This is a genomic window from Streptomyces sp. NPDC047886, assembly GCF_043204435.1.
Classification (GTDB): Bacteria; Actinomycetota; Actinomycetes; order Streptomycetales; family Streptomycetaceae; genus Streptomyces.
Genome location: NZ_JBIDCF010000004.1, coordinates 611,980 through 669,650, shown reverse-complemented (window position 1 = coordinate 669,650; position 57,671 = coordinate 611,980). Strand labels below are relative to the sequence as shown.

General features: G+C 69.9%; 43 protein-coding genes and 3 pseudogenes (2 of these 46 only partly in view). 20 read left to right on the top strand and 26 right to left on the bottom strand.

Features of this window, described 5'->3' with window-relative positions:
• On the top strand, positions 1-2,707 hold the 3' portion of the coding sequence (locus ACGF5U_RS17830) for a DEAD/DEAH box helicase (protein ID WP_392818780.1). It extends 467 nt beyond the left edge of the window; only the last 2,707 of its 3,174 coding nucleotides appear in the window; its start codon lies off the left edge, out of view; its stop codon occupies positions 2,705-2,707.
• A gap of 90 nt (positions 2,708-2,797) precedes the next feature.
• Here ACGF5U_RS17830 and ACGF5U_RS17825 read toward each other — a convergent pair whose 3' ends face one another.
• The 10 genes and pseudogenes from ACGF5U_RS17825 to ACGF5U_RS17780 form a co-directional block, all read right to left on the bottom strand.
• Positions 2,798-4,015, bottom strand: a complete 1,218-nt coding sequence (locus tag ACGF5U_RS17825; protein ID WP_392818778.1) for a hypothetical protein — start codon at positions 4,013-4,015, stop codon at positions 2,798-2,800.
• Positions 4,016-4,075: 60 nt separating this feature from the next.
• Positions 4,076-4,603, bottom strand: a complete 528-nt coding sequence (locus tag ACGF5U_RS17820) for a hypothetical protein (protein WP_392818777.1) — start codon at positions 4,601-4,603, stop codon at positions 4,076-4,078.
• A 106-nt stretch (positions 4,604-4,709) separates the two neighbouring features.
• Positions 4,710-5,099 (bottom strand): hypothetical protein, encoded by a 390-nt coding sequence (locus ACGF5U_RS17815; RefSeq protein WP_392818775.1) that lies wholly within the window; start codon positions 5,097-5,099, stop codon positions 4,710-4,712.
• A 358-nt stretch (positions 5,100-5,457) separates the two neighbouring features.
• Positions 5,458-5,607: a hypothetical protein gene (locus tag ACGF5U_RS17810; protein WP_392818773.1), complete on the bottom strand. Its 150-nt coding sequence runs from the start codon at positions 5,605-5,607 to the stop codon at positions 5,458-5,460.
• Entirely contained in the window at positions 5,582-5,917 is a 336-nt protein-coding gene (locus tag ACGF5U_RS17805; RefSeq protein WP_392818771.1) for a hypothetical protein, read from the bottom strand. Before ACGF5U_RS17805 ends, ACGF5U_RS17810 begins: the two co-directional genes overlap by 26 nt.
• A 105-nt stretch (positions 5,918-6,022) precedes the next feature.
• Complete coding sequence (locus ACGF5U_RS17800; RefSeq protein WP_392818834.1) at positions 6,023-6,154, bottom strand: hypothetical protein; 132 nt, start codon at positions 6,152-6,154, stop codon at positions 6,023-6,025.
• 5 nt (positions 6,155-6,159) lie between these two features.
• Positions 6,160-6,535: pseudogene (locus ACGF5U_RS17795) on the bottom strand (RHS repeat-associated core domain-containing protein); the annotation flags it as partial.
• A 43-nt stretch (positions 6,536-6,578) separates the two neighbouring features.
• Complete coding sequence (locus tag ACGF5U_RS17790; RefSeq protein WP_392818770.1) at positions 6,579-6,767, bottom strand: hypothetical protein; 189 nt, start codon at positions 6,765-6,767, stop codon at positions 6,579-6,581.
• Between the two features lie 614 nt (positions 6,768-7,381).
• Complete coding sequence (locus ACGF5U_RS17785) at positions 7,382-7,906, bottom strand: hypothetical protein (protein WP_392818768.1); 525 nt, start codon at positions 7,904-7,906, stop codon at positions 7,382-7,384.
• Between the two features lie 109 nt (positions 7,907-8,015).
• The gene (locus ACGF5U_RS17780; protein WP_392818766.1) at positions 8,016-14,174 is read right to left on the bottom strand and encodes a DNRLRE domain-containing protein; all 6,159 of its coding nucleotides are present in this window, start codon (positions 14,172-14,174) and stop codon (positions 8,016-8,018) included.
• Between the two features lie 464 nt (positions 14,175-14,638).
• On the opposite strand from ACGF5U_RS17780, the pseudogene ACGF5U_RS17775 reads away from it, so the two are divergent.
• Positions 14,639-14,872 (top strand): annotated as a pseudogene (locus tag ACGF5U_RS17775) (leucine zipper domain-containing protein); the annotation flags it as partial.
• 30 nt (positions 14,873-14,902) lie between these two features.
• Here the strand turns inward: ACGF5U_RS17775 and ACGF5U_RS17770 are convergent.
• From ACGF5U_RS17770 to ACGF5U_RS17760, 3 genes are all read right to left on the bottom strand, one after another.
• The gene (locus ACGF5U_RS17770; protein WP_392818764.1) at positions 14,903-15,508 is read right to left on the bottom strand and encodes an IS630 family transposase; all 606 of its coding nucleotides are present in this window, start codon (positions 15,506-15,508) and stop codon (positions 14,903-14,905) included.
• On the bottom strand, positions 15,463-15,921 hold the full coding sequence (locus tag ACGF5U_RS17765; protein WP_392818763.1) for a winged helix-turn-helix domain-containing protein: 459 nt from the start codon (positions 15,919-15,921) through the stop codon (positions 15,463-15,465). The genes ACGF5U_RS17770 and ACGF5U_RS17765 overlap by 46 nt, the downstream gene beginning before the upstream one ends.
• A gap of 134 nt (positions 15,922-16,055) precedes the next feature.
• Positions 16,056-16,331 carry a hypothetical protein gene (locus ACGF5U_RS17760; protein WP_392818761.1) on the bottom strand — a complete coding sequence of 92 codons (276 nt, stop codon included), beginning with the start codon at positions 16,329-16,331 and terminating at the stop codon, positions 16,056-16,058.
• A gap of 500 nt (positions 16,332-16,831) precedes the next feature.
• Here ACGF5U_RS17760 and ACGF5U_RS17755 point away from each other — a divergent pair, with 500 nt between their 5' ends.
• Together ACGF5U_RS17755 and ACGF5U_RS17750 are read left to right on the top strand one after the other, a co-directional pair.
• Positions 16,832-17,089, top strand: a complete 258-nt coding sequence (locus ACGF5U_RS17755; RefSeq protein ID WP_392818759.1) for a hypothetical protein — start codon at positions 16,832-16,834, stop codon at positions 17,087-17,089.
• Positions 17,090-18,179: 1,090 nt separating this feature from the next.
• Complete coding sequence (locus ACGF5U_RS17750; protein ID WP_392818757.1) at positions 18,180-18,593, top strand: hypothetical protein; 414 nt, start codon at positions 18,180-18,182, stop codon at positions 18,591-18,593.
• Positions 18,594-19,342: 749 nt separating this feature from the next.
• On the opposite strand, the gene ACGF5U_RS17745 is transcribed toward ACGF5U_RS17750, so the two are convergent.
• Entirely contained in the window at positions 19,343-19,831 is a 489-nt protein-coding gene (locus ACGF5U_RS17745; RefSeq protein ID WP_392818756.1) for a carboxymuconolactone decarboxylase family protein, read from the bottom strand.
• Between the two features lie 687 nt (positions 19,832-20,518).
• On the opposite strand from ACGF5U_RS17745, the gene ACGF5U_RS17740 reads away from it, so the two are divergent.
• Positions 20,519-21,559 carry a VWA domain-containing protein gene (locus ACGF5U_RS17740; RefSeq protein WP_392818754.1) on the top strand — a complete coding sequence of 347 codons (1,041 nt, stop codon included), beginning with the start codon at positions 20,519-20,521 and terminating at the stop codon, positions 21,557-21,559.
• Between the two features lie 184 nt (positions 21,560-21,743).
• On the opposite strand, the pseudogene ACGF5U_RS17735 reads toward ACGF5U_RS17740, so the two are convergent.
• A pseudogene (locus tag ACGF5U_RS17735) lies at positions 21,744-22,095 on the bottom strand (MarR family winged helix-turn-helix transcriptional regulator); the annotation flags it as partial.
• Positions 22,096-22,503: 408 nt separating this feature from the next.
• Positions 22,504-26,823 carry an HAD-IC family P-type ATPase gene (locus ACGF5U_RS17730; RefSeq protein WP_392818752.1) on the bottom strand — a complete coding sequence of 1,440 codons (4,320 nt, stop codon included), beginning with the start codon at positions 26,821-26,823 and terminating at the stop codon, positions 22,504-22,506.
• A 443-nt stretch (positions 26,824-27,266) separates the two neighbouring features.
• Here ACGF5U_RS17730 and ACGF5U_RS17725 point away from each other — a divergent pair, with 443 nt between their 5' ends.
• Positions 27,267-27,638 carry a hypothetical protein gene (locus ACGF5U_RS17725; RefSeq protein WP_392818750.1) on the top strand — a complete coding sequence of 124 codons (372 nt, stop codon included), beginning with the start codon at positions 27,267-27,269 and terminating at the stop codon, positions 27,636-27,638.
• Between the two features lie 133 nt (positions 27,639-27,771).
• Here the strand turns inward: ACGF5U_RS17725 and ACGF5U_RS17720 are convergent, their stop codons facing one another.
• Positions 27,772-28,092 carry a DUF6191 domain-containing protein gene (locus ACGF5U_RS17720; RefSeq protein ID WP_392818748.1) on the bottom strand — a complete coding sequence of 107 codons (321 nt, stop codon included), beginning with the start codon at positions 28,090-28,092 and terminating at the stop codon, positions 27,772-27,774.
• Positions 28,093-28,467: 375 nt separating this feature from the next.
• Positions 28,468-28,956, bottom strand: a complete 489-nt coding sequence (locus tag ACGF5U_RS17715; protein ID WP_392818747.1) for a cupin domain-containing protein — start codon at positions 28,954-28,956, stop codon at positions 28,468-28,470.
• Between the two features lie 585 nt (positions 28,957-29,541).
• Here ACGF5U_RS17715 and ACGF5U_RS17710 point away from each other — a divergent pair.
• Complete coding sequence (locus tag ACGF5U_RS17710; RefSeq protein WP_392818745.1) at positions 29,542-29,952, top strand: VOC family protein; 411 nt, start codon at positions 29,542-29,544, stop codon at positions 29,950-29,952.
• Positions 29,953-30,338: 386 nt separating this feature from the next.
• Positions 30,339-30,803, top strand: coding sequence for a helix-turn-helix transcriptional regulator (locus tag ACGF5U_RS17705; protein ID WP_392818743.1), 465 nt, complete (start codon positions 30,339-30,341; stop codon positions 30,801-30,803).
• A 214-nt stretch (positions 30,804-31,017) separates the two neighbouring features.
• Here ACGF5U_RS17705 and ACGF5U_RS17700 read toward each other — a convergent pair whose 3' ends face one another.
• Positions 31,018-31,311 (bottom strand): hypothetical protein, encoded by a 294-nt coding sequence (locus tag ACGF5U_RS17700; RefSeq protein WP_392818741.1) that lies wholly within the window; start codon positions 31,309-31,311, stop codon positions 31,018-31,020.
• A 293-nt stretch (positions 31,312-31,604) separates the two neighbouring features.
• On the opposite strand from ACGF5U_RS17700, the gene ACGF5U_RS17695 reads away from it, so the two are divergent.
• The gene (locus ACGF5U_RS17695; RefSeq protein WP_392818739.1) at positions 31,605-32,348 is read left to right on the top strand and encodes a class I SAM-dependent methyltransferase; all 744 of its coding nucleotides are present in this window, start codon (positions 31,605-31,607) and stop codon (positions 32,346-32,348) included.
• An 862-nt stretch (positions 32,349-33,210) separates the two neighbouring features.
• Here ACGF5U_RS17695 and ACGF5U_RS17690 read toward each other — a convergent pair.
• The gene (locus ACGF5U_RS17690; RefSeq protein ID WP_392818828.1) at positions 33,211-34,284 is read right to left on the bottom strand and encodes a protein kinase family protein; all 1,074 of its coding nucleotides are present in this window, start codon (positions 34,282-34,284) and stop codon (positions 33,211-33,213) included.
• Between the two features lie 1,314 nt (positions 34,285-35,598).
• On the opposite strand from ACGF5U_RS17690, the gene ACGF5U_RS17685 reads away from it, so the two are divergent.
• The gene (locus ACGF5U_RS17685; protein ID WP_392818737.1) at positions 35,599-35,850 is read left to right on the top strand and encodes a hypothetical protein; all 252 of its coding nucleotides are present in this window, start codon (positions 35,599-35,601) and stop codon (positions 35,848-35,850) included.
• Positions 35,851-36,026: 176 nt separating this feature from the next.
• Here the strand turns inward: ACGF5U_RS17685 and ACGF5U_RS17680 are convergent, their stop codons facing one another.
• Positions 36,027-36,482 (bottom strand): Lrp/AsnC family transcriptional regulator, encoded by a 456-nt coding sequence (locus ACGF5U_RS17680; protein WP_392818826.1) that lies wholly within the window; start codon positions 36,480-36,482, stop codon positions 36,027-36,029.
• A 146-nt stretch (positions 36,483-36,628) separates the two neighbouring features.
• Here ACGF5U_RS17680 and ACGF5U_RS17675 point away from each other — a divergent pair, with 146 nt between their 5' ends.
• The 6 genes from ACGF5U_RS17675 to ACGF5U_RS17650 all read left to right on the top strand — a co-directional run bounded on the left by ACGF5U_RS17675 (position 36,629) and on the right by ACGF5U_RS17650 (position 47,034).
• Positions 36,629-37,633: an asparaginase gene (locus ACGF5U_RS17675; RefSeq protein ID WP_392818735.1), complete on the top strand. Its 1,005-nt coding sequence runs from the start codon at positions 36,629-36,631 to the stop codon at positions 37,631-37,633.
• A 284-nt stretch (positions 37,634-37,917) separates the two neighbouring features.
• On the top strand, positions 37,918-39,366 hold the full coding sequence (gene aspA, locus ACGF5U_RS17670; RefSeq protein WP_392818733.1) for an aspartate ammonia-lyase: 1,449 nt from the start codon (positions 37,918-37,920) through the stop codon (positions 39,364-39,366).
• A gap of 316 nt (positions 39,367-39,682) precedes the next feature.
• Positions 39,683-40,744, top strand: coding sequence for an ATP-binding protein (locus ACGF5U_RS17665; protein WP_392818731.1), 1,062 nt, complete (start codon positions 39,683-39,685; stop codon positions 40,742-40,744).
• Positions 40,741-42,546 carry a hypothetical protein gene (locus ACGF5U_RS17660; protein WP_392818729.1) on the top strand — a complete coding sequence of 602 codons (1,806 nt, stop codon included), beginning with the start codon at positions 40,741-40,743 and terminating at the stop codon, positions 42,544-42,546. The genes ACGF5U_RS17665 and ACGF5U_RS17660 overlap by 4 nt, the downstream gene beginning before the upstream one ends.
• A 182-nt stretch (positions 42,547-42,728) precedes the next feature.
• Complete coding sequence (locus ACGF5U_RS17655; protein ID WP_392818824.1) at positions 42,729-45,932, top strand: NACHT domain-containing protein; 3,204 nt, start codon at positions 42,729-42,731, stop codon at positions 45,930-45,932.
• 154 nt (positions 45,933-46,086) lie between these two features.
• Entirely contained in the window at positions 46,087-47,034 is a 948-nt protein-coding gene (locus ACGF5U_RS17650; protein ID WP_392818727.1) for a GNAT family N-acetyltransferase, read from the top strand.
• On the opposite strand, the gene ACGF5U_RS17645 is transcribed toward ACGF5U_RS17650, so the two are convergent.
• A complete protein-coding gene (locus tag ACGF5U_RS17645; protein WP_392818726.1) occupies positions 47,031-47,948 on the bottom strand; it encodes an aldo/keto reductase in 918 nt (305 codons plus the stop codon). The genes ACGF5U_RS17650 and ACGF5U_RS17645 overlap by 4 nt on opposite strands.
• Before the next feature lie 49 nt (positions 47,949-47,997).
• On the bottom strand, positions 47,998-51,186 hold the full coding sequence (locus tag ACGF5U_RS17640; RefSeq protein ID WP_392818724.1) for a hypothetical protein: 3,189 nt from the start codon (positions 51,184-51,186) through the stop codon (positions 47,998-48,000).
• Between the two features lie 402 nt (positions 51,187-51,588).
• Between ACGF5U_RS17640 and ACGF5U_RS17635 the strand changes: the two genes are divergently transcribed.
• From ACGF5U_RS17635 to ACGF5U_RS17625, 3 genes are all read left to right on the top strand, one after another.
• The gene (locus ACGF5U_RS17635) at positions 51,589-52,803 is read left to right on the top strand and encodes an alpha/beta hydrolase family protein (RefSeq protein WP_392818723.1); all 1,215 of its coding nucleotides are present in this window, start codon (positions 51,589-51,591) and stop codon (positions 52,801-52,803) included.
• A gap of 267 nt (positions 52,804-53,070) precedes the next feature.
• Positions 53,071-54,210 carry a winged helix DNA-binding domain-containing protein gene (locus ACGF5U_RS17630; protein ID WP_392818722.1) on the top strand — a complete coding sequence of 380 codons (1,140 nt, stop codon included), beginning with the start codon at positions 53,071-53,073 and terminating at the stop codon, positions 54,208-54,210.
• Positions 54,211-54,377: 167 nt separating this feature from the next.
• Complete coding sequence (locus tag ACGF5U_RS17625) at positions 54,378-55,037, top strand: class I SAM-dependent DNA methyltransferase (RefSeq protein ID WP_392818720.1); 660 nt, start codon at positions 54,378-54,380, stop codon at positions 55,035-55,037.
• Positions 55,038-55,211: 174 nt separating this feature from the next.
• On the opposite strand, the gene ACGF5U_RS17620 is transcribed toward ACGF5U_RS17625, so the two are convergent.
• Complete coding sequence (locus ACGF5U_RS17620; RefSeq protein WP_392818718.1) at positions 55,212-55,715, bottom strand: YfbM family protein; 504 nt, start codon at positions 55,713-55,715, stop codon at positions 55,212-55,214.
• A 412-nt stretch (positions 55,716-56,127) separates the two neighbouring features.
• Here ACGF5U_RS17620 and ACGF5U_RS17615 point away from each other — a divergent pair, with 412 nt between their 5' ends.
• Positions 56,128-57,009: an SGNH/GDSL hydrolase family protein gene (locus ACGF5U_RS17615; protein ID WP_392818717.1), complete on the top strand. Its 882-nt coding sequence runs from the start codon at positions 56,128-56,130 to the stop codon at positions 57,007-57,009.
• Positions 57,010-57,111: 102 nt separating this feature from the next.
• Here ACGF5U_RS17615 and ACGF5U_RS17610 read toward each other — a convergent pair whose 3' ends face one another.
• Together ACGF5U_RS17610 and ACGF5U_RS17605 are read right to left on the bottom strand one after the other, a co-directional pair.
• Positions 57,112-57,549 carry a MerR family transcriptional regulator gene (locus ACGF5U_RS17610; protein WP_392818715.1) on the bottom strand — a complete coding sequence of 146 codons (438 nt, stop codon included), beginning with the start codon at positions 57,547-57,549 and terminating at the stop codon, positions 57,112-57,114.
• A gap of 76 nt (positions 57,550-57,625) precedes the next feature.
• Positions 57,626-57,671, bottom strand: partial view of a GNAT family N-acetyltransferase gene (locus ACGF5U_RS17605; RefSeq protein ID WP_392818713.1) — the end only. Its footprint extends 434 nt past the window's final position; 46 of the gene's 480 nt are visible here — the last part of the coding sequence; the start codon falls outside the window, past its right edge; it ends in the stop codon at positions 57,626-57,628.

The window sequence follows — 57,671 nt, the reverse complement described above, 5'->3', positions numbered from 1 at the left end:
GGTGCTGGTACCCAGTGCGGCCCTGCGGGACCAGATCGCGGGTAAGTTCGAAACGCTCGGCATCCTTCAGCAGGAGCGGGTCGTGACTGCTGGCGCGTTGCGGCCGTGTGTGGGCCGGCTAGAGCGTGGTTTCAGGGATCCGGCCGAGGCAGAGCGGTTCGCGCAGGCGTGCAATGTCGTGGTGACCACCCCAAACATCCTGAACAGGGCCACGCCGCTGGTAAGGGCCGCGCTGCTGGGGCAGTTCTCGCATCTGATCGTGGACGAGGCCCATCATGCTCCCGCCGTCACGTGGGCAAGCGTCATCGAGGATTTCTCCGACCGGCAGGTGCTGCTGTTCACTGCCACACCGTTCAGAGAGGACGGGCGTCGGCTTCCAGGCCGGATCGTCTTCCGGTTCCCGTTGCGTGAGGCCCAGCAGGACGGTTATTTCCGGCGCATCACCTACCGGGCCGTTCTCGGGCTGCGGGACGTCGACGAGGAGCTGGCTACACACGCGGTCGCCCAGCTGCGGGGTGACCTGGAGGCAGGGTTCGATCATCTGCTGATGGCCCGGGCCGGGAACATTCGCTCCGCCGAGCAGATCGCAGCGATCTACCAGAGGCTGGCTCCGGAGTTGGCTCCCACCCTGGTGCACCAGAACATTGGCGTGGCCCGTCGCAAGGCAGCCATTGCCGCTCTCAAGGACCGCACCTGTCGCGTCATCGTCTGTGTCGACATGCTCGGCGAGGGCTTTGACGAGCCAGCGCTGAAAATCGCCGCCATGCATGAGGCCCGCAAGAGTCTCAGCCCGATGGTGCAGTTCATCGGCCGGTTCACTCGTGCTGCGGAGGGACTGGGCGAAGCCACCGTGTTCGTCGCCCAGGAGCCTCACAATGGAGCTTCGCCGCTGCGTCAACTGCTCCGGGAGGACGCCGACTGGAACCGGCTTCTGCGCGACCTGACCGACCACCCGACGGTCACCGCGGAGGAGAACGATGCCTTCGACTCGACGTTCGACGGTGCTCCGGAAGAAGTCTCAGTCAGTGTGCTGGAGCCGAAGATGAGCGCCATCGCCTACCGTGCAACCACCTCGGACTGGACTCCCGAAGCAGCGCTTACTCTGTTCCACGGCAACGAACGCGTCCTTGACGACACCATCGCCCTGGGAGGCGAGGACCTACCCGTCGCCTGGTTTGTCGTGGAGCGCCGTACGCCCGTGCGCTGGGGTGCGCCCCAGGCGCTGGAGCAGGTCGTCTACGAGCTGGTCGTGCTGTACTTCGACACCACACGGCAGGTGCTGTACATCCACGGCTCGGAGAAGTCGGGCGGCTACAAGGAGCTCGCCGAGGCGGTCCTCGGGACAGGCTTTGAGTTGATCAACGGAGCCCGGACGTACCGGGTTCTTGCCGGTGTGGACCGGCTTGTCCCTACAAACGTCGGGCTGAAGGACTCCCGGGCCTACTTCACCCGCTTCACGATGCATGTGGGAAGCGATGTCTCGGAGGGGTTCGACACCGCCCAGGAGCACAAGAGCCAGACCCATATCGCCGCGTCCGGCTTCGATCAGGGCGAGAGTGTGGCGATCTGTGCTGCGGCCTCCGGCCGGTTCTGGTCTCCTAGCACCGCACCTAGTCTGAAGGCGTGGACCGATTGGTGCGACCGGCAGGGCACGAAGCTGCTGGACAGCACGATCAATCTGGAGACGGTCTTCGACGGGTTCATCATTCCCCAGGACCTGACCGAGCGGCCGCCCCACGTCCTGCTGGGAGTGCAGTGGCCTTGGCAGGTCTACACGGGTGCACGTGACAGGCTCACGGTCACCTACGACCAGCGAAGCTGTGCGATCACTGATGTTGACTTCGAGGTGGATGACTTCTCTCGCACGGGCCCGTTCCGCTTCTCCTTGACGACCAAGGACTGGCGTGTGCCCTACCAGGCGTCCTACGAGGACCAGGGGCTCGTCTACCGTCCGCGCGAGAAGGACGCTGTCGTCGCCTCGAGAGGACCGAACGCACAGCCGAAGCCGCTGGCGGAATGGCTGAACACGAATAGACCCGACCTGTTTCTCGAGGGTGACCGTCTCATCGACGACAATGGCAAACTCATCAGCCCTAACTACGATCGACGTCCCTTCGATGTGGCGCTGCTGACGCCGCTGGACTGGGCCGGGGTGGACTTCACCAAAGAGTCCCAGCGCGCTGAGCGCCTCGTCGACTCGATTCAGTACTACGTCTCGGCCCATCTGCAGGCCACTGGTTCCTTCGACGTCCTCATTGACGACGACGGGGCAGGTGAGGCAGCGGATCTGGTAGGTCTCAGGGTTGACGGAAAGTACCTGGACGTGACGCTTGTGCACTGCAAGTACTCGAAGGAGAGCGCAGGCAAGCGGGTGAAGGACCTGTACGAGGTGTGCGGTCAGGCGATGCGCGGTGCGAAGTGGCGGCGCGGACCGATGCAGCACCTCCTGGCCCACTTGCACGACCGTGCCGTGAAGTACGCCCAGCGCAACAACGGAATCTCGTCTTATGACGTCGGAGACGCCAGGAAGCTGTTTGCGATCCGCGATCAGGCCCACATGCTGACACCTCGTTTCCACACGGTCATCGCCCAGCCCGGCCTTCAGGCGAGCCGGGCCAGCAACGACCAGCTGCTCCTCCTGGCCGGTGCGGACAAGTACGTCCGGGACACCACTGCCGGTGACTTCACCGTCTACTGCAGCAGGTAGCCCAGACACCGTGGCGGCAGGCTGCAACGCGTTACCTCGCGGTGCCAGGAGCTGGCAGCCCCGGCTGAAGCCGGGGCACGCTGGATGGCCTCAGCCGACGGGCCGCGCCTCGGAGGAGGCGAACCGGCCCGGGTCGTCGTGCGAGATCAGTCCTGCCGGGTCGATCAGAGGAACGATGGCCTCATACAGGTCCTCGCCGGCCGGGTTCACCTGGCCGTCGTGGCGCTCGGCCACGGCGAATCCGGCGCCTGCGACCAGGTCCGCAAGCTGAAGTGAGGGATGTTCCTTGGAGCTGCCTCGCACAAGCTCGCCAAGGTGGACTCCGTGGGAGAGGTAGCGGAACTCCGGATGTGTGCGGCCGCGTGCGTCGTCCTCGATGAGGTCGAGGTTGGTGTCGGTCATGGCGCGCTGGTCGTCGAGCAGGAAGTTGACCCGCCCCAGCCTCCTCGACCAGTTGGCGATGATCGCAGCGGTCGCCGGGATGAGCGGTTCGAGCGACTGTGCAAGGACCGCGTCAGGTCCGTGGGCGTCGCGCAGGTACTCTGATGCCTCTTCCTTCGTGGTGCGCAGGATGGCCAGGGCTTCGGTGGCCTTGCGTCGGGTGGAACGCGTCCATGCTTCCTCGACGACATCGTGGAAATCGTCGACGGTGACGCGCTGATCATGGTTCTTCATGGCGGCAAAGGCGACAGTGGTAGACAGCAGGCGCGCGAAGAGCTCGGGCCCCAGAGCCCGGGGGCCTTCAGCGAAGAGGCCTCGTGCCATCTGCCGTGCACGATCGTTGTTGCGGATGTCTCGCCCCTGTTTGCTCTCCTTTTCCTCGACGAAGAGGTCGATCAGTTTGCCCACGATGAAGTAGTGCTTGTCGACCAGGTACACCGACGCCCGGTCGTGCAGCACGCCGCCAGGCTCGAGCATGCCGGCCAGCACAGAGCGGCGCGGGCTGTTGCGTGGCCCGGTGAATGCCTTGGAGAACTTCAGCTCGGCGGCTTGCAGGCGCGTCGCCGTACGTATCTCCTCGACGATCGGGGCGGCCTCGTGGTCGCTGATGGTGACCGTTCCGATGGACAGGTACCGGCTGCGGGGCCAGCCGTAGAGCTGGACACCGTCCCAGCCCGATTCGTCCAGCGCCACCCACCGTCCCAGTTCTTCGATTTCGTTGCCCTGGAGTTCCGTCCAGGAGGTCGGCCACTCCTGGGCGATAGCCAGGTCGGTCGTCTTCGGGCACAGCGTCCACAGCGGTGTTAGGCCGTGCTCGCGGAAGACCTCCAGTCTGGCGCGGCGCCGCTCGTACTGTTCGGCGAGCAACTCCTGACACTCGCTCTGCACCGATGTCGGAGGCGATGAAGTGCACGGGCATCGCCCGGCTCAGGGGCGTTGCAGCCCGAAGGAAAGGTACAGAACCGTTGCGGCGACTAGGGCGACGACGAGGACGGCCCGGGTGCGGAGCAGGAAAGCGACGGTACGGATGCGGCGGTTTGAGGCGTAGCTGTGGGAGATCGCCGCAGTGGCCGCGAAGTGCACGGCCAGGCGTGTTGCAGCGAGCCCCGTGGTCAGCGACGCAGTGATCAGGATCAGGGAGTACGCCAGCGAGCCCGCCCAACCCGTGACGGGAGTGATCAGGAACAGGACGCCGACAACTACGGTGAGCAGCAACCAGCCGAAGCCGCTGACCCCCATGAATGACTCGATCCGGCTCCACTCGTCGCTCGTCTTGGTCGACAGGCGCCCCGGCTTTGACCTGACCCGTTTCCATGCCGCCGCCAGCTCTTCCTTGCCCGGCTGCTCGGTGGGAGCGTAAAACCTGATGCCGATCCGGTCCAGGAGCCATGCCGCGAACGTGTCGGCTGCCGTTGCCAGATCGAAGCCGCCACTGCTCGTAGGGCGGACGTGCATGTGGATCTCTCCTTGAACCTGCGAGTGTGTGAGTGCGGGGCGGGGCCGCCAGGTGCGCGGCCCCGCCCCTCATCCCTGCGTTCGCTTCGCTTCACCTGGTAGCGATTCAGCGGCGCCGGTCCTTCCACCCACCGTATGCGGAGTAGGCGGTGCTGCCGTATCCGTACCAGCGGTCGAGGCGATTCGCCCGGCGTACCACGAGCCGGTTGTAGCTCCTGTGCCGGGCGGCCGCCTTCTGGCGTGCGCGCTTGTGGGCTCGGGCCCGGCCGTTCGTGCGGCCCTTGGGGTGGGCCCGCATGCGCCGGTTCTTCCACCACTTGCCGCCAAACTCAGCGATCTTGGCGCCGCCGTAGAACGCACCTCCTGCGATGTCGAGCCATCCGGAGCGGTCCCCGCCGCGGACCTTGTAGATGCCACGGCCGATGCTGATGGCTGCGGCTCCGACCGCGCAGGGGCCGCAGCCGAACATCGCGGCGACGGACAGTCCCATACCCACGCGGTCGAACATCTTGCCCCAGCCGAACCTGCCGTCGAGGTCGTAGCAGTTGACCGGGTCGGCGGTGCAGTAGTCGTATGCGTTTGCGTTGCCGCCGTAGACGGGGTCGGTGGGAAGCGGCCGGTGGTGGGGTTGTAGAGGCGGACTCCCATGAGGGTGAGGGATTGGGGGGAGCGCTGTTTGGCGCCGAGCCAGTTGTAGCGGGTGGCGGGCTGGCTGGTGCGGGGGTTGCCGTACTCGTCGTTGCCCAGGACCAGCGGGGCGTCAGCCGGGTCCAGTGGGAGCTGGAGGATGACGGCCCCGGCAGGATCTGCCGGGGTTGTCATCGTGCGGTGGGGTGCGGGCGCTAGGACATGGCCTAGGCGCCTTCGGCCAGATACCGCTCGCGCAGCTTCCCGAGGTCCTCGGCCACGTTGTCGACGTGGCTGCGGCGCTTCAGGATGCGGGCGATGTTGGCGCGCTGGACGGCCCAGCAGCGGACCTCACGGCCGTCGACGAGCTCGACCACGACGCGGTCTCGGCCCGGAAGCCCTGGGCCTCCCGCCAGGTGAACCGCCGGGTCCGCAAAGGGTGCGGACCTGCACCCCGCGCTCGTCGGCGACCACGGCCGCCCACACGAAGGACCGGGCGATCAGTGTCACCGCCCCCGCGCACAGCAGGGTGTAGAAAGCGACGTCGCCGCTGTTCTCCGCGCTCTCCAGCATGTCCAGGTACGCGACGGCCACCACGACGATCACGATCAGACCGGCGAACCTCTTCATCCACCAGCATGCCGCACCCGGAGCGGTGAAGTAGCCGTTGAAAGCGTACTGCCTCACCGGTCTTCCACTTGAGGTTGCGCGTCAGGAATCCGACCTTGTAGCCGATACCGAGGGTGATCGCGTTGAAGGCCATGCCGCGCCTGCTCCAGCGCTGCCGCCTTTTTAGGCCATCTCACCGGCGAAGTAGGCGCCGACCGACGCGGCGGCGCAGACACCGGCGCTGGCGACGACGCAGACGCCGAGGGCCGCTGGGCCCGCGCCGCGGGCGATCCGGTTGCGGTTGCGGTAGGCCACTTGCCGACCCTGGATTTCTTGAAGGAACGCCACGCCTTGCGCGGGTTCCAGCTCCAGCGTCCGTCGAGGTCGTACCAGTTGACCGGGTCGCCGTTGACGTACCCGTAGGCGTTCTCGTTTCCGCCGTAGACCGGGTCCATAGAGAGGAAGCGGCCGGTGGCGGGGTTGTAGATGCGCACGCCCATCAGGGTGAGACCGGTGAGGGTCTCGCCGGAGCGCTGCTTGCCGCCGAGCCAGTTGTACCGGACGGCGGGCCGTTCCGGCCTGCGGGTTACCGTACTCGTCGCGGCCCATGGCCAGTGGTGCCTCCGCCAGGTCCAGCGGGAGCTGGAGCGCGAAGTCACCCTGGACGGTGGTCAGCTGGAGGACGACGTCGGCGGAATCCGGTCAGCCAGGAGATGGCCTGCTCGATGGCTAGAGCGAATCAGTCATCCGATTTCCCCACCTTCTCTTTGCGATCCCGTATGACGCGCTGGATCAGCAGGACAATCCATGACCCTGTGAACAGGGCAGGAATAGCAGCCCACCAGGATCCCCACGCGGAGAAAGTGAACACAAGGCCACCAACAACGTAGAAGAGATCAACATAAATATTGTCCATGACCTCTCTCACGTGAACACCTCCCTTCGTCATGGCTATCGCCCATGAATCGGAATGCAGACATCCGGAAGTTGTTCCGCGCTAGCAGTCACTGGCCCGACACCCGGGGCCGCAGAACGTACTTCTTGAACCACCTAGCAGGCCTCGACCGGGTGAACATGAAGTTGACCGAGCTTCGATAGTTTCGATACTGACCCTTGATGTCTGCAGTGCAACCGATTACTGAGCCTGCGCAGGTGGCACCATCGCGCCATGACCGACTGCAACCCTGCCTGAACGACCTGTAGGCCCTCCGGGGACTCTTGGCAAATCGCCAAGCCTGGCGGAGGATTCTGACTCGACGGGCTGGGGACATCATGAACGCCGTGCTGAGGTTCATTCGCGCATTCCAATAGACCGCACAGCAAATTTCGGCCAATCCTATCGTTCCATTCTTCAGGACCTGCTGAGGTGCTGGACCGGTACCTGCACCACCTGCAGACGGCCTCTACCCGCCCAACGAATCCGCCGCAGACAGGGCAGAACCTAACGAAGCACTACTAGACACCTCTCTCTCAATGGCACGGGAGCCCTGTCCGTTGCCTACGGTCCCGTCGTCACCCGTCCGGGGGCCACCCTGAAAACCCTCACTGGAAGAGTAGAACCCACAACGGAGTCAGCAGAACAATGGCCGTTGCGGAGATTGTCCACCTTCCCCTGATTGGAGCGTACTTCAACTCGACATCGGCATGCTTTCCCTTCGACTGCTTCCTGGCTGGTGTCATTCGCTTCAGCCGCTTGGCTCTCAGCGCCTCGATAAATGAGGCAAGAGAAACAGCCGGGCAAACGGTAAGGAATACACTCACCACAAGATCGAACGAGACATTGAGAGCGTAGTCGAGGACCATCCCCAGCATAATTCCGAAGGCTGCTAGAAATGCCCAGTGAGCCGCCGAAAGGCTGAAGATTTCTCGGGCCTCATCCGCGTCGCAGTCTCCACGCTGCGCTCGACGCATCCATGCGGCGAGGTCGGCCTGATAGTCCGCTGACGCTCTACCTCTGACAGATTTTCCGAGAACGGCGCGATACAGGTACTGACCGAAGGTCACCGGGGCTGCCTCAAGGGCGTTGAAGCTCCTTCCCAGGACATGGGAGGTAGAACCGTCCTGCATCGTTCTTTCCTTCTTCGTGCACTCATAAACGGGTTCTAATTTGTTAGTCCGATAAGTTTTGGCGCTTCCCGTCTCCGCCAACACGCGAGGACGGGAAGCACCATTCTGACTACCGGCGACGATTGCGCCAGGAGCTGTATTCGCCGTAAAGGCTGCGCCCGGCCACGAAGCCACCGTAGTAGAAATCCACTCGGTTGACGCGGCGCGCCGTCCGGCCGTAGCCGTTTGCCTGTTTCCTGGCCTTGCTTCTCAACCTCTTGTTCTTGACTCCCCGGTTCGAGACACCCTTCGGGTATCTCTTCGGAATGGCCCGCAGGGAGCGGGCGTGTCGGAGTGAGGCAAGCCGCCCGGCGCCCCAGGTAAATGCCGTCAGGCCGCCGATGACGGCCTCGCGGCGTTTGCCCGACCGCCAGTCGTGGACAGCGACACCAAGGCTGATCGCGGCTGAGGCTACCGCGCACACCCCGCAGCCGAACATACTGGCGACGGCCAGCCCTGTGCTGGCCCGACCCAGCCACTTCTTCCAGCCGAACCGGCCGTCCAAGTCGTAGCAGTTGATCGGATCAGCGGTGCAGTAGTCGTATGCGTTTGCGTTGCCGCCGTAGACGGGGTCGGTGGAGAGGAAGCGGCCGGTGGTGGGGTTGTAGAGGCGGACTCCCATGAGGGTGAGGCCGGTGAGGGTTTCGGTGGAGCGCTGTTTGGCGCCGAGCCAGTTGTAGCGGGTGGCGGGCTGGCTGGTGCGGGGGTTGCCGTACTCGTCGTTGTCCAGGGCCAGCGGGGCGTCAGCCTGGTCCAGTGGGAGCTGGAGGGCGACGTCGCCGTGGATGTTGGTCAGCTGGAGCACGGTGTTGCCGCTCGCGTCAGTCGTGGCGGCGAGGTCGCCGCTGGCGGATTCGACGTTGCGGGTCAGCTCACCTGTGCTGGTGTCCTCGACGATCCAGCGGGGGTTGTCGCTGTCGTTGTCGTAGTGGTTGAGCTTGGACGCGGTGACCGTCCATGTGCCGGTCTCGTGGGTCTCGACCGTCCAGCCGCGGAAGCGGTGGGCGGTGTCGAGAGTCCAGGTCTGACGCTGGGTGTCCGTGGTCTGCTGGCGGACCAGATCGTTGGTGTAGTAGGCGACGGCGCTGCCCGGCAGGACCGTGGTGCGGCCGAAGGCGTCGTAGACGTAGCCGGTGTCGACCAGGCGGTCGGCGCTGTCGTAGGTGTGGGTGGTGGTCGTGCCTCCGGTGGTGGGGCAGGCGGCGCCGGGGGCGCCTTCCGCGGTGGTCAGGGAGGTGCGGTTGGTGCGCTTGTCGAAGGCGTAGGTGCGCTTGGTGCACACGTCGCCGACGGTGTCGGCGACGTGTGTCAGGCGGCCGGTGGCGTCGTAGGTGTAGTTCTGCGAGGACCAGCCGGAGTGTGCGGTGACCTGGCCGTGGATGGATTCCTCGACCGTGTCGGCTACCACGGTCTGGCCGTCGCTGTCGCGGGTGTAGACCCGGGATGTGGCGGCGCCGGTGGTGTCCTCCTCGACCTTCAGGGTGTAGCCGCCGGGGAGCTTTTCGGTGGCCACGGAACCGTCGGCGTCGTAGGTGACGGCGAACGTACCGGCGACGGAGTCCGTGGTGGCGGTGACCAGGCCACGGGGCTCGACAGCGGCGTCGTAGGCGTAGGTGACGGTGGACGGTGCCGAGTCGGTCGTCTTGACCGGGCGGTTCAGCAGGTCGTACTCGGTCGTCGTCGTACCACCATCGGCGTCAGTGTAGGAGACCTGGCGGCCGAGCTTGTCGTATGCCCTGGTGATCGTCCCGCCGGTCGGGGAGACGGTCTTGACGGCCTGGCCCGTCGCCGGGTCGTACTCCGTCGTGGACTCCGGAACCGCCTGGCCGAGTCCGCCGGTGGTGGCGGTCTTGGTGAGGCGTCCAGCGGGGTCGTAGGTGTTGACCGTGGTGCGGGTGACCCCGTTGGCGGTTTCGGTGACCTTGGCCGGGTTGCCCCACCAGTCGTACTCGGTCGTGGTGACCGGCAGCCCGGCCGGGTTCGTACCGCCGCCGGTGATCGCACCGGCCGGTCCGGTGGAGCAGACCTGGTCGGCCCACTCCGGGCGGCCGGCGCAGGTGCCGGCGCCGGTCGCCGACCAGTACGTGGTCACCCGCGTGCCCGCGTCGGTGCCGGTCGCGCCCGGCAGCAGCTGCTTGGTGACGAGGCCCTGGTCGTCGTACTCCGTGCTTTCGGTGATCGCAAGACCGGCCGGGTCCTTGATCGTCTTGATCGGCAGGCCCTTGACCCAGTCGTAGACGGTCTGCGACACGCGCGCGTCCACCATGGCAGTGGTGCCCAGAATCTGGGCACCACCGGTGACCTTGGTGACCTGGTTCTCGACCTTGGCCGAGCCGTCCGTCGGGCGGCCCGCGTCATACTCGTTGACCGTCCACGAACGGGCCGCGGCCGACTCGCCACTGCCGGTCAGCGTGACGCGGCGCAGCGGGCCGAACTCCTCCAGCTCACGGATCCCCTTGGCATCGAACACCGAACGCGTCGCCAGCAGATCGGCTCGGTCCTGGGTCGAGAGCCCCTGGATCCCGAGGTCGGTCAGCGTGGCCTGCTCGGCCGCCGTGGCTCCCAGAGCCAGTGCCCGGTTACCGGCGCTCAGTTCCCGCACGGTGTTGCCGTGGTGGTCGTACTCGGTGACCGAGATGTGCCCGCCCGGCGCCGCCGAGTTCACCTCCCGCCCGGAGGCGTCGGTGTACGTGATCGACGCACGCCGGTAGTCCCCGGCGGCCAGAGCGTCGCCGGCGTTCGCGGCCGGAGGCGCGTCGGCAGGGAAGACGGCGGTGGCGTCGGCCGGGGCATCACTCTGGCCCCACGCCTGAACGTCGGTGGCGCCCATCTTGTACGGGGCCTTGTCGCCGGTCAGCGGGACGTCGTACACGATGCTCGTGGACGCCGTACCGGACTCGACGTCCTTGGTGCCCTGCTGCAGGCCCGCGCGGTTGACCTTGAGCAGCATGCCGTCACCGGCGGTGGCGGCGTTGCCCGCCTTGCCGTAGGTGAACGACCAGGGCAGCTCGCCGGGCGAGGTCAGGCCGGTGACCCGGCCTGCCGCGTCGTAGCCGTAGGCGGTGGTGAGGGCGGGGCTGATCTGCGGGTTCCACGTCTCACGCAGGCGATGCGAGCCGTCGTACAGGTACTTCTGCACCGACTTGGACGTCGCTGCCGACGCGCCCGGCTCAGTGGACCAGGCCCGGATCTCCTTCACCTGACCGGCCACATCGCCAAAGGCCGCATCGGTCGCCGTGGTGGCTGTGGCGTAGACGAACTCCAGCGCCCGGCAGCCCTTCGTCGACGGCGCCGCCGTGCACGTCGTCGCGGAGGCGGCCGAGGTCGGGGCGATGATCCGCTTGGGACGGGCGAGAGTCTTGCCGTCCACGGTCACGGTCTCGGAGATGACCGTCGTCGTCGACTGCGCGAGGCCGTCCAGGGTGCTGGATGCGACTTGCCACGAGGTGGCCGCCGTATCCGGTTTGGTGAAGACGGTGACCGTTCCCTCGGTGTCCTTCAGCGTGAATGACCCGGTCAGCGAACCGGTCAGGGCCATGTCCTCGGCACCAGGCTCCGGCTTCCAGCCGCCGCCGTTGGTGGCGGTGAAGCCGAGTTCCTCGCCCTCGGAGTCGACCAGCGCCACCGACGTGGCCGAGGTCTTCTTCAGATGGGCCCAGTCCGACTCGGTGAGTTCCGCTGTCGTGCCGGAGGTCCACTGCGGGCCGAAGATCGCCGCCTGACCGTCCTGCTTCGCCCCCGCGTCCGCGCGGCGCGAGGACGCCGTACGGGAGACGGCCAGGCCGAACAGCGACGCGTCGGTCGCCGACAGCGTGAAGTCACCGGTCAGCAGGTTGACCGAACCCGGACCGGCCTCCTCCGAGGGAGCCGTGCCCGCGTTGCGGTCCACAGTGATCGTGTTGACCGGTGAGTACGCGGAGGTGGTGCCGTCCGTGAAGGTGGCGCGGACCTCGATCGGGCCGTCCTCGGCCAGCGTGTCCGTGATGTTCCACGTCAGGTCAGCAGGCTTACCGTTCACCGTCGCCACGGGCCACGCGGAAACGGCGGCGCCGTTCGAGCCCTGGCGCACGTCAACGATCGGTACGTTCTTCCACGTGTCCGTCTCACCACGGCGGTATTGGTAGGTCACCCCCGTGTACGACGACTGTCCTTCGGCCGACAGGGCCGTCCGGCGCGCCGGACGGTCGCCCTGGCCGGGCGAGAGCAGCGCCGCTCCCGAGCCGGCGTAGAAGACGTACGAGGTCTCGGCCGAGAGGTTTCCCGCAGCGTCCCGGGTGCGCGCGGCCACGGTGTGCTTGCCGGCCGGGAACGTGAGCGTCCTACTGACCGCCGCCCCCGTCGTCGCGGCCGAGACCCACGCTCCGGCGTCCAGCTTGTACTCAACCGTCTTCACGTCGCTCGTCGGCGGTGTGAAGGTGAAAGAGCCGGAGAAGGTGCCGTTCGCGTCCGGGGTGCCGGACCAGGTGTTCGACGGGAAGTCTCCGGAGCTGGTCTTCGTCGTGGCCGGGGCAGTGGTGTCGACCGTGAAGGTCTGCCATGCCGACCACGTGCCGTTCCAGGTCGAACCGTCGTAGACCGCCGCGCGCCACTTGTACGAGCCCTGGGCCAGCGCGGTCGTCGGCGTCCATGGGGCGTTCGCGCCCGATGCGACGTAGGCCGACTTGCCCGTCTGCAGCGCCGCGGTGCCGCTCGACGTCCAGATCTCATACGTCAGCTGGACCGTATTGCCGTCCGCGTCCGTCGCCTTCCCTGTGATCGTCGGTGTCGTGTCATTGGTCGCCGCACCCGACAGCGGGGATACCGGAGTCGCCGCACTCGGCTTCGTGTTGTACGTGACCGAGAGATATGGGGTGTTCGAGGCCGCGTTGCCGGAGTTGAACCTCTTCCAGCCATACGGGTCGGCCTCATCGGTGGCCCGGATGCCCAAGGTGTTCGTGCCGTTGCCGTTGGCCGCCCAGGCCGCTGCCAGGCTGGTGATGTCCTGGCTCACCCAGCCGTCCGCGCACGAGGACGAGTAGCCCTTCGTGGCCGTCGACGTCGCCCACTTCTTGTTCCAGCTCGGCTGCGCGGTCCACCGCGTACTGCTCGAGGCCGAGCCGGTGTCCCAGACCTCCCAGCTCCTGGCCGAGCAGGACCACGAGTAGAAGTTCCACAGATTCAGCTTGGCGCCCAGGATCTGCTTGCCCGTGATTTTCGCCATCGGGAAAGCAAGGAACGATCGCGCTATCTGACCCGAGCCGTTGTTGCCCAGCTTCAGCTCCGTCTGTGCCGACACATCGGTCGCGTAGCCCTGCTGCACGAACGTGTCGAAGCTCGCCCCGATGTTGACCGCCGGGTCCACCGTCACCGGGAACTTCGTCGCAGGGTTGGCCAGGAACTTCGCGTCCGGGGTCAGGGTCAGGTCGACGGCGCTGCCGCGCTGCGTCACCTTCAAACCGACGTCGGCCCGGTGCGTGTGCTCACCCGACTTCGGGTCCACATACGCGTCCCACATCACGGGCGCCGGCAGTACACCCACCTGATCGCCGGACTCGGCGTCGAGGAAGGTCACGGAGCGGTCCGCGTTCGCGCGGGCCTCAATTCCCTTCGCGTCCAGCGTCAGCGTGACCGAGCCGTTCGCGTCGACGGCGGAACGGTCCTTCAGCTCCAGGAACTGCTCGAACCCGGTGCGGGTCGACTCGACAATCAGGTCGGTCGACGCCAGGGCGTTGGGGTACCGGGCCCTCGTGCCGGACACAGCGGGCTCGGGGAGCACACCCCGCCACGACAAAGTCATCGCCCTGCCGTCACCGGCATCCAGCGTCACCAGGGGAACCGGCGCGGTGTCCGGCTCCCCGGCCACACCTGACGCCTTGACCCTCGCCGCCTGCGCGGCGGGCGTCTTCCCCGCCAGCTTCAAGCCCAACGGGTGCGCCTTGGCAGCCACGCCGCTTGAGGTACGCAGCAGGTCGACGTCAATGTCGTGCCACGTGCCTGTCGCCTCGTCACGGAAGCGAACCGGCCCCGACGCGGCATCCATCGTCACCGTGCCGTCCGGATTCACCCACGTCGTGGTCGACTCCGTACGCTCTGACAGCGCTTCAACGCGCTTACCGGACAGCCGCGCCGCTACACGCGCGGACGCGAGGTCGGCGGCCTCGGTGACAGTCGCGGACTCGGCCGTCTGCTCCTCGCTGCTCTCCTCGGAGAGCGCGGCTGTTGCGACGCCCTCCGTCAGGCTGATGGCCATGACCAGAGAGAGACCTGCCGCCACATAGCGGAGACTCCCCCCAGACCACAACCGCCCGCGCTCATCCTGCGCGGGTATGTGAACCGTCATGCTTCCTCGGTCCCTTGTTCACAAGAGCACCACAATTATGGCGCTATTGTGAGCATATCGAGGAAAGAATGACTTAAAAGCACACCAAGGCCACCCGGGCGGGATGCGACGATCAACCACCACCGAGTGACCTGCGCCACACAGCGCCTACCCACACACAGCGAACCACCGAAGAACGAACGGCAGGTCTACGGAAACGACAAGATGTGACCACACGACTTCTTCGCCGTCGAGGATCAGGCCGTGCGGGAGCTTGCGCGCGGCAGCGCCTAGGTGTATTGATCACGAGCGTTGTTGACACTCGCAAGGCTTGATCATGGCGAAGACCTCCGATGTGGTGGAGCTGTCTAGGAACACACCGCACGGAGGTCTTCATGTCCCACCGTAATGCCCGGCTGACTGTCTTTGGCAGACGGTTGCTGGTTCAACGCGTCCTCTCAGGACGTCCGGTTGCTCATGTCGCGGCCGAGATGGGTATCTCCAGGGCCACGGGCCACAAGTGGATGCGACGGTGGCGGAGTGAGGGCGACGCGGGACTGCACGACCGCTCCAGCCGGCCCCACAGGACACCACACCGCACGCCGGACATGATCGAGACTCCGTTCTGCCTCTGAGGTTGAAAGGGCAGGGTGACGGGGCTACGGGGGCTCCAGTCCGAGTCCGGTCTCGGCTATGAAGCCGTTGAGGATCTGCGGTCGGCGTTGGATGGCGCGTAGGCGGTTCTTCACGAGCGGGGTCAGCTCGTCGATCGTGCGGGGTGCGAGGTTGGCCAGGGACTTCTTCAGGTGGGCCCACACGCCTTCGACCGGGTTGAGGTCGGGTGCGTAGGGCGGGAGCTTGATGATGGTCAGCCAGTCGCTGTTGCGTTCGCAGAACTCCCGCAACGCCTTGGCGTGGTGGGTGCTGGCGTTGTCCCACACCACGATCAGCGGGGCATCACCGAGTTGCCGGCGGGCAGAGGCCAGCAGGTCCGCGAACTCGCGGGCCCGGAAGCCCTTCTTCTCGCCGGTTCGGCCCCGGTATGTCCGCGTCCGGTAGATCAGACGGGTCTCACGTCCCGGTCTGACGCAGATCATCCCGGCCATCAGGACCCGGCCGGGCCCCTTGCCCGTGACTCTGACCACCGGCGTCCGCCCGCGCCGTGACCAGGTCCGGCCTTTGCCGGGTTTCAGGTCCTGCCCGGCCTCGTCCTCGAAGACTATCCACGCGCCCAGGAGCTGGGCCGTCCTCTTACCCGTGACCACTGCTCCGTCCGCCACCGTGCTAGGGCCTGCTCGTCGCGCTCGACTGCCCGGTGTGCGGGGACCTGCGGTGACCAGCCCAGCCGGTGCAGCAGATACGACACCCCGCGCGGGGTGTACCGGTGCCCGAACAGGCGGTGGATCAGTTCCGCGACCCTCGCCAGGGTCCACCGCTGGTCCTCCATCCAGCCGTGCGCCGCCGGTCCCACTTCCAGCTCGGCCTGCAGCTGTTCTGCCTGGGCATCGTCCAGTCGGCACGGAAAGCCGCCGGCTCCCTTGGAGGCCAGGGCCGCGCTGCCGCCCTGGCGCCAGGCGGTGTGCCAGGCGTAGGCCGACTTCCGCGACACCCGTAACCTGCGGGCCACCTCCGGCGGCCGCACCCCCTGCCCGAACATCCCCGCGGCCCCAAAGCGCACCGCTTCACGCTTCACCCGCCCCGCAGCGGTCAGCCCGCCGCCATCCGCGTACCTCACGACGAGGATGTAGCACCGCCAACGCCCGATGTCACCCCACCCTTTCAACCTCAGCGTCAACGACACTCCCGCCTGGCCTATAGCGAGATCCTGCCCGACGAACGCCGGCACACCGCCGCCACCTTCTGGCAGCGGGCGAACGCGTTCTGCGCACCCGCTTCCGCAGGTGCCGCCAGGCACCGTGACACGGGAGAAGCGGGACGTCGCAGGCGGGGTGCAGATGTGAAGGTGCGGGCGACGGCGGCGGGGTAGGTGGCACCGTCCATGCGGGGCGAGCTCGCCCGCGCCGGCCGCGGCAGCAGCCCGACGACGATGACGAGTGCGGTGGCCAGCAGGACGACAGCGACGGCCACGGCAGGCTGCTGTACAGGGTGGGGCGTTGATGGCCGGAGGTCGCGGAACGTGGGGCAGCAGACCGGGCGGGCCTTCAAGGTGGACCCGCAGCATGGCCGTGGAGCGGGCCCCGTTGGCTACGATTGTGCAGCGGAAGACCGGGGTGAGATCGGTGTGGAGGCGCTGCTGCTCGATCCTGGACAGCATGCGCGCCGCCCCGTTGGCCTTGCGCGCCGCCCTCCAGGAGCCGATGGCGGCAACAGCAACCACCGCCACGCCCAGCGGCAAGACCGCGATCGCCAGGCCACCCTCACCCACGAGACCACCGGCTGGACCATGCGCTGCCCCGATCACCTGCGCGAAGGTGATGAACAGCACCTAAAAGCCCTGCTGGTCCGCTCACCAGAAATCAGGACCGCCGTCGACCACGTCCGCATCTTCGCGACGATCATGACGAACCGCGAAAGGAGAACGGCTCCGCCACTGGATCGCCGATGTCTGCGCGGACGAGCAGTGCGGCTTGGCCAGCGTCGCCACTGGACTGCTCCCCGACCTCGACGCCGTCGTCTACGGCACGGGCACCGGCTGGCCCTCCGGACCGGTCGAGGGCCGCGTCAACGACCTCAAAGCCCTCAAGCGCAGCATGTTCGGTCGGGCCCCACCGCTGCTGCGCAAACGGCTCCTCCTGATCGCCGCCATCCGCCAGCCGCCGGCCTCAACCTCTGCCGCGTCGTGCCTGACGGTCCAGGAAATCGACCAGTCGTCCTTCCTCGCGTAAAAGCCGCTCTCGCTGCTCAGCAGGAAGAGAGGCGAGCGCTTCCACCAGGACCTGCTTGCGAGGAACGTGAACCAGGTTGCTGGAGTAGACCCGACAGCCCGAACACCAAGCGAACCCGATACATCGCTCGAACATGGAGGACTCGGGCGGATGGAAGCGGTACTGATATGAGCAGACGGACGTTCCGCAGGCGGCGCAGACTCGTTGATTGCCGGCGGGAACCGTGTCCCAGGTCGCCACCTTTCGCCAGTTCTGCCGCCCGGCCGCTGCTCTTCAAGTCGTCATGCCGAGCATTCTCCCTCACAGCGATCCGCCCAGTACAGCCGACCGAGCAGGGATCCGGCCGACTACAGATCGCAACTACAGCATCCCCTTCATGGAATCCGTGCCTGAACCGACAGTGGCGGAGGAGACGTTGGGGCCCCGAAACCCATCGCTGTTACCAATGAGGACGCGGCCAGTGTGGGCCGGAAGCCGCCGGTCAACGCGATGACGCATACGTCAGTGCAGCCCATCTCGATGATGTGGAGGAAGAGATCGCGTCCGTGGGCCCTGAGGCCTCCATCGTCGAAGCCGCTGCGTGTCCCTGGTTCTCCGCGCGGATTCATGACCAGCAGGGAACACCGCTCCAGCGGCATGAGGCCGTAGAGGGGCGCCGCGCCTGAGCCGCCGATTTGCGTGAGGAATTGCCGATAGGCAGCGGGCAGGACGATGCTGTGCTCGCCTCAAACGCAGCGACGCGTGATTCCGCCAGCTTCGGGCCGAGACGAAACTCGTGTCGCTCTTCCCCAAAGGAGTGGCTGCGGGGTGGGAACGGGCTCGCAGCCAGCGCGCGCGTCGCCACCGGACCGCCGCCCCCTTCCGGACCGGCGCCATGGCCGCAGACGCGATCACGCTCCAACGCCCCGACCGGCAGACCGCCCGCCGTTCCGCCTCGACACGGAGGCACTACCGGAACGTCGCCGAGGTGCAACGGCCTCACCCCCTTGCGGTCTTGCGGTCTTGCGGTCTTGCGGTCTTGAGGCAGTTGTCCATCCGTTGCTCTGGGCCTCACCGAGGATTGTCAGTACCCGCTGCGAGGATGACAGCCATGACACCCTTGCTTCTCACCGACATCGAACGTGCTGTCCGCCGCAGTTGGGGAGCCGACACGTGCACGCCGGAATTCCGGCCACACTGGAAACCCGACAATCCAGCCCGGGACCAGTGCGGTGTCACCGCCTTGGTACTCCACGACCTGCTGGGCGGCGAGCTGATCCGGGGCGAGGTCCGAGTGAACGGTGAACTCACCGACTACCACTGGTGGAACCGTCTGAGAATGAGCATAGAAGTGGATCTCACGCGCGAACAGTTCCGGCCCGTGGAGATTGTCACCGCCGGCGTCGCCGTTCCCCGGCCGCCGACCATCGTCCGGCTACACGAGGAGTACGAGCTCCTGCGAAGCCGAGTGATGGAAATGCTCACCCGCCAACACGCACCGCACACCGCATCCGGTGCGAGGTAGCCAGCCAGGAGGGGCTGCAGCCCTGACCCACGTACCCGACGAGACCCTGAAAGCCCCGGTCACAGCCGCCGAGGGCTGCTCACAGCTTGCCTCCCTCTCGCGCTGAAGGTTTCCCACACATCGTCCGTCCCTGGCGGGGCTGGCCACCGGAGCTGGTGCCGGGCCGGCCACGCCCTGCTGTGGAGGATTCGCCCCGAGCGGTTCGACCCCTGGCACACCGTCCACGGACGCACCTGGCATCAGTCCAGCTTCCGCACCCGCGACGCCTCGGCTTCGGCCATTCCCGCTGCCTCGGTGCCCCAGGCATGACGCTCCGCGATCGCCGCCCGTACAACATGCCCGCGACCGCTTGGCGCGCAGGCGTCGCCTCCGCGCCCGGACGATACAGCCGTTCCATGGGTCGTGGACCATCTCCTTCTGGTCCAGACGGCCAGCAGACAGCGGAGGGGACGGCACATGACTGCGACGTCCCCCTCTGTATCGGACCGGCGGCGGGACGGAACACTCGGCACCTACGGCACCTGTATCACGCATGTTCGCGTACGAACATGCGGTCTGGCAGCAGCAACGTCGTGGAAGGGCTGCCGGGCGGTGACGCGACGCGAAGCCGACCGCGCCGGCAAGCCATCCCGACCCGTCGCTGTCCTCAGCCAGGTGCGCTCTGGCACGGGATCAGTTCGCGGAAGCGCCGGGCGAGGGGGCCCGCGGGCGGAGCCCGAGGGGGCGCCCCGCGGGGCGGAGGGATCAGGTCAGCCCCACTGCTGGTCCGCGAGGGAAGTGACCGGCTGCGGCTTGCCGATGACGGCAAGGGCGATGAAGAAGCTGATCTGACCGATCGCGATGGTAAGGGTAGCCAGCGCCTTGTCGTCATAATGCCTGGCCACCTCGGCGTACAGCTCATCAGAGACACGCTCCATACCGTGCCGGGCGGGCTGGAGGGTGGCTTCCACCAAGGCCAGGGCGGCGCGTTCGGCGTCGGTGAAGTACGGAGCGTCCTGCCAGGAGGAGACAGCGGTGATGCGCTCCTCAGCCTCCCCCGCCTTGCGCAGGAAGCCGGTGTTCAGGATCGTCAGATCGGTGTTACCGACGATCTGCCCGGCACGCAGATGAATCAGGTTCATCGTGGTGCGCGGTACCGACCGGTTGCCCGTAGCCCGGAACAAGGCGGCGCTGACATCGTCCACCTCAGGGACGAAATCCGCGGGGTTCGGCATCCTGGAGATCGAGGGGTTCGTCATCACTGCGCTCCTTCACATCGACTGATCGACGCCTACACAGCATTGACGGACCAGCCCACCCAGATGTGACACACACCGGAAGAGGCAGCCTCCGGGCGTTCTGCGGGCCCGGTCACAGCCCCTCGCGGGTGCCAGTCCCATCACAGCCAGCCAGTCGGCCAGTCAGCCAGCGGCGGCACGCCTCATCGTTCATCACACCGCGCCCCCTGTACGCCAACTCGGATACGCCGTCCTCCTGATGCACCCATGGTGTCGGGCCAGCGGCGTGATCGGATCTCCTCGACGTCCACCGGGCGGCGGGGCACCACCGTAGACCGGGCCGAGGAGTCAGGCGATCTCACCCGCGTCGCCACCCCGCCCCCTTCAGGTCCGGCCGAACAGGACGCGGTCCAGCCGCCACGGATCAAGACCGGCCGCTTCACCAGACCAAGGCAGCGCGTCCCGGCCGACGTCGCGACGACCCCGGCGATCCAGCCGGATAACCACCCGAAGACAGGGCCCCAGAGCCCGGCCCCCAGACGTGGCCCCGGGCGTGCCCCTGGAACGTCATGCCGGCCTGCGGAGGCACGCGTCGCTCGCGGCCGCGCCCCTGCTGGACGGGCTCCGCATCCCCTCTGGCAGCCGAGGCCGATTGTCAGTGGTGGATGAGACGGTAGGAGCATCCAATCGGAAAGAGGGGGAGCTGCCATGTCGGGAACCCAGAACTACATCAATCACGTTGCTCTCGTGCTGGATGCCAGTTCATCCATGTCGCACCTGAGCCGCAAGGTCATCGAGGTCGCCGACCAGCAGATCGCCTATCTGGCCCGCCGATCGAGGGAGCTGGACCAGGAGACCCGCGTCACGGTGTATGTCTTCGCGGACACGGTGGAGTGCGTCGTCTACGACAAGGACGTGCTGCGGATGCCGTCACTGAAGCAGCTCTACCGGGTCGGTGGAATGACGGCCCTGCTGGCGGCCGCACTGAAGTCACAGCGAGAGCTGGCGCAGACCGCCCAACTGTATGGCGACCACAGCTTCCTGACGTTCGTACTCACCGACGGACAGGAGAACGCCAGTCACCGCTGTTCGGACACCCCCGCCAGGGACCCGCGTGAACTGGTCGAGGCCGTGGCCAAGATGATCGCGACACAGGAGAACAACTGGACGCTGGCCGTCCTTGTCCCGGACCAGATGGGCAAGCGGGAGGCCATGCAGTACGGGTTCCCGAAGGACAACATCGCCATCTGGGACGCCACCAGCACACAGGGCCTGCAGGAGGCCGGGCAGGTCATCCAGGAGGCGACCGAGAAGTTCATGGTGGGCCGCGCCCAGGGCATCCGGGGGTCGCGGGCGGTGTTCTCCACGGGCGGGGAGACGGTCAACAAGGAATCCATCAAGGCGGCCGGCCTCACCCCGGTGAATCCGTCGGAGTACCAGCTGATAGCGGTAGCCCGTGACGCGGGGATCCGGGAGTGGGTCACCGAACGCGGGCACACCTACCGGACCGGTGGCGCGTTCTACCAGCTGAGCAAGTCCGAGAAGATCCAGGCACGAAAGCAGATCGCGGTACTGGAGAAGAAGACGGACCGGGTATACGCCGGGCTCGAGGCCCGAGCGCTCCTCGGCCTGCCGGATGTGGAAGTACGCGTCAAGCCGGACCACAACGACGACTTCACGATCTTTGTGCAGAGCACCAGCGTGAACCGGAAGCTCGTACCGAACACACGGCTGCTGCTGATGCTCTGACGAGCCGTCACCATCCATTGCGCCTTGGAGGCCTTTCCATCGCCGAGCGGACCGAACGGGAAACCGTGAGCGGCCGCCGCGGCAGTCCGGCCGGTCACGGTGGTGACCGGCGGTCTTCCCTACGCTGTGGTCCAGCACACCGCACGGCACGGGAGCGCCGCCCCACCAGCGGTCCATGTCAGGCCACGGCGCCGCGAGCTGCGTGCGGGCGCTGTTGTCCGGCTGGTGTGAGGTGGACGGGCAGCGCGCGGCCGTGGTCGGTGGTGGCCGCCCGGGTGATGACCGGCCTCCTTCAGGCCGTGCAGGACGACGGTGGCCGGCTGCCGGGTGACGAAGGTACCCCGGGCGAGGTCGGCGTTGGACAGACCGGGCCGCACATCAAGGAGTTCGAGGCAGGAGTACTGCGGAACGGTGAGGTCATCTCGCGCAGGGCTTCGTCCATGGCGCCGCGCAGGGCGGCCGAGGCGCGTTTGAGGCGGTATCCCCCCCTGTTCCGCCACGTCCTGGGCCGGATGGGGCACGGGCGAACGGGATATCCTCCACGCCCCGGTCCGTTCTCGCCCACAGCCGGCCCGCTCTTCCCGCGAAGCCCCGCCCCGCCGCCTACCGGGCAGGACACGACCCGGCGCGGCGGCCCGGCGTCTCCCCAAGACGACAGCCGCTTTTCTCCGGGGGCTTCCTGACGAGTCCTGCCGCTACCGTCGGCGGACGTCGGCGCCTGCCTGTCTCGATGAGCGTCTTCACCGGACGCGTGCCACGCGACGCGGCTGCGGTCACGGTCGCGACGCACTGCGCGTACGCCTATCGGTCTGCCCAGCAGCACGTCTGCCGGCGGGGCGTCCGCCGCCCCCTCCTCGCCACCCACCGTCACGGCCGTGGCGCCCAGCCCGGCCGACGGCCGCGCGTCCGGGGCTCGCCCGTCCCCTCCCGCACCGGGCGCGGCCTCAGACCACCGGGACGGCCCCGACCGTAGGGGGCGACGGTGCCGTCCCGCTCGCCGGGTTCCCTTCGGCCTCACCGGTGCGCTGTTCCGTGAGAGAGGCGATACGGGAGGACAGAGTGGCGCTGAGGAGGCCGGCGGCCGCGATCGCGGCGAGCGCGATGGCCCAGCCGACGGGCCCCAGCGGGGTGCAGCCGAAGAACTGACTGATGCCGGGCGTCTGGATGATGGCGACGAGAACGGCTGCCGAGCCGAGCCCGGCGACCAGGACGTTGCGGTCCAAGCCGCCGGCGGAGAGGGTCTGGGCCAGTTGGGTGCCGACCACGGCGGCGAGCGCGACCGTGCCCGCCCTGCCTCTGCGGCCGGTCAGACGCGCCGCGCCCCACGCCAGGCCCGCGCCGGTGGCGGTGACCGCGCCGCGCAGCAGCATCTCATGGGTGAGCGCGGTACCCAGAGAACGGTTGGGGCCTTCCTCGAGAAGCCTGCGGCCGGTCTGGCCGTTGGGCCTGCGTACGGCGATGGCGACGGAGGGGGCGAGGTCGGTGAGGAGGTTGACCAGCATGATCTGACGGGCGTTGAGGGGGGTGGCGCCGGTCAGGGCGGACGTGAGGACGCTGAAGGTGACTTCACCGAGGTTGCCGCCGATGAGGATGGCGAGCGCGGCACGGACCGAAGCCCACATCGCGCGGCCCTCCATCAGGGCGGCGACGATGGTTTCCAGCCGGTCGTCGCTGACGACGAGGTCCGCGGCGGCGGTCGCGGCCGGAGTGCCGCGGCGGCCGAGCGCGATACCGATGTCCGCGAGCCGGATGGCCGGCGCGTCGTTGGCACCGTCGCCGGTCATGGCGACGACACGGCCCAGACGCTGGTACGCCTGGATGATGCGGACCTTGTGACCCGGACTGCAACGGGCGATGACGTCCACGGTGGGCAGCAGCTCGTCCAGGGCGTCGTCATCGAGTTCGTCGATATCCGGACCGGTGCACACCTTCGGGTCGGTGACGTCACTGATGGTGGAGGCGATGGCGTCCGCCGTGGCGGGATGGTCGCCGGTGAGCATGACGGTCTGCACACCCGCTTCACGCAGTTGCGCGGTGGCGGGGGCCGCACTGCTGCGTACGGGGTCGGCGAGGGTGATGAAGCCGAGGAACACCAGGTCGCACACGGTTTCGTCGGTGAGGTCGTCGCCGGGTTCCACCCGGCGTTCCGCGACCGCCAGGACACGGCGGCCCGCCCCCGCCAGAGCCTCCGCTGCCGCGGCCAGATCCCTGCCTGCCGCGTCGTCGATGGCAACCGTCCCGGCGTGCGGCCGCCGTCGGCGGTCGCACCGGGCAAGGACGTTCTCCGGTGCGCCCTTCACACTGAGCAGGGCGCCGTGCGGCATGTGGCCGACGGTCGCGTGGTAAGCACGCGCGGGCTCGAAAGGAAGAGTGTCCGCGCGCCGCCAACGGGCCGCGCCCGTGCGTGCGGTGACCTTCGCCCGGCGGGCACCGGCAGTCACGGCACGGTCCGTCTGGTGGGCCATCGGTTCGGCCTGCCGGGCGGGCGGAGTGGCACGCAGGGCCGCCGCCAGAATCTCCTTGTGCCAGGTGTCCAGCTCTTCCACGGCCTGTGCGCTCTCCCCGTCGCTGACATCGGCGAGCCGCAGTGTGCCCTCGGTCAGGGTGCCGGTCTTGTCGAAGCACAGCACGTCGGCCCTGCCGAGCGCCTCGATGGTGCGAGGGTTACGCACCAGAGCGCCCACATCGGCGAGACGGCGCGCCGCTGCCAGCTGGGCCGCGTTCACCAGGAAGGGCAGACCTTCCGGTACGGAGGCGACAGCGAGGTTGACCGCGGAGGCGAGATTCTCGGTCAGGGGCCGCCCGTGCAGGAGGCCGGACACGGCGACCGCCGCCGCGGAACCGAGAGCGATCGGCATGCTGGACCGCGTCAGCGACGTCAGTCGGGCCTCCACACCCGTCTCAGGCGCCGCCTGCCGGGCGGTGGCAAGGCTCCGCCCGACCTCGGTCGCGGATCCCGTGGCCACCACCACGGCGACAGCCCGGCCGGCGGAGACGGTGGTCCCCTCGTAGAGCATCGAACGGCGGCCGGTCAGATGCGCCGCGACCACAGGAGCGGGGTCCTTCCCCACAGCCAGCGACTCCCCCGTCAGGGAGGACTCGTCCACTTCCAGACCCTCGGCTTCCAGCAGGCGGCAGTCGGCGGGCACGACATCCTCAGGCAGCAGCACGACCACATCCCCGGCCACCAGGTCTCCAGCGGTGACCAGCCGTTCCCGGCCGCCACGGCGCACCCGGGCCCCGACCGCTGAGCGGGCGAACAGCTCCGCGAGAGCGTCCTCGGTCCGAACCCGCTGGACGCCTCCCACCAGCGCGGACATTCCAGTGATCGCCGCGACCAGCACGGCGTCCGTCCGGGACCCCACCGCCGCAGCCAGCGCGGCCCCGGCGGCCAGGACGGGGGTGAGCGGATTGGACAGCTCCTCGACGAAGGCGTGCGGCAGACTCAGCTTCGCCGGTCCACCCGCGGACGAGCCTCCACGGCGAGCAGCCGCCTCCTGGACAGACAGCCCGTCCTCGCTGGTACCCAGACGTTCCATGACCCGCTCCACCGGCATCAGATGCCAGGGAACCGTCGTCACCGGCGGCGCCAGCGGACGAGCCAGCAACTGCCGGGCACGCCACGCCCCCACACAGAACGCGATGGCGCCGGCCGTATTGCCCACAGCCCCCGCCCGCGCGGCCGCCCGCCAGCCAGGAGACCGCAGCGCGGCCACCGCGCCGACACCACTGCCACCGGCCGCCAGCCGATGACTGTCACGGTCCACCACAGCGGCCATCCCGACCGCGTCCACGATCAGCGCCGCCGCTTCCAGGTCCTCCCGCACCAGGAAGTGGGCACCCCATGGCGTGTACTGATCATCCCCATGCACGCCCACAGCGCAGTCGGCGGCGGCCAGTGCCCGCCGGTCCCCGGAGACGAGCAGCACGACGGCGCCGTCCGCCTGCAGACCCCGAACCGATGCCGCCAGCCGACCGCCCGCCGGCACCACGGCATCGGCGAAGGACCTGCCCTGACCGGTACCGGAGGACCTGCCCTGACCGGTACCGTCGGTTGCCATCACCACGCGGGCGCCCGCACGGCGGGCCGCCGCCGCCACCGCCTCAGCGCCCGGAGCCGACTGCCTGCCCAGGCCCGCGACCGCCTGGAGCCGCCTGCCCCGGGCCACGCCGAGAACCTTCTCACTGCCCCTGCGGCGCAGCCGTTCCCCAGCCTGCCGTCCCGCCCCTCCCGACAGGTCCAGCTCGTCCAACGGCCCCAGTACCCAGCCGTCGGCGCTGCGGACAGACAGGGGGGAGTCGGGGTCGAACAGAGCGAAAAGACGCTCGGACGTCTGCTGCGTATCGGCGCCGCCCAGCAGCTCCAGGTCGACCGGCTCGTACCGGTCGCCGCGCAGAGCGTCCTCGTCGAGGACGATGGTGTTCACCTGACCCAACCGCCGCAGCGCACTGCGGTCCATCGTCACCACGCCCCGCACGGCCAGGTGCCGGCCCAGACCGGCCGCGAACCCCTCCCGCCCCGCGTGGGGCGCCCTGGGCACCGAAGACAGGGCGACCGCGAGCGCACGGCGCGGACCGGCGAACGGCAACACCGCGACACCGGCCACCACCCCCGCAGCCATGGACCGCTCCGCATAGCGGTCGGCGCAGTCCGAAGGCAGCGGACCACCCCGCTCCCTGACCAGCGCGTCAGCGGACGCCTCGTCCGGACCACGCACCAGCCGCGCCTCGGCCTCCTGCCACGCCACGCGCTCGGCGCTCGCCTCCCTCCAGGCGGCGAGCCTCTGCAGGACGTCCAGCGCGATACCGCCACCACCCGTGGCCACACCCTGCAGCAGGGCGCTCACCACGGGCAGCACCGAATCGGCCCGCTCGGGAACACCGCCCACGTCCTCGGCCAGATGACGCAGCCGCGGATGGTACTGGACAGCGCCGAACACGCCCGCCACCTCCGGCGGCAGCCGGAGCCAGGGGGCGATCCGCCGCGCCGTCGCGATACCCAGGCCGAGCACGTCGGCGGCGAGCGCCGACATCGAAGCGGATGGCTGGCCCTCCGCCGGGTGATGCGGCTCCGGACGCCACTCGTCGAACGCCTCCGCCTCGGCGGCGTGGTCTCCCTCCGCACGCTCCACCAGCGCGACGAGTTCCCTCTCCGCCGGAGCCGGCGAGACCACCGCCGCCACGACGCGCTCGGACGGCGCGTTGACCCGCGCCCACAGGACTCCGGGATGCCGTTCCAGCGACCGCTCGACACGTCGGGCCACGCGCTCGCCTTGAGGGCCGTGGACCCCGTGCACCTGGATGTAACAGCGGCCGGGGCACGACCACACCTCACGGTCGGGAGAGCCCAGGAGATGGCCGACGACCCCCGCCACGCCGCGCACACTCCCGACCACAGCCCCCGCCACCCCCCAGGCCACACCGGATACGACGCCGGGAACGACGCCGGACAGCAGCGTCTCCAGCGAGGAAGTGCCCGCACGAGGCGGGGCCTGCTGCGACATGAGCCCTACCTCCTCCGGCGGGGAGCGCCTGGATGCGACGCGGCGCACATCCCGTCTCGTCCCACTCATGGGTTTCCCACTCATGGGATGCGGCACAACGGGGCATACGTTCATATATAACCAAGTTCGGCGGTGCGCCGTCAGTGGCCGGAGCCGAACCGGTGAACGCGGCGCCCAAGACACTCGATGCCGAGGTGAGACGCGTGACCGCCGCCAAAAAGCACCGCAAGCACCCATCCCCCGACGCCCGACCTGCCGCAGAGGGGCAGTACGTCGGCACGCTGCCCGAGGAGCACCCCCGTCAGGACCAGCGCACGGTCACCATCACGCTGCCGTCGCTCGGCCGCGTGGCAGGCGGAGCGAAGGACGCCGCCCTGCTGCCCCTGGCCGTCGCACGTCAGGTCCTGCCCGCGAAGAAGGGTCTGCCTCTCTACCTGGGGCTGGGCGTGCTGGGAGCCGCAGACGTCATCGAATGGCCCGTGGCCATCGGTATCGGGGTCGGCTACGCCGTCCTGCGCCGCGACGGTCGCGTTCTGGACAGGCCACCGCGTCCATCGGGGCCCGCGTCCGCGTGAGGAGATAAGGAGGTACGGAGGAGGCGCTGGGAAAGGACGGCCGGTCCGCTGGGGCCCGGTCCTTGATCACGAGTTCTTCGATGCTGGACGCGCCCGTCCGGGACGTCTCCAGCATCCGGGCCCCCTCGGGTCGCTACCGGTGGGAGCGAGGCAGCCGGACGACGGCAATTCCTCCCGCGAGGTCGACCGTTGTTCTGTTCGGCGGCGCTCCGTCGTCCTCGTTGTCCGGCAGGACCAGTGCCGACTGCCGTTCCTTCAGCTCATGCTGCTTGCCCGGCGAAAGGCTCGCGTGCAGCTGCTCGAACCCGGTCGCCGATATCTGGCCCTTACGTGCGGAGTTCCGCCACGGCAGCCCTCCCGCCCGTCCCATGCGCATCAGCAGTTGGTCGACGAAGGCGAGCAGGGTCAGCACGATGGCCAGTCCCGGCAAGGTCATGAAGAGGATGAACTGCATGTCCTCAGTATGCGAGGCGCAGCCTGTCGGCAGCCAGCCCTCGACGGCATGCGCTCGACGTCGGCCTGGATACCGAAGGTGTACGACCGCGGCGTCCCCGCGGCGCCCCTAGGGGCTCAGCGTCGGCGGCCGCCGCCTGACGCGCCTCCCGTGGTGAGGGCCACGCCGAATCCGCAAGCTGTCGCCAGGCTGTGACACAGTGTTCGCCGGGCATGTGGCGGCTGAGGCAGCGGCTCTCGGGGGCTCAGCCGACGGCGGCGTCCTCTCCCGACCAGCCGGTGCAGGGCACAGGAGACCCGAAGCTGTCATGACGGGTCCTGCTTCGCTCGGCTTCGCCTGGACGTCACTGCCGACGTGCTCCGCTCGGGTGCGCGGTCAGTCGGGCGGCGGGTGAGACGTACCAGGCAGGAAGGGCGCCAGAGCCAGCCGCAGATCTGCCGGAAGGCCGGCGACATCCGCCGGGGTGGCGAAGCGGTGATCGGCGAAGTCGAAACCGGGCGTGACGACCTCCGCCACCAGGGCCTGGGCAGCGTCACCGACGAGGTGGGACGCCTTCCAGACACCTCCCGGGACCATCAGGAAGTGCCTGGTGCCTGACTGGAGCGTCACCCGTTCGACGGCGTGGTCCGGGGTGAGCATGACGTATTCGACAGGACCGCCGTCGATGAGAAAGTGCAGGATGTCGCTGCGGTTGCGGTGCAGGTGGCCACGGGGGGCATCCCGGGTGAGGAGGTAGTGGATCGAGGTCGCCGTCGGGCGCGTACCCGCCGGTGTGGGCACGGTGTGGGGGCTGGTGTAGATCCGCTGGAAATACCCGCCTTCAGGGTGGGCCTCCAGTCCGAGCTGCCGCTGCCAGTCACGCACGCCGTCTCGCTCCCGTGGCTCTCATGGGTCTCGTGGCCCTCATGGATTTCGTGGTTCGCATGGATTTGGTGTTCGCATGGATTTCGTGGCTCTCACGGGTTTCGCGTCTTCGATCGCCGCCGTCAACGCGACCGCCAGCCTAGGCGTTCGCGTTCGCGGCCCGGCGGTGCGGCGGCACGTCGGCGTGGGACTCAGGCGACGATGAGGATCTCCTTCCGGCAACGTACGCCGAGGACAGCCGCCCGCGCCGCACATCGCGGGCTCGGCACACTTGGCGGCCGGGGTTCAGGAGAGGCCCCGGTCGGCCCGCGCGCTACGCCCGAGTGGCGCCCGTCGTCGGACAGCGACTTCACACGCCGGGCCCGGCGTCTACCCGAGGCCCGATCCGGTCATGACGTGTGGTGCGATCTGCGTCGGTTCGGGGGTGCGTGAACACGGCGCGACGCGCGCCGCCCCGTATCGCGGGGCTGCCGCGGCGGCCAGTGCGCGCGACCGTGGAGAGGCGCCCGTGCGGCGCGGCAGAGGAGCCGGATCGGTCAGGAATCGAGAAGCGCGGGTCACGGGGCCGCACCTAGCCTGATCTCCATGGACATCACCATTCACACGACCTTCCTCCCGCATGACGACCCGGACGCGTCCCTGGCCTTCTACCGCGACGTCCTCGGCTTCGAGGTCCGCAGCGACGTCGGGCAGGGCAAGATGCGCTGGATCACGGTCGGCCCCGTGGGCCAGCCCGGTACGTCCATCCTCCTGGCGCCGCCGGCCACCGACCCTGGGATCACCGAGGACGAGCGCCGCACCATCGCCGAGATGATGGCCAAGGGCACCTACGGCTGGATCCTGCTGGCCACCCCCGACCTCGACGGCACCTTCGAGAAGGTGCAGGCCCGCAACGCCGAGGTCGTCCAGGAGCCGACCGAGCAGCCGTACGGCATCCGCGACTGCGCCTTCCGTGATCCCGCCGGCAACCTGGTCCGCGTCCAGGAGCTTCGCTGAGCCGTCCGGTCACCGATTCGGCCATGGCGGTCGGCGTCACGACCATCTGCGACGAGTACGGCGGCCGGGCGCTTCCAGGCCGCCGTCCTCGGCCGTCCCCCTCGGCGGTAGCACCGTCGGGCAGACGCGGCCGCGCCGCGGCGGGATGGAGGCCGGTGGTCGGCCCGGCGAGGATGCGTCATCCCCGCCTTCTCGGCGGCCGAGGCCTGCTCTCGGGGGCGGGCGGGCGCTTCTCTTTCGCTGCCCGCCGGCTCGGCCGGCTTGTCGCCCTCCGGCGGGCCTGCTGGTGAACCGGTCATCACCGTCGCGCACCTCACCGCCCGTCTCAGCAGGCCCCCCCCCCGGGACCTCCGGAACCACGGATATCGATGAAGAGGAGTCCTCTCATGTGTCACCCCTCGTGGGGACGCGCACGTGCCGCGGCGCAGCGCCTGAACGACCTCGCGCGACTCCGCCGCGTCCGCGACCGGATCGACCGCGAGTACGCGCAGCCGCTGAACGTCGAGGCCCTCGCGCGTGGCGTGAGCATGTCCGCCGGGCACCTCAGCCGCCGGTTCCGGCTGGCTTACGGCGAGTCTCCGTACTCGTACCTGATGACGCGTCGCATCGAGCGCGCGACGGCACTGCTGCGTCGTGGTGACGTCAGCGTCACCGAGGTCTGCTTCGCCGTCGGCTGCTCATCGCTGGGCACCTTCAGCACCCGGTTCACCGAGCTGGTCGGGATGCCGCCCAGTGTCTACCGGCGCCGTGCAGCGGATGCTGCGGCGGGAATGCCGCCGTGTGTGGCGAAACAGGTGACCAGACCGGTCAGGAAGCGCGAAACTCCGGTCGCCGAGCCGCAAGCAGCGTGACGGCTATGGCATCTATCGAATCCGTGGCCCTCGGAGTGGCCGACCCCACGCCCGTCGACCGCTTCTACACCGGCCGCCTTCGGTCTTTGACACGCGGATACGCCTGCGGGCGTCGGAGGCACCCGCAACCGGCTTCCGCGGCTTCACGCTGGGGCGCCCCCGAAGCCTGCCGTGGCGAAGAGTCTCGCCGCACGGACGTGGCGCCGACCGCCGGTCAGGAGGCTGCCGCCGGGCCCGGGGCGGAGTCGTGGACCAGTTCAGCAAGCTGCATGAGAAAGCCGTACGTCGCAAGACGCCCATGGAGGCGAACGTAGTACGACTGGTTGGAGCACTTGAAAATCTGCCGGCGGCGCACCTTCCGGAGTCTGTGCTCGAATGCGTTCACCGCCTGTAGGAGAGCCGCCTCCGCGTCCTCCGTGCTGCCTTCGAGTTCCGCAACGGTGCGCGCCTCCCGGTCTATCTCGGCGACACCGTCGACGGGTACGGCCAGCACTATCCATCGGGGCATCCCGCGATTCCCTCCCCCTGGCCTCGCCTATCGCGATGCACATGGGGTCAGTGTGGCAGACGACCAGCGTGATGCTGGATCGTCTCCCCCGTAGATGGCCGGGCGTCATGTCTGCCATGCGAGGCGGTGTTGGGTGATTGGAGGATCAGCCGGCCGACTTCTTCGTGTCATCCGCCAGTACGGCTGTCCGACGGGGCGGAGGGAGACTTCTGCCACGACCGCGGCCGGCGAGCCTCCGCAGCCGGAGGGCCGACGCGGCCACGTACAGGACGAAGCACAGGAGGGGGCGTCACATGGGCGTGCAGCAGTATGACGAGATCGGCGAGGCCTTCGAAGGGTTCAAGTCCCTGCCGCTGATGCGTTATGGAGAGGTGCCGAGCTTCCTCGGCCTGGTCGGGGACGTGCGCGGCAAATCGGTTCTCGACCTGGCGTGCGGCACGGGTTTCTACAGTAGGGAGTTCAAGCGACGCGGCGCCACGGATGTCTTCGGGGTCGACATCTCCGTTGAGATGATCGCCGCCGCCCGGGACTTCGAACAGCGCGACCCGCTCGGTGTGCGGTACGAGGTCGGTGACGTGGCCGAGCTGCGGCCTCTCGACCGGCGCTTCGACATCGCGGTGGGAGTGCAGTGCCTCAACTACGCCGAGGACCTCGCGGCGATGCGGCGGATGTGCCGCAACATCCACCGGAGCCTGGTGCCGGGGGGAGAGTTCTTCGTGCTCTGCCAGAAGCCCGACTACCGGTTCGACTGTCCGTCCCTGGACAAGTACGGGTTCCGCTGCGAGCCGACCGGCGAGGAGACGGAGACCGGCCCGCGTGCTCGGGTCACGGCCCTCCTCCAACCGCAGCCGATCAGCATCGTCGCCGCGGTGCCGCGCCGCGAGGTCTACGAGGAGTGTCTGCGGACGAGCGGGTTCAGCGAGGTGGAGTGGGTTCCGCTGCAGGTGTCCGAAGCCGGCATCCGCGAGTTCGGCGAGGACTTCTGGGCGGACCTCCGCGCGAAGCCGCCGCTGGAGATGCTGCGCTGCCGCGCCTGACCGACATCTCATGCACGGTTCCGCCCTGCGGAGGACCTCGGGACGGCACGAGGACCCCTGAAGCGGGCCGAGTCACCGCGGCGATGCCGTCGACGGTGTCCGGCCGGCGGGTGTCCCGGTAGAGGCGCTGGCCGTTGCGGTCGGCGAGGAGGCCTCCGTTCGTGCGGGGAAGGGCCCACCGAGGGGTCGGCCGACAGCGCCGTCCAGGGTGGCCTTCGGTCCGGCCTTCGGTCCGGCTTTCGCTCCGGACGGCGGTCCGGACGGCGGTCCGCCTTTCGGTCCGCCCTTGGCTTCGGAACGCGGTCCCTACGGCTGTCACGCCTGCGGTCCCGCCTGCGGTTCGGCCTTCGCTCCGGCCTGCGGTCCGGCCTTCGTTCCCGGACGATGGTCCGCGACGATGCCTCGGAGAGACCGCCGGATCGCCCTGACCGGAGGCGATCACATGACGGGTCGTGCCGTGCCGGCGGCCGCGGCCGGGCCGTCGCCGGGCCAGCCTTTGACGACGGGGCATCGGCCGGAGTGTGCGGAGTCGGAGGTTGAGCCCACCTCGGCGGGCGCTGCGGCTCGAGCAGGGTCCGGCGGGGCGGACCACGATGGCCGTGCCGGGCCGGGGGGTGGTGACTCGCCACGTCCGCGTCCAGCCTCCGACGCCTCTCGGTGTCCGGAGGCTGGACACGTCGCTGTACGCCTCGACCGCCGCGACGCGTCGGGGCTTCTCGCGAGGCCTGCCCGGCTCGCATGCGGGGCTCATGGTCGCACCCTTGCGTGGCGCCGCCGCGCACGCCGACCGACCGGGGTTCCGGTCCAAGAGGTGGGAGGGGACCGATCAGCCGCCGATTACGCCGCCTTGAACGAATCGCGCTCATCGGGGAGGTACCGGCCCGACGAGCAGCGCGGTACGGCGAACCACTTCCAGCGGGTAGGGGGTTGCCCGGCTCTCCTGCTGGAATCGGCGAGAGAAATCTCCCATCGCTGCGGCGACCGGCGCGTAACGGAGAAGGACCGCCGCCACCGTCGGTGGAATTTCCGCCGGAGCCATTCCCCCGGCGCAGGCGCGTACAAACGCCTTGCGTTCTTCCGGTCCGTACCCGTACAGAGCGACGGCCAGCCAGTTCACCAGATACGTGAGGGTGTAGGACCGGTCGTAGGTACGGTGCCGGTCGAAGAAGTCGGTCTCGTCTTGGCTGAGTTCGAAGCGGGTGGACGTCGCGAGGCCGTAGTCGGCGAAGTAGAGCCGCCGACCGTCGGTGAGGATGTTCTCGAAGTGGGCGTCGAAGTGCAGCATCCCCCGGGCGTTCATGAACGAGACGCCGGCTTCCAGCTCGCTGTCCACCATGGCGCAGGCCCGATCGGCCACCTCGCCACCGGCCCCGATCTGGACGCCCAGCCAGTCGTGCAGGTTCTGTGGGATGTACTCCAGGAACAGCATGAGGCTCGCCGAGGACTGCTGGAGAGCCTCGATCCGGCGACGCACCCCCGATCCGCCTCCCCAGTAGGCGACAGCGCGTTCCACATCGGCGAGTTCCTCGGGAAGTGGCCGACGAGCTCCTGGTAGCACCCGCCAGTGGTACATCAGGGGAAAACCGTCGTAGTCCCCTGCGGTCACCCATTCCGTTGTCATGGTGTGCACGGCCAGCTCACGCCAGGCTCCGAACCCTGGGCCACCGATACTGCCGATGCCGTACTGGCAGAAGACCGGCAGCTCGAACACGTTCGCCGTGGAATGCACATGCTCCGGCTGTCGCTCAAGGTCGGTCAGGCGTACCTGCTTGACGAAGACCGGGGTTCCGTCGATCTCCAGCAGTACGGTCTTCCCGCCGATGCCGGACCCGATTGGTGTGGCGGCGTCCACGAGCTCGTGCAGACTGCGATCGCTGCATGACGCCAGCGATGTCGAAACAGCGCGGTGGGCGGCCAGACGAGCACCGCGGGACATGTCAGGGCTCTTCACTCAGGCCTCCCTCCGCGCACCCCGTCGCGCGCGGCCACTTCGACGAGCACCAGGGCAGGGACTGTCGTCAGCCTCTCATGCCGAGGGCGATGAACCGCTCCTCGTTCCCGCACCGATGGGTAGACGGATACGCTCACGGCACTCTGGCTGACTGGTTGATCTCGGCCGCCGACCCGTGCAGCAGATCCCTCCGCTTTCCCCAGACGCACGTTTCCCGCGAAACGCGCCCGTGGCTGCGGAGGTGAGAACGAGGTACGAGTATCGGCTAGCGTCGGCAGCAGTTCTGGCGTGACGCGCCTGCGGATGTCGGTCAGGGCCAGAAACGGCCGGGGCTGGGAAATCGATCCGACGCATCCACCTGAGCCTCGCCAGAAGAACACCGGGTATCGCAGTCGCGGCGCTCCGTGTCGACGACCCGCATGCGGCTCACCGTGAACACGACGCACCGGTTGACGTGCAGCGCGTACACCTCGTCTCCGGCGCGGGCGCCCGACCAGGCGGGCAGGGAGGAATGGACGCCACTGAAGGGGTGCGTTCGCCGGCGCGTTCGGCCCGGCGCTCGGCCGCGACCGGGCGGAGAGCAGGTTCTGACCGAGTACGCCGCGAACGGCCCATGCCTTCTCGTGACTGGCGATCGCGTTGGTCCACGGGTCTCCATCCGGCCATCAGCATGACGCTTTTCCCCCGTCGCGTGCCGCTGCGGCGCGGGCGGCGCGGCGAGATCACCGTCTGGCCGTCCCCTTCCGGATCGACGCGGTGGACCGCCCGCCGCCGGGAGGGTCCCGTCGGTTGCGTTCCGGCTCGGGATCGGGCTCGGCGGCGGGCGCAGGTCCATAAATCGGAGAAGGGCGGGACGGCCGTTCCACCGTTGGACGGTCTCCGACGCGAGGACGAACGGGCCCGGGTTCCGCCGATCCCCGCGGGGGCCGGACGAAGGGGAATTCCGGTGGCCAGGCCGCCCTTTTCCGGCCGTTGGGGCACTGCCTGAAATACCACTGGTTTCCGTCGCGGCGCTTACCTAGTTTGAACGCCGCGTGAACGCCGCATCCGTGCCGCGATTCCGCGGCGGCCATGACTCGTTCGTATGGACGAGCAGGAGGATTCCGTGCGCCGAAGAGGCTGGGCCTCGTTATCCGTAGCACTTTCAACAATCGCTCCTTCCTTGTTCTGCCTCCCCTCGGCGGTGCAGGCGGTCTCGGCTCCGCCCACCTTCCGGATCGGGGTACAGCTCTCGACCGCGCCGCGACCGCGCAGTTCGGAGTCGAGCAGTTCACGACGTACGCCAAGTACGGCAACAGCGTGTCGGCGTGGGCCGGAGACTCCAACGGCTACGACCCGGACAAGCACCGGATCTTCCTCGAAACACGCCGCTGGCCCTCCAGCGTGTCCCTGACCGACTTCCGTCTGTCGGTGACAGCGGTGGACCAGGGGGTTCCCGGATCGGCCGCCGTGACCCCGTGGGCCTCCCAGGGCGGCGGCAGGACCACCTGGGCGGTGGACAGCAACAGTCACGACTTCGACGGCATCGTCGTCGGCCTCGAAGTGCAGTAGCCCGCGGCGGACCGCAGACCCGCGTGCGCGGGTGACGGCGCACGGTCCACACCCGTCGGGGATGTGGACCGTGGGCCGTCGCCCATCTCCGGGCGCATCCGTTCCGGCCCGCGAGAACGGCAACCGGGGGCCAGCCGACGCGGCGGGGCCAGCCGACGCAGCCGGGGTCGGCCGGGTCAGCCGTCGACGGGCAGGCCGCGCGGCTCCTTGACGCGTTTCATGATGATCTGGGAGTTGACCTCCGTGACGCCGGCCAGAGCGGTCAGCTTCTCGATCCACAGCCGCTCGTAGGCACGCAGGTCCGCCACCGCGATGCGCAGCAGGCAGCCCGGGCTGCCGAAGAGCCGGTACGCCTCGATGACATCCGGGATGTCCCCCAGCGCCGCCTCGAACGCCTCGATCACGTCGCGGTCGCGCTTCACCTCGATGGACACCAGCACCTCGAAGCCCCGGTTCACCGCTTCGGGGTCGATCACCGCGCGGTAACCCTGGATGACCCCGTCCTCCTCCAGCTGCCGCACGCGCCGCATGCACGGTGAGGGGGTCAGGCCCACGCGCGCCGCCAGCTCCTGGTTGCTGAGTCGGCCATCGTTCTGGAGCTCGCGCAAGATAGCGCGATCGATATCGTCCATGACGCAATTATCCACCACGATATCGCGAACGGTGCGGGAGAAGAGGCGATCCGATTGCGCGCCCACTCTCCTATCATTGCGTTCGAACACTTCGTTCGGTCATCGAGGCCGCGACGAGCAACGTGGTGAGAAGAGGGCAAGGCACTGTGGGACGGATCGTCGTCATCAGCACCGGCGGGACGATAGCCAGCCGCTGGCAGGGTTCGGGCTTCGCCGCCGACGCGCACGGCGAGGAGGTCATGGCGACCGCCGCCGTACCGGCGGGCATCACCGTCGAGGTCGTCGACCTGTTCAGCGTGAACAGCCCGCGCCTCACCCTCGCGCATCAGCTCACCCTGCTGCACACGGTGCACGAGGTGCTCGCCGACCCGGGCGTGGACGGCATCGTCGTCACGCACGGCACGGACACCCTGGAGGAGTCGGCGTTCCTCGTCGACCTGTACCACGACGATCCGCGCCCTGTCGTGTTCACCGGCGCGCAGCTGCCGCTGGACGCCGAGGACGGCGACGGGCCGCGCAACCTCCACGACGCCCTGCTCACCGCCGCCCGCGCCCGCGACCTCGGCGTGCTGGTGGCCTTCGACGGCAAGGTGCACGCCGCGCGCGGCACGGTCAAGACGCGGACCCTCGACGCCGACGCCTTCGCGGACCCGTCCGGCGCGCGCGTCGGCGACATCGGATTCGGCAAGGTCTCGGTGCTGCGCCGCCCGTCGCGGCCGGCCGCGCTGCCCCTGCCCGCCATGCCGGACGCCCTGCCCCGCGTCGACATGGTGATGCACCACGCCGACGGCGACCCGGTCCTGCTGAACGCCGCCGTCGAGGCCGGTGCGCAGGGTGTCGTCCTGGTCGCCACCGGCGCCGGAAACGCCACCCCCGAGATCGTCTCGGCCGTCGCCGACGCCACCGCCCGTGGCGTCCTCGTCGCCCTGACCACCCGCGTTCACTCCGGTCCCGTCTCCCAGATCTACACCCACGGTGGTGCCGTCGACCTCGTCGCCGCGGGCGCCGTGCCCACCGGGACCCTGCGTGCCGGACAGGCCCGCGTCGCCGTCGTGGCCGCCGCGCTCGCGACCACCGACGCCGCCGAGCGGGTACGGATCCTGCGCCACGCCGTGGGCGAGCCCGTCCCCGCCGAACCCGCGCACGTCTGACCCGCCCTGCCCGCCCGTTCCCGGATCCCGCGCGGAAGGCCCCGGCACGACGTCGTCCCCGATCCCGCGCGGATCACCCCGGCACGGCGTCGTCCCGGATCCCGTACGAAGACCCCGGCGCTGCACGGCCGTGGTACCTGCCGGGGCTACCGCCCCCGCCCGTACGCCGTCAGCCCGTACGCCGTATGCCCGTATGCCTGTAAGCCCGTATGCCTGTAAGCCCGCTCCCCCGCGCACCGCGCCCGCCCCGCACACCCCGCCGACAGGAAGCCGTCACCGCCACCATGGCCACCGCCCCCGCCCCCGCCCCCGTCCCCGTCCCCGCGTTCCGGGTCGAGCACGACCTGCTCGGCGACCGTGACGTGCCCGCCGACGCCTACTACGGCGTCCACACCCTGCGCGCCGTCGAGAACTTCCCCATCACCGGCACTCCCATCAGCGCCTACCCCGAGCTCGTCGCCGCCCTCGCCTGCGTCAAGCAGGCCGCCGCCCTCGCCAACCGCGACCTGGGCCTCCTGGAGCCCCGTAAGGCGGACGCGATCATCGCCGCCTGCGAGGAGATCCGCGCGGGGAAGCTGCACGACGCCTTCGTGGTCGACGTCATCCAGGGCGGCGCCGGCACCTCGACCAACATGAACGCCAACGAGGTCGTGGCCAACCGCGCCCTGGAGCTCCTCGGCCACGCCCGGGGCGACTACGGGCGGCTGCACCCGCTGGAGGACGTCAACGCCGGGCAGAGCACGAACGACGTCTACCCGACGGCCGTCAAGATCGCCCTGGACTTCACCGCTCAGCGGCTGCTGGGCGCGATGGAGGTGCTGCGGGCAGCGTTCGCCGCCAAGGCGGAGGAGTTCGCCGACGTACTGAAGATGGGGCGCACCCAGCTCCAGGACGCCGTGCCGATGACGCTCGGCCAGGAGTTCGCCGCGTACGCGATCATGCTGGAGGAGGACCGCAAGCGCCTCGCCGAGGCATGCGCGCTGATCCGCGAGATCAACCTCGGCGGCACCGCCATCGGCACCGGCCTCAACGCCCACCCCGAGTACGCGGCGCTCGCGTCCCGCCACCTCCGGGAGATCACCGGTCTGCCGCTGACCGTGGCCGACGACCTCGTCGAGGCCACCCAGGACGCGGGCGCGTTCGTCCAGCTGTCGGGGGTCCTGAAGCGGATCGCCGTCAAGCTCTCCAAGACCTGCAACGACCTGCGCCTGCTGTCCTGCGGGCCGCGTGCCGGGTTCGGGGAGATCAACCTGCCGCCCGTGCAGGCCGGTTCGAGCATCATGCCCGGCAAGGTCAACCCGGTGGTCCCCGAGGTGGTCAACCAGATCGCGTTCGAGGTCATCGGCAACGACATGGCGGTGACCATGGCGGCCGAGGCGGGCCAGCTGCAGCTCAACGCCTTCGAGCCGCTCATCGCGCACAGCCTGCTGAAGAGCCTCACGCATCTGCGGGCCGGCTGCCTGACGCTCGCCGAGCGCTGCGTCACCGGCATCACCGCCAACCGCGAGCACCTCGCCCACCTCGTCGCCCACTCCATCGGCCTGGTGACCGCCCTCAACCCGCACATCGGCTACGAGCAGGCCACATCCGTCGCCCAGGAGGCACTGAACTCGGGCCGCAGCGTCCAGGAACTCGTTCTGGAGCGCGGCCTGCTGACGGACCATCAGCTCAAGGAGATCCTCCACCCGGACAACATCGCCCGCCCCCACGCCGCCCGCCCCCGAGCCCGCTGACCCGTCACGGCGTCGGTTCCCCCTCGGCCGTGAAGGCGAAGGCTCCGACAGCCCTCCGGCATCGCTCCGGCAGTCCTCGGCAGTACCTCCTGTTTCCGCCTCGACCGGCGCGGTGCGCGGTACGGCACGGCCGACGGCGGGGAGCTCCGGGCATCGCGCGACCGGCCGCCGGGCCGACCCCCGCGTGACCGCCCCGCCTGACGGCGCCGGCGGACGTAATTCGGCTGCGCCATGATGTCCGGCGCGTCCAGACTGTGCACACACCGTCGAACAGTCCGGATACGCCGGACCTCTCGCGCTTCAGGAGTGTTCCCGCTTGCAGGCAGCCGTCACCGTCACGCCCGCCCGCGTTCCCGAGCTGCTGCTCGGCCTCGCGACCGTACGACCCGTCTTCCTGTGGGGAGCGCCGGGCATCGGCAAGTCGTCCCTCGTACGGGACTTCGCCGCGTCCCTCGGGCTCGAGTGCGTCAGCCTGCTCGGTACGCAGCTCGCGCCCGAGGACCTCATCGGCGTACCGCAGATCCGTGACGGCAGGTCCGTCTTCTGCCCGCCCGAGGCCATCGCCCGCGACGAGCCGTACTGCCTCTTCCTCGACGAGCTGAACGCGGCCACGCCCGACGTGCAGAAGGCGTTCTACTCCCTCATCCTCGACCGGCGCATCGGCAGCTACGAACTGCCCGCCGGGTCCATCGTCATCGGCGCCGGCAACCGCGCCACCGACAACGCCCTCGCTCGACCGATCGCCTCGGCGCTCGTCAACCGGCTCACCCATGTCCATCTGCGTGCCTCGGTCACCGACTGGCTGGTGTGGGCCGGCGAGAACGGCATCCACTCCTGGGTCGTGGACTATCTCACCGACCGCCCCGACCACCTGTGGTCGCAGCCGCCGAAGACCGAGGAGCCATTCTCCACGCCCCGCTCCTGGCACATGCTGTCCGACGCGCTGCACTCCTTCGGGCCGACACTCGACGAGGAGACGCTCAAGATCGTGGCGCATGGCACGCTGACGCCCGCGCACGCCGTCTCCTTCTGCGGATACGCCAAGATCGTGCGGCACGCCTACGGCATCGAGGCGATCATCAAGGGCGACGCGTCGTGGCCGAACCGTGTCGAGGACCGCGACCTGCTGTACTACCTCGCCGACGCGTTCCGGGGCCGGCTCATCAAGGAACTCCCCGCGGTCAAGGACCAGATACCGCCCGCGCTGCGGCAGACCGCCTACCGGGCCAAGTCGCTGCTCGTGCAGCTCGCCGAGATCTCCGTCGAGGTGGCGCAGACCGTCATCCGCGACGACGACGACGGACAGCCCGTGCTGCCCGCGTGGTTCCTGGTCGAGGCGGCCCGCGACATGCCGCGACTGGTGGAGGCCCGCCGGTGAGCCGTATCGCGCGCCCCGGCAAGGTCCGCCGCGACGACGCGGCCACCGAGGCGTTCCTCGCCGGACTCGCCCTCGTCAAACGCAACCCTGCCCTGGCCGTGCTCGACGCCGACATCTGCCGCAACCGGGACTGCGCGCTGAGCCCCCGCCACGGGCTCGCCGCCGTCGACTCCAACGGCGGCATCCACGTCCACCCCGACCGGCGCGCCGACCCCGCGGACTGGGCCTGGGCCCTCGCCCACTGCCTGCTGCACCTCGGCTTCGGCCACGTGCCCGCCGACAAGGACGCCCGCCGCGCGCAGCCCGACCGGTTCGAACGGGCCGCCCGCTGCGCCGTCGTCAACCGCTTCATGCTCACCCTGCACGTCGGTCGCGCCCCCGCCGGCTTCCCGGAGTCGTATCCGGACGGCGACGAGGAGCAGCTCGCGGCCCGCTGGCGCCGGAGCGGCATCCCCACCGCGTACGAGCATGTCGGCACCGGGGCGGACGCCCCCGACCAGGTCCTCGTGCCCTGGTCCTCGTGGACGACCCCGCCGGACTGGCAACTGGCCTTCGCCCATGCCCTGACCCGCACCATGTCGGCCGCCATGGACGTGGCGGGCGGGCGGCGCGACAGGCTGACCGACGAGCTGGTGCCCCGTCAGCCGTGGGAGCGGGCCCTGAGCTGGTTCATCTCGTCCTACCCGCTCCTCGGCGGCGTCGCGGCCGGCATGAAGCTCGTCGCGGACGCCGAACTCGCCCGCGCGCACGGCATCTCCGTCGCCGCCGTCGACGCCGCGCTCGGCGAGATCTACCTCAATCCGCTGCGCCGGTACGACGACGGTGAATGGCGGTTCGTCCTCGCCCACGAGATGCTGCACGCCGCGCTCCGCCACGGCGACCGGCGCGGCGCCCGCGACCCGTACCTCTTCAATGTCGCCGCCGACTACGTCGTCAACGGCTGGCTCGTCGAGATGCGCGTGGGCACCATGCCCGAAGGGCTGCTGTACGACCCGGAGCTGAAGGGCCTGTCGGCGGAGGAGGTGTACGACCGGATCGTCGGTGACGCCCGCCGGATGCGGCGCCTGGCCACGTTGCGCGGCAAGGGCGTCGGCGACATCCTCGGCGAACCGCTCCCCGGCCGCCCCGGCGACTACGTCGACCTCGACGAGTTCTACCGGCGTGGCCTCGTCCAGGGCTTCGACCTGCACATGAGCGGTGAGCGGGGGCTGCTGCCGGCCGGGCTGGTCCAGGAGATCCGGGCGCTGAGCCACCCGCCGGTGCCGTGGGACGCGCGACTGGCCCGCTGGTTCGACGAGTTCGTGCCACGGCCCGAACCGGTGCGGAGCTTCGCCCGGCCGGCCCGCCGCCAGGCGTCCACCCCTGACATCCCGCGCGCGGGCCGCTACCGCCCGCCCGAGGAGGTCGCCCGCTGCACCTTCGGCGTCGTCCTGGACACCTCGGGCTCCATGAACGCCCGCCTCCTCGGCAAGGCCCTCGGTGCCATCGCCTCGTACGCGGAGGCCCGCGACGTGCCGGCGGCCCGGGTCGTGTTCTGCGACGCCGCCCCGTACGACGCGGGCTACCTGCCGCCGACGGAGATCGCCGACCGGGTCCGCGTCCACGGCCGCGGCGGCACGGAGCTGCAGCCCGGCCTCGACCTCCTCCACCGCGCGGACGACTTCCCCCCGACGGCCCCCGTGCTGATCATCACGGACGGCTACTGCGACGTCCTGCGCGTACGCCGCGATCACGCCTACCTGATCCCGGACGGCGCCTCGCTCCCCTTCACGCCCCGGGGCCCGGTGTTCCGCCTCCGCTGAAGGATGCGGGAAGGGCCGACTTCGGGGCTGCCGCAGCGGTACGGTCCGCTCGTCGGGGCGGCGGCGACACGGGGACCGGCATCGACGGATCACCGGCGGCTACGCTGCCGTTCAGGTCGATGACTCTTGGTCGATGACTCTTGGTCGATGACTCTTGGTCGATGACTCTTGTGGGGGACGGAATGGACCCGGCCGTTGTGGGCGCGCGACTGGCGTCGAGCCTGATCGCTCCGGTGGTGAAGAAGCTCTTCCGACGGGACGGTCCGGGCGCGGGCCTGGTGGACAGCCCCGTACGTCTTTCCGCGCTCGTCTCCTTCCGGGGGGAGAAGCGTACGCTCGCGGAGCGTGATGTGCGTCGTCTGGGCGCCGCTCTCGTCCGGCAGGCCGGTGTCGCATCGCGGGGAGAGGCGCCCTTCCCCGCGAGTGAGGAGACAGCCGTCGCCGACGCCCTCACCGACAGGCTGCTCGCTCTGGGGGACCTGGACATGGACGACGTCCAGGCGGTCCGGCTCGGCCACGGGGAGCTCGCGCGACGGCTCCGGGCTCTCGCCCCTACGCCGGATCACCTGTCCTCGGACTCCGGTTACTTCCTCGACTCCCTCACCGAGTGGGCGTGCCTCCACGTCCTCGACTTCTTCACCCGGCGCTCCACCTTCGTCGCGCGCACCCTGGTGGAGCAGAGCCGTGCCCATGCCGAACTCATCGCCCGGGTCGATGAGTTGATCGCGCGGGCACCTCGGCCGGACGCCCGCGACACCGCGTTCGAACGCGACTACTCCGCGTACGTCGCGAAGAAGCACAGCCAGCTGACGATCTACGGCATCGACGTGCGGAACTCGCCGGGCAGGTGGCCGCTGGACGCCGCGTACCTCAGCCTGGAGACCACCGCCGCCCAGTCGGCCCCGGGGGCGCGGGACGCGTATCGGGACGACCATCCGGACGAGGGTGCGACGTTGTCCGCCGGCCCGGCCCCTGCCGATCGGGTCCTCGCCCGCCACGAGCGGGTCCTGCTGCGCGGAGTGGCCGGCTCCGGTAAGACGACGCTCGTGCAGTGGCTCGCCGTGTCTGCGGTGGCGAACCCGGCCGACGTCATGGCGAGCGCGGGCCACGGCACGGGGACGGCGGGCCACGGCACGGGGACCGCGGGCCACGGCATGGCGTATCTGGCGGGCCGCGTTCCGTTCGTCCTGCCGATGCGCACGCTCACCCGCCACGGTGAACGTCTGCCTCCGCCCTCCCGTTTCCTGTCCGCCGTCGGCTGCCCCCTGGCCGGGTCGCAACCGGACGGATGGGAGACGCGCGTCCTGCGGGCGGGGCGCGGGCTGCTGCTGGTCGACGGTATCGACGAGGTGCCCGAGGCCGAGCGCACGCGCACCCGTGCCTGGCTGGCCGACCTCGTCGACACGTTTCCCGGCAACCGCTGGCTCGTCACGTCACGGCCGTCGGCCGTGGGCGAGAACTGGCTCGGCGACGACCACTTCACCGAGCTCACTCTCTCCGCGATGAACCCCTCCGACGTCGCCGCCTTCATTCACCGGTGGCACGCCGCCGCGGTCACGGGAACGCCGGACGACGACGCCCTTCTCCCGGTCTTCGAAGCACAGTTGCTGGACGCGGTCAGGACCAAGCGGGATCTCGGACGCCTTGCCACCAACCCTCTGATGTGCGGGCTGATCTGCGCCCTGCACCGGGATCGAGGCGGTTACCTGCCGGACGGGCGCAGGGAGTTGTACGAGGCGGCGCTGTCGATGCTGCTGCGGCGACGGGACAGGGAGCGTGACATGGCCGTTCCCGAGCTGGCCGAGGAGCCGCAGCTGCGGCTGCTCCAGCGGCTCGCGTACTGGTTGATCCGCAACGGGCGTACGGAGATGGACCGGAGCCGCGCCGAGAGCGTCATCGGGGACGCGCTTCCGCTGGTCCCCGCCGTCGCCGCTCTGGGAGACGCCCGTGCGGTCCTGCGCTACTTCCTGGTGCGGACCGGCCTCCTGCGGGAACCCGTACCGGGCACGATCGACTTCGTCCACCGGACCTTCCAGGACTACCTCGGAGCCCGCGCGGCCGTGGAGTCCGGGGACTTCGGGCTGCTGACCGGGCACGCGGCCGACGACCAGTGGGCGGACGTCATCCGGATGGCCGTGGCACAGGCGCGTCCTCGTGAGGCGGAGGAGCTCCTGAAGCTGCTGATAGCCGAAGGCGACCGGGCCGCGAGCGACCGGAGCCGCGCGCGGGCCCATCTCCTCGCGATGGCCTGCACGGAGCACGCCGTGGAACTCGAACCCCCGACGCGCGCCGCCGTCGAGAGCCGCGCGTCGGAACTGATACCGCCGACATCGGTGTCCGAAGCACGGTCCCTCGCCGAGGTGGGGCCCCTGGTGCTGGAACTGCTGCCCGGTCCTGACGGCCTGTCGGACGACGAGGCCGTCGGTGTCACGGGGACGGCGGCTCTGGTCGGCACGGACGCCGCCATCCCCCTACTGGCGCGTTACCGCGACCACCCGAACGCGACGGTGCGGCTCCAGCTGGCGGCTGCCTGGCGCCGGTTCGACGCCGAACAGTACGCGCGTGACGTCCTGTCGCGGCTGGACACCGCCGAGTTCTTCGTCACGGCGACCACGGACGAACAGCTGTCCCTGCTCTCCACTCTCGGCCCCGTACCGAAACTCAGCGTGCTCGGGCCCCATGACGGCGAACGCGTCGTCGCCGCACTCCCGGCGGACGTACGCGAGGTCATTCTGATGCAGAACCCGCGCCTCCGCTCTGTGGAGCCCTTCTCCCGCCTGCGGCCGCTCACCAGGATCAGCCTCTACGACTGCCCCTCCCTGACCGACCTGTCGCCGCTGAGCGATCTCCGGCTCGACGAGGTCAATCTCACGGACACCACGGTCACCGGCCTGACCCGGCTCACGACGCTGCGGCGACTCGACGTACTGGCACCGATCCCGGCGGAACGCCTGGACGAGGCCCTTCCCGTGGACGCGCCGTTGACCGAGCTCGTCCTGGGCCGCGACGCCCTCGCCACGACCGGGCTGCGCGGCCTGAGCCGCTGGACCACGCTGAACTGGCTCATGCTGTCCGAAGGAACGGGACCGGTCTCCGTCGCCGACTGGGCCGAGATCGGCGACCTGCCGGCGCTCACCCGCATGTCCGTGCACCGCGATACGCTGCACTCGCTCGGGTGCGCTCCCGTACTGGCCTCTGTGGAAGCGGTCTACGTGACGAACATGTCCGGCGGCGAAGACCTCTCCGAGCTGACCCGCGTCTTTCCTGAGGCCCGAACGGTCCACCTCGTACCGGCCCGCCGCGACACCTTCGGTACCGACCGTTACGAGGGACTGTTCCCCCGTGCGGAGGTGGTGCTGCGCCAAGGCCGCCCCTCGATCACCTAACGCGGGCGGGCGGCGGTGTCCGGCTTCGGCCCGGGTGGCCGGGGCGGGCAGAGTGCCCACGGCTCACGCGGTACGTCACGGCGGACCCGACCGGGTGGTGTCCGGGGGCGGGAGGGCGCCTTCCCCTGGGCCGAGCTCCCAGGGATCATGAAGCATGCGTCCGGATGACTGGCACCTCACCGAGGACATCGACGACTTCCTCGCCCGAGCCGGAGAGTTCCTGCACTCGCGGCCCGTCCCGCACATCATGCAGCTGACGGTGGTCCAGAGACTGCGTTCAGGCGGGGCGGCCGCCCACGGCACCGCCCAGGCCCCCCTCTTCGGGCGACTGGAGCGAGCGGGCGAGGTTCTCGCCACCTTCTACCGCCTCCCGTCCCGCGGCCTGGGCCTCAGCCCCCTCACCCCCGAGCAGGCGGACACCCTCGCCGCCCACCTGGCCGCCCACCCGACCGCACTCGGGCACCGGCCTCCCCATGTCAGCGCGGACCACGGCACCGCCACCGCTTTCGCCGACTCCTGGCAGCGGCACACGGGCGCGACGCCGGCACTCCGCGTCCGACTCCGCCTGTACCGGCTCGGCACGCTCACCCCGCCGGATCCGCTCCCCGCAGGGCGGGGCCGACACGTGGGCGAGCAGGATCGCGAGCGGCTCATGGCCTGGTGCCGGGCGTTCGCCACGGACGTCGGGGAAGCCGTCGCCGTCAACGCCGGCTCCTGGGCCGCGACGCGCTTCGCCGACAAGCGGTATACGTTCTGGGAGACCCCGGACGGCACGCCCGTCTCCATGGCGGGCGTGAACCCGACGGTCGCCGGCATGGCCCAGGTGGACCCCGTCTACACCCCGGCCCACCTGCGCGGTCGCGGGTACGCGGGCGCCGTGACGGTCGAGGTGAGCCGGGCCGCCCGCGCCGAAGGCGCCAAGGAGGTCGTGCTGTTCGCGAACGCGGCCAACCCGACCAGCAACGCCCTCTACCAGCGCGTCGGGTACCTCCCGGTCACCGACTGGGCCGCGTACGACTTCGCGTATGGCTTCGCTGCGCCGAGCCGGAAGCCGGGCAGGACCACACCCGCTGAGGCCCCCGACCCGCCGGGCATCCCCTAGGCAGACAGGGCCTTGCCGTCGAGGCGCTGCCGCTGGGCGCCGGTGAGCCGGAGATCCCCGGCGGCGAGGTTCTCCTCCAGATGCGCGAGCGAGCCGGTTCCGGGGATGGGCAGGACGACCGGGGAGCGGGCGAGCAGCCAGGCGAGCGCGACCTGGGGGACCGTGGCGCCGAGTTCGGCGGCGACGGTCGCGAGCACGGCCGCCGGGCCGGAACCGGCCAATGGGCCGGAGCCCTCTGCCCGGCCGGAATCGGCTGCCCGGCCGGAGTCGGTGGCCGTGGCTACCGGGCGCCAGGGCAGGAAGGCGATGCCCGCGGCCTCGCATGCCTCGAGAACCGGCTCGTGATCCCGGTCGAGGAGGTTGTAGCGGTTCTGTACGCTCGCGATGTCGGCGGTCTGCCGCGCCTCGGCGAGCTGCTCGGAGGTGATCTCGGACAGTCCGATGTGCCCGACCTTTCCTTCGAGTTGCAGCTCGCGGAGCGCACCGACCTGATCGGCCAGCGGCACCCCGGGGTCGATCCGGTGCAGCTGCAGCAGGCCGACGCGGTCGACACGGAGCCGACGCAGGCCCCGCTCGACCTGCTCACGCAGGCTCTCCGGCCGCGCGTCGTGCGCCCACCCGTCCGGCCCGGATCGGGTGATCCCGACCTTGGTGGTGATCAACAGGTCGTCGGGGTACGGATGCAGGGCCTCGGCCAGCAGTTCCTCGTTGGCACCCCAGCCGTACATATGGGCGGTGTCGATCAAGGTGACGCCCAGTTCGACGGCGCGCCGGGCCACCGCGACGGCGGCCTGCCGCTCGGGTCCGGGCTTCGTCGGCAGGCGCATGGCGCCGAATCCCAGCCGGGCGACCCTGTACTCGCCTCCGATGGCGAACGTGGGCGTGGCCGGAGTGTTCGTCGTGCTCGAAGTCATCGATGGTTCCCCCCTCGCGGCCCGACGATACCCGGGCCGCGCGCCACGTTCAGCCGTCGGACGGATCGGGTCCCAGCTCGATGTCCAGGCTGACCTTCTTCACCGTGACCTTGGTGACCGCCTCTCCGTCGATGCCCAGCCGGTCGAGCAGATCGCGTGCCGCCCCCGTCTCTGCGGTCTTGTCGGTCTCCGCGGCCTGTGCGGTCTCTTCGGTTTCGCCGGTCTCTTCGGCCACCGCGGTCTCGTCGGTCTCTGCGGTCTCGTCGGTCTCTGCGGTCTCTGCGGTCTCGTCGGTCTCGTCGGCCAGGCCGCTCTGGCGGGACGGGAACTCCGGCAGTTCCCGGCCGTGGTCCGGCGTGGCCCGTGCGCGTCGCATCCGGGTGTCGGGGTCGAGCCGGTAGCGGACGCCACCGAGTTCCATGCCGTCGGCCGACAGCCTCACCTCGATCGACTGGTCTCCGGCGCCCGACAGCTCATCGGCCCTGAACGGGTCACCGGGCAGCAGCCGCATCCTCAGGGTGCGCTTCTCGCCCGGTCCCAGGCGGAAGCCGTTCGCCGCCTCGCCGAGGTCCATCGCCCATCCCTTGTCCGCGAGGACGGTGGGCATCGTGATCCGGAGATCCATGTGCGCGGACCGGTTCAGGTTGTTGCCGGCGACGAAGACCGCGTCGTCCATCGCGGAGAGCAGCGCCTCCGGACCCGCGCCGCAGGGCACGATCGTGACGTTGCGCTGGCCGACGTTGTTGTCGTGGGGTACCAGCCGCCAGTCTTCGATCGACTCGGAGCCGGTGAGGTGGACCACGTTGCACGGGTCGCCATCGGTGGACGCGATCATCAGGGCGCAGTCATGGCCGTGGACGTTCTCGTGGGGCACCCAGGTGAAGGGCCCGAGCACGACCTCCTCGATGTCGCCGGCCGCTACGCCGCCCGCGGTGAGTCCTTCCTCGGGCGCCATGGGAGTGAAGTCCTGGGGCCAGGTGAGTCCCGCTCCGGGAAGGCAGTGGTAGCCCTTGACGGTCACGGTCCCCGACGGCGATGTGCCGCGGTTCCTGACCTTGACGTAGAAGAAGTTCTCCTCCCCCTCGCGGGCGTTCTGGTGGCCGGGCAGGCCGTCGGGCGCGTGACGGTTCCACATGGACTGGTTGGCCCAGTGCACCTGCTGGAACGGGTACTCCCCCGCGCGACCGTCGTCGATGTACACGTCGACGGCCGGTGGCTGCCCGCCGTACGAGCCCTGCTTCTCGAACGCCCAGCGGATCACCTTGTTGTAGGCGCCGCCGGACAGGCCTTCGGACAACCAGTTCTCCAGGTCCGCCTCCTGGAGTTCCTCGCACCACAGTTGCGCGCCGCGACCCGGGACGTCGGTCGCGGTGACGGGGTCCCAGTTGCCGGGGTTGGTGCCGGGGGTGAGCTGCCCGATGGCGCGGAGGACGAGGTACGTCGCGGCGCGTGAGGCGAACCGCCGCCGGGCCAGGTCCGGGTGGTCGCCGCCGATGGACCGGTAGATACGGAAGTGGCAGGTGGCGAGGATCTGTTCGCTCTGGTAGTTGCGGTCGTCCTCGGGGCCGCCCCACACCCAGGTGCGGTCGAAACGCCGTACCAGCGACGGCCGGAACGGCGCGTAGCGGAACCGGTCCGTCGTGTTCCGCAGTGCGGAGTCGGGGTCCATCTGCAGCGCGGCCAGCCCGTCGCCGGCGCTGTGCGCGAAGCCGAACGTCCCGCTGCGCACATGGTCGCCGAGCGAGCCGTGGCCGCCCATCTCGTGCCAGTGGACCCAGGGGTCGACCGCCCGGCCGAGTGGCTGCCGCGTGTTGGTCAGGTCGCCCAGGGCGTAGCACTGGTGACCGGTTCCTCCGGAGCCGTTGGGCGACCAGTGCGCGTTGATCTGGTCCGTCGGGCCTATGCCGCGGTGGTCGACCGGGGTGGGGAAGGCCGTCCCGTCGAAGTAGTCCTCGACGGGGAAGCCCAGGTCGGCGATCGTCCGGAACAGCTGGGTCTGGTGGTAGTAGGCGTTCACCGCCGCGAACTCGTTCGTCCTCGGCTCGAAGTCGAAGTCCGAGCCCGACGGGCGGGTCGGCACGCCCGGGTCCGGCGCCTCGACGTCCTGGATCACCACATAGCCGCCCCGCAGTCTCTGGACCCCGGCGACCGGCGCGTCGAGGTCGTGGAGTACCTCGCTGGAGTCGTGGTTCCGCAGGATCGTGTCATCGTCGTCGGCGGTGACGCTCAGGTCGCCGCTGCCGACGTTGGGGTCGACCCGGAAGACGAGGCCGGTCACGAAGCAGGTCTGGCACTCGATGTACAGCACGGAGCCGGTCTCCACCTCCGTGAGCAGCAGCCACACCAGCTCGCCGTAGACGGGCAGGGCGTGCCGGACGACCATCTCGGCGCACAGGTAGGCGCGTCCCGGTTCGATCGACTCGTCGACCGGTGGGATGTCCGGGAACGGCGGCGTGGTCCCTTCCAGGGTGGCGGGGTCCGACTCCCCCGCCGTTCCCGGCTGCGGCCGGCCGTCGGTGGGTTCGGCCCCGCCTGCGAAGCGCCGTTCCGGATGGTAGCGGTAGGCCACGAACCGCCCGTTCATCAGGGCGGTGCCGGGGGTTCCGTCGTCCCGCCGCGGGGCCTCCGGGCCGGTGAGCCCGAGCGTACGCCGTACGACGTCGGCGGCCTCGGCCACCTCGGCCGGGACGTCCACCGCCTCCCCGGCCGCCCCGCCCCTGCCCTCGGTGTGCGGGACGCGGTCGAGAAAGCCGGCACCGTCGTGGAAGAGCCTTCGGAAGTACGCGATGCGCTCCTCGCTCGGAAGCCGCCCTGCCAGGCCGGGTTCCGTGTTGTTCCGTACGCCGGCGATCCGGTTGGGTCCCTGCTTGACCTTGACGGAGACTCCACGGCGGAACACCGGTACGTCGAAGAAGGTCTGGGCGAAGCTGACCGTCGTGCCGTCGAAGAGCCTCTTCTCGTCCTCCAGCCGGTATTCGACGTCCCTCTCCCGGGGCACCTCGGCCTGGGCCCTCGCCTCGAGGTTGTCGAGGTCGGCGAGGTGGCCGCGCTGGTCGGGAGGGCGCCGCTCGGGCGGCCAGAGCACATCGGCCATGTCCCGGAGGTAGGCGCTCGCCGCTTCCAGCGGAATGTTCTCCTCGCTGGGACGCAGCTCCTGGCTGTGCCGGATGTACGTGACGTTGCCGTCGTCGTCCCTGGTGATGTGACCCTTGATCGCTTCGTCGTAGAGGGTGGACATCACGCCTCCCGTCCGATGGTGGAGGCGGCCGCTGGTCCCGCGGTCAATTGATCGACTGATGGGCGGATGGACTGATCGACTGATCGACTCCGTGCTTTCATCGTAGGCCGACCGGGTGACGTGCGCACCTGGCGGCGGTGACGGCAGTGCCCCGGGGTCGGCGGGCCGCGGTGTTGACGGTTCACGCAACGTGGAGCACACCGCACCATGGGCCGGCGGCGCTCATGTCGCCGGCCCCGGCCGAGGCGGACCGGGGGGCGGCTCTCCCGCTCGGGGACCTGTTCCCGTGTCCGGCCGAACCGTCAACCCCCGTACGGCGTGCGGGAGATCAGCCTCAGGTCGGACATGACCGGGACTCAGGACCGACGTCGGCGGCGGCGGACGCTGCCTACCGTCCTGTCCATGAAGACGTTACGTACGCTGCGCCCGGCAGCCGCCGCGGCCCTCGTCATCGCCCTCGCCGCACCGGCCGCACCGGTGGTGGCCGCACCGGCGCAGGTCCCGTCCGGCCCGACGACTCCTGTAGCGGCCTCCTCCGCGCAGCGGGCGGCCGCCGGTGTGCTGCTGCCGGGCCCCACCGGGCCTTCGGCGGTGGGCCGGTCCACCCTCCACCTCGTCGACCGGGGCCGGCCCGACCTGTGGGTGCCGGACCGGCCACGCGAGCTCATGGTCGACCTGTACTACCCGGCCCGCTCGGCGGCGGGCCCTCCCACCCGGTACGCGGACCCTCGCGAGGCACGCCTGCTGGTCGAGGCCGCGGGGGTGCGGGACGCCGCGACCGTCGCGAAGCTGAGCGCCACTCGCGCCCACGGCGTCGGCGGCGCCCGGCCGGAGCGCGGCCGCCATCCGCTGGTCCTGCTGTCACCCGGCTTCGGGGGTCCCGCGTACAGCCTGACCACCCTCGCCGAGGACCTCGCCAGCCGTGGCTTCGTGGTCGCCGCGGTGGATCACGCCTACGAGTCGGTCGGAACCCTCTTCCCGGGCGGCCGCGTGCTGACCTGCGTGGCCTGCGACAAGGTGGAGACGGTCGAGGACCTGCGCAGGGCCACCGTCAACCGGGCCCAGGACCTGTCGTTCGTGCTCGACCGGCTGACCGGGCCGCGCCCCGCCTGGCCGTACGCGTCCCTCATCGACCGCGAGAGGACCGGCGCGGCGGGCCATTCGCTGGGCGGCGCCGCGGCGGCCTCGGTCATGGCACACGACGACCGCGTCCGGGCGGGCATCAACATGGACGGCGCGTTCGGCGACCCCGTACCGGCGGACGGGCTCGGCGGAAGGCCGTTCATGATGCTCGGCACCCAGGAGGACATCCACCTGCCGGGCGGCGAAGACGCCACCTGGGACGCCGCGTGGCGGAACCTGGACGGCTGGAAGCGCTGGCTCAGCGTGGCGGGTACGCACCACCTCACCTTCTCGGACGTGCCCGTCCTCTTCGACCAGCTGAACCTGCCGTACCCCGGCACTCCGCCGACCATCGCGGCCGGGCGCGCGATCGACCTGACGCGTGCCTACACCGCGGCGTTCTTCGACCTCCACCTCCGCCACCGGCCGCAGCCGCTCCTCGACGGGCCGACGCCGGACCACCCGGAGGTGCGCTTCACGCACCACGAGCGGTGAGCCCGGCCGCCGGGGCGCCAGTCCGACGCGCGGCTCGGGCCGCGCGGAGCCGCGCGCCTCGGCGGCCGTACGTCACCGCGTGACCCGGCCCCTCCGGCTGCTCGGTGCGCGGACGGGGCCGTCGCCGTCGGGGCCGTCGCGGTCGGGGCCGTCGCGGTCGGGGCCGTCGCGGTCGGGGCGGCGTCACGGCCGCCCCCGGGAGCCGGGCCGTGCGGAGCGAACGGCGGGCTGGCGGCGGCGGGGCGGTTCACGGCACAATCCCCGCCCGTGAAGATCACTCCGCGCGGACTCAACAGGGCCACCCTCGCACGCCAACTGCTGCTGGAACGCGAACCGCTGGACGTCGCCGGGGCGGTCCGTCGGCTGGTCGCGCTCCAGGCCCAGCACGCCCCCTCGCCGTACCTCGCGTTGTGGAACCGGCTCGCCGGCTTCACACCGGCCGACCTGGACGACGCCTTCACCAGCCGTACGGTCGTCAAGGCGACCCTGATGCGGATCACTCTGCACGCGGTGCACGCCGACGACTACCCGGCGTTCCGCGAGGCGATGCAGCCGACGCTGTACGCCTCCCGTCTCGGCGACCGATTCGCCGCCGCCGGGCTCACTCCCGCGCACGCGGACGAACTGGTGCCCGAGCTGCTGGCGTTCGCCCACCGGCCGAGGACGGCCGCCGAGATGGAGGCATGGGTCGAGGAGCGGCTCGGCCCGGAGAAGAAGGCCGGGGCGTGGTGGGGGCTACGGTCGTACGCGCCGCTCCACCACGTCCCGGCGGGTGGGCCCTGGTCGTTCGGTGCGCGGCCGTCGTACGTCACGGCGGGGAGGGGTTCCGCGCCGCAGGGCCGGGACATGCCGCCGGAGGCGCTGCGGACCCTCATCCTGCGCTATCTGGAAGGGTTCGGTCCCGCATCGGTGGCGGACGTGGCGCAGTTCTCCATGGCCCGCCGGGCGCCGGTCCGTCAGGCGCTCCACGCGCTCGACGGTGCGGTGGAGCAGTTCGAAGGGCCTGACGGCACCACGTTGTTCGACCTGCCCGACGCCCCGCGCCCTCCCGCCGGCACTCCCGCCCCGCCCCGGCTGATGGCGATGTGGGACAGCGTCCTGCTGGCGTACGCCGACCGGAGCCGGGTGATACCGCCGGCCTATCGCCGACTGGTGATCCGCAACAACGGTGACGTGCTGCCCACGCTGCTGGTCGACGGCTACGTCGTCGGCGTGTGGCGTCCGGTCGACGGCGGTATCGAGGCGACGGCCTTCCAGGACCTTCCGCCGGCGGCGTGGGACGGGCTCGCGGCGGAGGCCCGCGCCCTGACGGCCTTGCTGGCCGACCGCGACCCCCGGGTCTACAGCCGCTACCAGCACTGGTGGGCCAAGCTCCCCGACGCGGAGGTACGGCTGCTCGCGGCCTAGGACTCCCGTACGGCTGCCTCCGGCCCGGGGACCTCCGTACCGCTGCTCCCGGCCCGGGACTTCGCATGGTCGCGGTCTCCTCACCGCGGGGGCGATGGCCCGCCACCGGCGGCCTGGCCGACGAGCCGGTCGTCAACGTGGCGAGGGAGGCTCTAGTGTCCACGCCTGTGACCGAACCTTCCTCGTACCTCAGGGCGACAGCGGACGCCTACGATGCCGTGGCTGTCCGTTACGCCGCGTTGGCCCGTGCCGACCTCGACGCCATCGCGCTGGATCGCGCGGTGCTCGCGGCGTTCGCCGAACTCGTGCGGGCGAGCGGCGCCGGGCCCGTCGCCGAACTCGGATGCGGCCCTGGACCCGTGACCGCGCACCTGCGGGACCTGGGGCTGGACGTCTTCGGCGTCGACGTGTCACCCGTGATGATCGGCCTCGCCCGTGAGGCGTACCCCGACCTGCGGTTCGAGACCGGTTCCATGGGCGCCCTGGACATGGCCGACGGCGGGCTCCAAGGCATCGTGTCCTGGTACTCGGTCATTCACACCCCGCCGCGCGAGATGCCCGCGTACTTCGCCGAGTTCCGGCGTGTCCTCGCCCCCGGCGGCCACATCCTGCTCGCCTTCTTCGAGTCGGAGAACGAGCCGGTCACGGCGTTCGACCACAAGGTGACGACCGCCTACCGGTGGCCGATCGACGACCTCGCGGGGTTGGCCCGCGCAGCCGGCTTCGTCGAGGACGGCCGGATGCTCCGCGAGCCTCGGGAGGACGAACGGTTCCGTCGGGGCCATCTGCTGATGCGCGCAGGCGTCGGCCCGCGGCCCCGATCCTGACGAGAGGCCAGGCCGCCGCGGTACGCCGCCGTCCGCCGGACACACCGGTAGCTCTCGGCCGTGTACGCCGAGGGACGGATCGCGGCGGGAGGAGGGCGGCGGCGCCGGGCGCGGCGGCCGGGCGGGAAGAGGGCGGCGCCGGGTGCGGCGGCCGGGCGGGCGGCCGCCGCTTGATCAGTCGATCCAGACCAGCATCCCGTGCCCGTCGCGGGCCGCCGCCTGGAAGAAGGGGACCAGCGCCTGGTAGTGGCTGGTCACGTAGTCCAGAGATTCACCCCGTTCCCAGATGCTGTGGGGGTAGATGTCGGCCCGGGCCAGGTCTGTCGGGGTGACGCCCTCGATGAGTGTCTGATGGGGGATGCGGGAGAGGGCGTCCGCGGCGACGCGGACCCGCTCCGGGGTGAGGTAACGAGGCGGCCCGTAGCCCCAGTCCTCCGCCTCGGGGATCTCTTCCTCGCCGTGGACGATGTCGACGGGAAAGGCGACGCGGCGCAGCAGGAAGTCGAGGGCGTGCCACGCCTTGTCGATGTCGTGACAGCGCACCCCGGCCCCCTCGGGCCCGTCGTCGAGTTCCGCCTCGATCAGCTCGTCCACGTGGTCCTGTGCCCAGCCCGGATCCCGGACCGCGCGGTCGAGCTCGGTGGGGGTGAGGCGGACGAATGTTCCGATCATGCTCATGGCGTGATCGTACGAGGCGGCACTGACACGGCGGCGGTGTGCGGTCCGGTTGTCCGCCACCCGTTCTCGGACGCTTCGGGGACCAGCCGATGAACGGCCGGTGCGCGCGTCAGCGTGATGGCCATCGGCTCGGGGCGCGCCGGTTGGCGCCTGAAGCCGCGCGTCCCGAACGCGCCGCAGACGACGCGCTACTGACGATCAGTCAATAGGTGGTGCCGCACCCCTTGACGACGCAGGCGACCGACCACATATTTACCGCCAGTACTACTGGCCAGTACCGCTCGGTTCTCCGCGCTGTCGGCGGCACGACGGACGGGACCGTCCTGCCGCCCACTTCCCGCGCCCACTGACCGGCCCTCCCGGTGGCCGTCAGCGGCGAAGCCCTCCTGCCCCTGTCCATGAGAGGTCCCCCATGCGCTCACGCCTGCCCAGCCGTCGCGCCCGAACCGCCGTCGTACTGGCCACCGCCACAGCCGCCCTGACCGCCGGCGCGGGTCTCGGCACGGGCCCCGCCGTGGCCGCCGACACCGACGTCAGTCGCTACGTCGCCCTCGGCGACTCCTACGCCGCGGCGTCCGGTGTGCCGGACTCGGTCGACACCACCTGCATGCGCTCAAGCCGCAACTATCCCGCGCTGGTCGACGCGGCCCTCACCCCGGCGGCGCACAAGGACGTCACCTGCGGCGGGGCGACCACCGCGCACCTGGCCTCGGCGCAGTACCCCGACGTCCCGCCGCAACTGGACGCGCTGAACGCCGACACGGACCTGGTCACCCTCACCATGGGCGGCAACGACATCGGCTTCGCCGGCATCATCCTCCGGTGCGTCACGCTCGGGCTCACCAGCCCGTTCGGCTCACCTTGCAAGAAGAGCTACACCTGGACCGGCCGCGACGAGCTCGCCGCCACCATCGACAGGACAGCTCCCAAGATCGCCGACGCCATCGGCGACATCCGCGCACGCGCGCCGCACGCGAAGATCCTCGTCACCGGCTATCCGGCGATCCTCCCCGACGACGGCACCAACTGCCTCTCCGTCGTCTCCATCGCCAAGGGCGACGCCCCCTGGCTGCGGGACACCCACAAGCGCCTCAACGCCATGATCGCCGCCCAGGCCGCCGCGCACGGGGCCGTCTACGTCGACACCTACACCCCGTCCATCGGCCACGACATGTGCAAGCCCGCGGGAACCCGCTGGATGGAACCCCTCACCTTCGGCTCCGCCGCACCCTTCCACCCCAACGCCGCCGGTGCACAGGCCATGGCCGGCGCCGTTCTCGCCGCGACCCGCTGACGGAGCGCGCGGCCCGCACGGCCCCGCCGAGCCCCTGGACCCGGCGGGGCCGGGAGCGGTACGTGGGCGTCGAACGCTAGGCGTGCGCGCGCAGCGCGGCGATCAGCCACATATCTCCTGGACGAATCCGTCCACCAGGCGCAGCCGTTCGTCGGCGGACATCCGGGCCAGTTCGTGCATCAGTCTCATCTCCTCGGTCGTGCTGTCGTGGCGAGCGACGCGCCGCAGCACCGCGCGGCGTACCTGCAGGGTGCGGATCTCCGCCTCCAGGGCGCGCACATGCGCCCTGGCCACGTCGCGCACCGTCGCCTGCCTGGACAGCACGCGGCGCACCGTGTTCAGGTCCATGCCCAGCTCGCGCAGGGTACGGACCAGGTCGAGGCGGGCGACGGCCTCGGCGTCGTACAGCCGGTAGCCGCCCGTCGACCGGCCGGTCGGCGCGACAACGCCGTTGTCGGACCAGAAGCGGATCGTGCGCACCGGCAGTCCGGTGCGACGGGCGAGGTCGCCGATGGTCAGCAGCTCCGTGTGGTCGCTCACGAGGTCGACTCTCCACCTTCCAGCAGGTGGAGACTCAAGTCCCCTTCGTTCGCACGTCGCCGGATCGCCGCCCGGGTCACGGCTGTCGGCACGGATACTCGGCGACCACCTCGTCCCCCTCG

Bases quoted from the DNA above. Each gene is read 5' to 3' on its own strand.
- ACGF5U_RS17645 (WP_392818726.1), bottom strand. From the start codon at position 47,948: ATGACTTCGAGCACGACGAACACTCCGGCCACGCCCACGTTCGCCATC.
- ACGF5U_RS17720 (WP_392818748.1), bottom strand. From the start codon at position 28,092: ATGCAGTTCATCCTCTTCATGACCTTGCCGGGACTGGCCATCGTGCTG.
- ACGF5U_RS17750 (WP_392818757.1), top strand. From the start codon at position 18,180: ATGACACCCTTGCTTCTCACCGACATCGAACGTGCTGTCCGCCGCAGT.
- ACGF5U_RS17650 (WP_392818727.1), top strand. From the start codon at position 46,087: ATGCGTCCGGATGACTGGCACCTCACCGAGGACATCGACGACTTCCTC.
- ACGF5U_RS17710 (WP_392818745.1), top strand. From the start codon at position 29,542: ATGGACATCACCATTCACACGACCTTCCTCCCGCATGACGACCCGGAC.
- ACGF5U_RS17740 (WP_392818754.1), top strand. From the start codon at position 20,519: ATGTCGGGAACCCAGAACTACATCAATCACGTTGCTCTCGTGCTGGAT.
- ACGF5U_RS17820 (WP_392818777.1), bottom strand. From the start codon at position 4,603: ATGCACGTCCGCCCTACGAGCAGTGGCGGCTTCGATCTGGCAACGGCA.
- ACGF5U_RS17745 (WP_392818756.1), bottom strand. From the start codon at position 19,831: ATGACGAACCCCTCGATCTCCAGGATGCCGAACCCCGCGGATTTCGTC.
- ACGF5U_RS17690 (WP_392818828.1), bottom strand. From the start codon at position 34,284: ATGTCCCGCGGTGCTCGTCTGGCCGCCCACCGCGCTGTTTCGACATCG.
- ACGF5U_RS17695 (WP_392818739.1), top strand. From the start codon at position 31,605: ATGGGCGTGCAGCAGTATGACGAGATCGGCGAGGCCTTCGAAGGGTTC.
- ACGF5U_RS17680 (WP_392818826.1), bottom strand. From the start codon at position 36,482: ATGGACGATATCGATCGCGCTATCTTGCGCGAGCTCCAGAACGATGGC.
- ACGF5U_RS17700 (WP_392818741.1), bottom strand. From the start codon at position 31,311: ATGCCCCGATGGATAGTGCTGGCCGTACCCGTCGACGGTGTCGCCGAG.
- ACGF5U_RS17640 (WP_392818724.1), bottom strand. From the start codon at position 51,186: ATGTCCACCCTCTACGACGAAGCGATCAAGGGTCACATCACCAGGGAC.
- ACGF5U_RS17620 (WP_392818718.1), bottom strand. From the start codon at position 55,715: ATGAGCATGATCGGAACATTCGTCCGCCTCACCCCCACCGAGCTCGAC.
- aspA (WP_392818733.1), top strand. From the start codon at position 37,918: ATGGCCACCGCCCCCGCCCCCGCCCCCGTCCCCGTCCCCGCGTTCCGG.
- ACGF5U_RS17785 (WP_392818768.1), bottom strand. From the start codon at position 7,906: ATGCAGGACGGTTCTACCTCCCATGTCCTGGGAAGGAGCTTCAACGCC.
- ACGF5U_RS17780 (WP_392818766.1), bottom strand. From the start codon at position 14,174: ATGGCCATCAGCCTGACGGAGGGCGTCGCAACAGCCGCGCTCTCCGAG.
- ACGF5U_RS17635 (WP_392818723.1), top strand. From the start codon at position 51,589: ATGAAGACGTTACGTACGCTGCGCCCGGCAGCCGCCGCGGCCCTCGTC.
- ACGF5U_RS17705 (WP_392818743.1), top strand. From the start codon at position 30,339: ATGTGTCACCCCTCGTGGGGACGCGCACGTGCCGCGGCGCAGCGCCTG.
- ACGF5U_RS17615 (WP_392818717.1), top strand. From the start codon at position 56,128: ATGCGCTCACGCCTGCCCAGCCGTCGCGCCCGAACCGCCGTCGTACTG.
- ACGF5U_RS17655 (WP_392818824.1), top strand. From the start codon at position 42,729: ATGGACCCGGCCGTTGTGGGCGCGCGACTGGCGTCGAGCCTGATCGCT.